Origin of the sequence: Fulvimarina uroteuthidis, assembly GCF_034321785.1 — a bacterium.
GTDB lineage: Bacteria > Pseudomonadota > Alphaproteobacteria > Rhizobiales > Rhizobiaceae > Fulvimarina > Fulvimarina uroteuthidis.
Genome location: NZ_JAXLPB010000002.1, coordinates 744761 through 801421 on the forward strand (window position 1 = coordinate 744761; position 56661 = coordinate 801421).

At 66.5% G+C, this 56661-nt stretch carries 51 protein-coding genes, 1 tRNA gene and 2 pseudogenes (1 of these 54 running past the window's edge); 30 read left to right on the forward strand and 24 right to left on the reverse strand.

Going from position 1 to position 56661, the window contains the following annotated elements:
- Window positions 1-18, reverse strand: partial view of a lytic murein transglycosylase gene (locus tag U0C82_RS08310; RefSeq protein WP_322186604.1) — the 5' end (the start) only. Its footprint begins 1224 nt before the window's first position; 18 of the gene's 1242 nt are visible here — the first part of the coding sequence; its start codon is at window positions 16-18; its stop codon lies off the left edge, out of view.
- Window positions 19-267: 249 nt separating this feature from the next.
- Between U0C82_RS08310 and U0C82_RS08315 the strand changes: the two genes are divergently transcribed.
- Window positions 268-1203 carry a formate/nitrite transporter family protein gene (locus U0C82_RS08315; RefSeq protein ID WP_322186605.1) on the forward strand — a complete coding sequence of 312 codons (936 nt, stop codon included), beginning with the start codon at window positions 268-270 and terminating at the stop codon, window positions 1201-1203.
- A gap of 91 nt (window positions 1204-1294) precedes the next feature.
- Here U0C82_RS08315 and eno read toward each other — a convergent pair whose 3' ends face one another.
- From eno to U0C82_RS08355, 8 genes are all read right to left on the reverse strand, one after another.
- On the reverse strand, window positions 1295-2575 hold the full coding sequence (eno, locus tag U0C82_RS08320) for a phosphopyruvate hydratase (RefSeq protein ID WP_322186606.1): 1281 nt from the start codon (window positions 2573-2575) through the stop codon (window positions 1295-1297).
- A 275-nt stretch (window positions 2576-2850) separates the two neighbouring features.
- Window positions 2851-3684: a 3-deoxy-8-phosphooctulonate synthase gene (gene kdsA, locus U0C82_RS08325; protein ID WP_322186607.1), complete on the reverse strand. Its 834-nt coding sequence runs from the start codon at window positions 3682-3684 to the stop codon at window positions 2851-2853.
- Window positions 3681-4526: a VOC family protein gene (locus U0C82_RS08330; protein WP_322186608.1), complete on the reverse strand. Its 846-nt coding sequence runs from the start codon at window positions 4524-4526 to the stop codon at window positions 3681-3683. The genes kdsA and U0C82_RS08330 overlap by 4 nt, the downstream gene beginning before the upstream one ends.
- Window positions 4527-4558: 32 nt before the next feature.
- Window positions 4559-6187, reverse strand: coding sequence for a CTP synthase (locus U0C82_RS08335; protein ID WP_322186609.1), 1629 nt, complete (start codon window positions 6185-6187; stop codon window positions 4559-4561).
- Window positions 6188-6350: 163 nt separating this feature from the next.
- Complete coding sequence (locus U0C82_RS08340; protein ID WP_322186610.1) at window positions 6351-6545, reverse strand: Trm112 family protein; 195 nt, start codon at window positions 6543-6545, stop codon at window positions 6351-6353.
- A 73-nt stretch (window positions 6546-6618) separates the two neighbouring features.
- On the reverse strand, window positions 6619-7302 hold the full coding sequence (locus tag U0C82_RS08345; RefSeq protein ID WP_322186611.1) for an LON peptidase substrate-binding domain-containing protein: 684 nt from the start codon (window positions 7300-7302) through the stop codon (window positions 6619-6621).
- Between the two features lie 89 nt (window positions 7303-7391).
- Complete coding sequence (gene trxA, locus U0C82_RS08350; RefSeq protein ID WP_322186612.1) at window positions 7392-8393, reverse strand: thioredoxin; 1002 nt, start codon at window positions 8391-8393, stop codon at window positions 7392-7394.
- Window positions 8390-8923, reverse strand: coding sequence for a prolyl-tRNA synthetase associated domain-containing protein (locus tag U0C82_RS08355; protein WP_322186613.1), 534 nt, complete (start codon window positions 8921-8923; stop codon window positions 8390-8392). Before U0C82_RS08355 ends, trxA begins: the two co-directional genes overlap by 4 nt.
- Window positions 8924-9083: 160 nt before the next feature.
- Here U0C82_RS08355 and U0C82_RS08360 point away from each other — a divergent pair.
- A tRNA-Gly gene (locus U0C82_RS08360) sits at window positions 9084-9158 on the forward strand.
- 114 nt (window positions 9159-9272) lie between these two features.
- The gene (locus U0C82_RS08365) at window positions 9273-10298 is read left to right on the forward strand and encodes an NAD(P)H-binding protein (RefSeq protein ID WP_322186614.1); all 1026 of its coding nucleotides are present in this window, start codon (window positions 9273-9275) and stop codon (window positions 10296-10298) included.
- On the opposite strand, the gene U0C82_RS08370 is transcribed toward U0C82_RS08365, so the two are convergent.
- The gene (locus tag U0C82_RS08370; RefSeq protein ID WP_322186615.1) at window positions 10283-10501 is read right to left on the reverse strand and encodes a hypothetical protein; all 219 of its coding nucleotides are present in this window, start codon (window positions 10499-10501) and stop codon (window positions 10283-10285) included. The two genes, U0C82_RS08365 and U0C82_RS08370, sit on opposite strands and share 16 nt — an antisense overlap.
- Window positions 10502-10662: 161 nt before the next feature.
- Here U0C82_RS08370 and U0C82_RS08375 point away from each other — a divergent pair, with 161 nt between their 5' ends.
- The 3 genes from U0C82_RS08375 to U0C82_RS08385 all read left to right on the forward strand — a co-directional run bounded on the left by U0C82_RS08375 (window position 10663) and on the right by U0C82_RS08385 (window position 14533).
- Window positions 10663-11670, forward strand: coding sequence for a TAXI family TRAP transporter solute-binding subunit (locus tag U0C82_RS08375; RefSeq protein WP_322186616.1), 1008 nt, complete (start codon window positions 10663-10665; stop codon window positions 11668-11670).
- Between the two features lie 17 nt (window positions 11671-11687).
- Window positions 11688-12209 carry a DUF1850 domain-containing protein gene (locus tag U0C82_RS08380; protein WP_322186617.1) on the forward strand — a complete coding sequence of 174 codons (522 nt, stop codon included), beginning with the start codon at window positions 11688-11690 and terminating at the stop codon, window positions 12207-12209.
- Between the two features lie 89 nt (window positions 12210-12298).
- Window positions 12299-14533, forward strand: a complete 2235-nt coding sequence (locus U0C82_RS08385; protein ID WP_322186618.1) for a TRAP transporter permease — start codon at window positions 12299-12301, stop codon at window positions 14531-14533.
- Window positions 14534-14624: 91 nt separating this feature from the next.
- Here the strand turns inward: U0C82_RS08385 and U0C82_RS08390 are convergent, their stop codons facing one another.
- Together U0C82_RS08390 and U0C82_RS08395 are read right to left on the reverse strand one after the other, a co-directional pair.
- On the reverse strand, window positions 14625-15239 hold the full coding sequence (locus U0C82_RS08390; RefSeq protein WP_322186619.1) for a glutathione S-transferase family protein: 615 nt from the start codon (window positions 15237-15239) through the stop codon (window positions 14625-14627).
- 23 nt (window positions 15240-15262) lie between these two features.
- Window positions 15263-15799 carry a disulfide bond formation protein B gene (locus U0C82_RS08395; RefSeq protein ID WP_322186620.1) on the reverse strand — a complete coding sequence of 179 codons (537 nt, stop codon included), beginning with the start codon at window positions 15797-15799 and terminating at the stop codon, window positions 15263-15265.
- Between the two features lie 588 nt (window positions 15800-16387).
- Between U0C82_RS08395 and U0C82_RS08400 the strand changes: the two genes are divergently transcribed.
- Window positions 16388-17872, forward strand: a complete 1485-nt coding sequence (locus tag U0C82_RS08400) for an alanine/glycine:cation symporter family protein (RefSeq protein ID WP_322186621.1) — start codon at window positions 16388-16390, stop codon at window positions 17870-17872.
- 233 nt (window positions 17873-18105) lie between these two features.
- Here the strand turns inward: U0C82_RS08400 and U0C82_RS08405 are convergent, their stop codons facing one another.
- Complete coding sequence (locus U0C82_RS08405) at window positions 18106-18921, reverse strand: TIM barrel protein (RefSeq protein ID WP_322186622.1); 816 nt, start codon at window positions 18919-18921, stop codon at window positions 18106-18108.
- The gene (iolG, locus tag U0C82_RS08410; RefSeq protein ID WP_322186623.1) at window positions 18918-19919 is read right to left on the reverse strand and encodes an inositol 2-dehydrogenase; all 1002 of its coding nucleotides are present in this window, start codon (window positions 19917-19919) and stop codon (window positions 18918-18920) included. Before iolG ends, U0C82_RS08405 begins: the two co-directional genes overlap by 4 nt.
- A gap of 290 nt (window positions 19920-20209) precedes the next feature.
- Between iolG and U0C82_RS08415 the strand changes: the two genes are divergently transcribed.
- From U0C82_RS08415 to iolB, 8 genes and pseudogenes are all read left to right on the forward strand, one after another.
- A complete protein-coding gene (locus tag U0C82_RS08415; RefSeq protein ID WP_322186624.1) occupies window positions 20210-21070 on the forward strand; it encodes a MurR/RpiR family transcriptional regulator in 861 nt (286 codons plus the stop codon).
- Between the two features lie 113 nt (window positions 21071-21183).
- Window positions 21184-21474 (forward strand): annotated as a pseudogene (locus U0C82_RS08420) (LacI family transcriptional regulator); the annotation flags it as partial.
- A pseudogene (locus tag U0C82_RS08425) lies at window positions 21471-21656 on the forward strand (sugar ABC transporter ATP-binding protein); the annotation flags it as partial. The pseudogenes U0C82_RS08420 and U0C82_RS08425, both read left to right, overlap by 4 nt.
- Window positions 21656-23569, forward strand: coding sequence for a bifunctional 5-dehydro-2-deoxygluconokinase/5-dehydro-2-deoxyphosphogluconate aldolase (locus U0C82_RS08430; protein ID WP_322186625.1), 1914 nt, complete (start codon window positions 21656-21658; stop codon window positions 23567-23569). The pseudogene U0C82_RS08425 and the gene U0C82_RS08430, both read left to right, overlap by 1 nt.
- Complete coding sequence (gene iolD, locus U0C82_RS08435; RefSeq protein WP_322186626.1) at window positions 23566-25401, forward strand: 3D-(3,5/4)-trihydroxycyclohexane-1,2-dione acylhydrolase (decyclizing); 1836 nt, start codon at window positions 23566-23568, stop codon at window positions 25399-25401. The genes U0C82_RS08430 and iolD overlap by 4 nt, the downstream gene beginning before the upstream one ends.
- Before the next feature lie 69 nt (window positions 25402-25470).
- Window positions 25471-26376, forward strand: coding sequence for a myo-inosose-2 dehydratase (iolE, locus tag U0C82_RS08440; protein ID WP_322186627.1), 906 nt, complete (start codon window positions 25471-25473; stop codon window positions 26374-26376).
- Window positions 26376-26591 (forward strand): hypothetical protein, encoded by a 216-nt coding sequence (locus tag U0C82_RS08445; protein WP_322186628.1) that lies wholly within the window; start codon window positions 26376-26378, stop codon window positions 26589-26591. The genes iolE and U0C82_RS08445 overlap by 1 nt, the downstream gene beginning before the upstream one ends.
- Window positions 26588-27394 carry a 5-deoxy-glucuronate isomerase gene (gene iolB / locus U0C82_RS08450; RefSeq protein ID WP_322186629.1) on the forward strand — a complete coding sequence of 269 codons (807 nt, stop codon included), beginning with the start codon at window positions 26588-26590 and terminating at the stop codon, window positions 27392-27394. Before U0C82_RS08445 ends, iolB begins: the two co-directional genes overlap by 4 nt.
- 69 nt (window positions 27395-27463) lie before the next feature.
- Here the strand turns inward: iolB and U0C82_RS08455 are convergent, their stop codons facing one another.
- Complete coding sequence (locus U0C82_RS08455; RefSeq protein WP_322186630.1) at window positions 27464-28747, reverse strand: GGDEF domain-containing protein; 1284 nt, start codon at window positions 28745-28747, stop codon at window positions 27464-27466.
- Window positions 28748-29057: 310 nt separating this feature from the next.
- Here U0C82_RS08455 and U0C82_RS08460 point away from each other — a divergent pair, with 310 nt between their 5' ends.
- From U0C82_RS08460 to U0C82_RS08495, 8 genes are all read left to right on the forward strand, one after another.
- Entirely contained in the window at window positions 29058-30914 is a 1857-nt protein-coding gene (locus U0C82_RS08460; RefSeq protein WP_322186631.1) for a methyl-accepting chemotaxis protein, read from the forward strand.
- Window positions 30915-31292: 378 nt separating this feature from the next.
- The gene (locus U0C82_RS08465) at window positions 31293-32324 is read left to right on the forward strand and encodes a LacI family DNA-binding transcriptional regulator (protein WP_322186632.1); all 1032 of its coding nucleotides are present in this window, start codon (window positions 31293-31295) and stop codon (window positions 32322-32324) included.
- 245 nt (window positions 32325-32569) lie between these two features.
- Window positions 32570-33514 (forward strand): sugar ABC transporter substrate-binding protein, encoded by a 945-nt coding sequence (locus U0C82_RS08470; protein WP_322186633.1) that lies wholly within the window; start codon window positions 32570-32572, stop codon window positions 33512-33514.
- Window positions 33515-33592: 78 nt separating this feature from the next.
- Entirely contained in the window at window positions 33593-34669 is a 1077-nt protein-coding gene (locus U0C82_RS08475; protein WP_322186634.1) for an ABC transporter permease, read from the forward strand.
- Between the two features lie 35 nt (window positions 34670-34704).
- A complete protein-coding gene (locus tag U0C82_RS08480; protein ID WP_322186635.1) occupies window positions 34705-35481 on the forward strand; it encodes an ATP-binding cassette domain-containing protein in 777 nt (258 codons plus the stop codon).
- Window positions 35482-35713: 232 nt separating this feature from the next.
- The gene (locus U0C82_RS08485; protein WP_322186636.1) at window positions 35714-36724 is read left to right on the forward strand and encodes a Gfo/Idh/MocA family protein; all 1011 of its coding nucleotides are present in this window, start codon (window positions 35714-35716) and stop codon (window positions 36722-36724) included.
- A gap of 9 nt (window positions 36725-36733) precedes the next feature.
- Window positions 36734-37540 carry a TIM barrel protein gene (locus U0C82_RS08490; protein WP_322186637.1) on the forward strand — a complete coding sequence of 269 codons (807 nt, stop codon included), beginning with the start codon at window positions 36734-36736 and terminating at the stop codon, window positions 37538-37540.
- A 104-nt stretch (window positions 37541-37644) separates the two neighbouring features.
- A complete protein-coding gene (locus U0C82_RS08495; RefSeq protein ID WP_322186638.1) occupies window positions 37645-38007 on the forward strand; it encodes a TRAP transporter small permease in 363 nt (120 codons plus the stop codon).
- Between the two features lie 242 nt (window positions 38008-38249).
- Here U0C82_RS08495 and U0C82_RS08500 read toward each other — a convergent pair whose 3' ends face one another.
- Window positions 38250-40004, reverse strand: coding sequence for a hypothetical protein (locus U0C82_RS08500; protein ID WP_322186639.1), 1755 nt, complete (start codon window positions 40002-40004; stop codon window positions 38250-38252).
- Between the two features lie 570 nt (window positions 40005-40574).
- On the opposite strand from U0C82_RS08500, the gene leuA reads away from it, so the two are divergent.
- Window positions 40575-42248: a 2-isopropylmalate synthase gene (gene leuA / locus U0C82_RS08505; protein WP_322186882.1), complete on the forward strand. Its 1674-nt coding sequence runs from the start codon at window positions 40575-40577 to the stop codon at window positions 42246-42248.
- 203 nt (window positions 42249-42451) lie between these two features.
- Window positions 42452-43084, forward strand: a complete 633-nt coding sequence (locus U0C82_RS08510; RefSeq protein WP_322186640.1) for a hypothetical protein — start codon at window positions 42452-42454, stop codon at window positions 43082-43084.
- A gap of 79 nt (window positions 43085-43163) precedes the next feature.
- On the opposite strand, the gene U0C82_RS08515 is transcribed toward U0C82_RS08510, so the two are convergent.
- Window positions 43164-44159, reverse strand: a complete 996-nt coding sequence (locus U0C82_RS08515; RefSeq protein ID WP_322186641.1) for a metallophosphoesterase family protein — start codon at window positions 44157-44159, stop codon at window positions 43164-43166.
- A gap of 58 nt (window positions 44160-44217) precedes the next feature.
- On the opposite strand from U0C82_RS08515, the gene U0C82_RS08520 reads away from it, so the two are divergent.
- Complete coding sequence (locus U0C82_RS08520) at window positions 44218-44679, forward strand: NUDIX domain-containing protein (RefSeq protein ID WP_322186642.1); 462 nt, start codon at window positions 44218-44220, stop codon at window positions 44677-44679.
- Window positions 44680-44707: 28 nt separating this feature from the next.
- Here the strand turns inward: U0C82_RS08520 and U0C82_RS08525 are convergent, their stop codons facing one another.
- The gene (locus U0C82_RS08525) at window positions 44708-45712 is read right to left on the reverse strand and encodes a glutathione S-transferase family protein (RefSeq protein WP_322186643.1); all 1005 of its coding nucleotides are present in this window, start codon (window positions 45710-45712) and stop codon (window positions 44708-44710) included.
- A 474-nt stretch (window positions 45713-46186) separates the two neighbouring features.
- On the opposite strand from U0C82_RS08525, the gene U0C82_RS08530 reads away from it, so the two are divergent.
- Window positions 46187-46708: a GNAT family N-acetyltransferase gene (locus U0C82_RS08530; RefSeq protein ID WP_322186644.1), complete on the forward strand. Its 522-nt coding sequence runs from the start codon at window positions 46187-46189 to the stop codon at window positions 46706-46708.
- A gap of 36 nt (window positions 46709-46744) precedes the next feature.
- On the opposite strand, the gene U0C82_RS08535 is transcribed toward U0C82_RS08530, so the two are convergent.
- Window positions 46745-47017: a DUF1236 domain-containing protein gene (locus tag U0C82_RS08535; RefSeq protein ID WP_322186646.1), complete on the reverse strand. Its 273-nt coding sequence runs from the start codon at window positions 47015-47017 to the stop codon at window positions 46745-46747.
- A 356-nt stretch (window positions 47018-47373) separates the two neighbouring features.
- Here U0C82_RS08535 and mutS point away from each other — a divergent pair, with 356 nt between their 5' ends.
- A complete protein-coding gene (gene mutS / locus U0C82_RS08540; protein WP_322186647.1) occupies window positions 47374-50079 on the forward strand; it encodes a DNA mismatch repair protein MutS in 2706 nt (901 codons plus the stop codon).
- Window positions 50080-50171: 92 nt separating this feature from the next.
- Here the strand turns inward: mutS and U0C82_RS08545 are convergent, their stop codons facing one another.
- From U0C82_RS08545 to U0C82_RS08560, 4 genes are all read right to left on the reverse strand, one after another.
- Entirely contained in the window at window positions 50172-50705 is a 534-nt protein-coding gene (locus U0C82_RS08545) for a hypothetical protein (protein ID WP_322186648.1), read from the reverse strand.
- A gap of 102 nt (window positions 50706-50807) precedes the next feature.
- On the reverse strand, window positions 50808-51893 hold the full coding sequence (locus U0C82_RS08550) for a YcjF family protein (protein WP_322186649.1): 1086 nt from the start codon (window positions 51891-51893) through the stop codon (window positions 50808-50810).
- The gene (locus tag U0C82_RS08555) at window positions 51890-53347 is read right to left on the reverse strand and encodes a YcjX family GTP-binding protein (protein ID WP_322186650.1); all 1458 of its coding nucleotides are present in this window, start codon (window positions 53345-53347) and stop codon (window positions 51890-51892) included. Before U0C82_RS08555 ends, U0C82_RS08550 begins: the two co-directional genes overlap by 4 nt.
- Window positions 53348-53463: 116 nt before the next feature.
- Window positions 53464-53982, reverse strand: coding sequence for a SixA phosphatase family protein (locus tag U0C82_RS08560; protein ID WP_322186651.1), 519 nt, complete (start codon window positions 53980-53982; stop codon window positions 53464-53466).
- Between the two features lie 192 nt (window positions 53983-54174).
- Here U0C82_RS08560 and U0C82_RS08565 point away from each other — a divergent pair, with 192 nt between their 5' ends.
- A complete protein-coding gene (locus U0C82_RS08565; protein ID WP_322186652.1) occupies window positions 54175-54960 on the forward strand; it encodes an SIMPL domain-containing protein in 786 nt (261 codons plus the stop codon).
- Window positions 54961-54977: 17 nt separating this feature from the next.
- On the opposite strand, the gene U0C82_RS08570 is transcribed toward U0C82_RS08565, so the two are convergent.
- On the reverse strand, window positions 54978-55364 hold the full coding sequence (locus U0C82_RS08570; RefSeq protein WP_322186653.1) for a hypothetical protein: 387 nt from the start codon (window positions 55362-55364) through the stop codon (window positions 54978-54980).
- A 304-nt stretch (window positions 55365-55668) separates the two neighbouring features.
- On the opposite strand from U0C82_RS08570, the gene U0C82_RS08575 reads away from it, so the two are divergent.
- Window positions 55669-56634 carry a YihY/virulence factor BrkB family protein gene (locus tag U0C82_RS08575; protein WP_322186654.1) on the forward strand — a complete coding sequence of 322 codons (966 nt, stop codon included), beginning with the start codon at window positions 55669-55671 and terminating at the stop codon, window positions 56632-56634.
- Window positions 56635-56661: the final 27 nt, after the last annotated feature.

Sequence of the window (56661 nt, forward strand, 5' to 3'; positions counted from 1 at the left end):
GAGGGCGGGGACGCGCATGCTCGGTGACCGGTCCATGGAACGAGTGTCGGGACGGCCGACCCTAACCGAACGAACGGTCCCACGCCAAACGCGCAGGAAGACATTGCCCGATGGCGCTGCCGCCGCGGGTCGCGCCCGTCCCCCGGCAGGCTGGCGGCAAGGGAGAAAGAAACTCATGCATGAGCGATTTGATGGAACGGTCTTGCGGGAGTTCGGTTGGTCCAGAAGCGCGTAACCCGGCTCCCTTGATTCGAGAATGGCAAGTGAATGAACGACAGACCGACCCGCACGAACGAGGACGGCCTTGAGGCCGGCACGCCAGACCCTGCAGATGGCGAGAGAGGTCACGCGAACGACGTTACCGAGCATCGGCTGAAGTACGAAGGCTCCTCGCTGACGAAAAGCGAACTGAAAGAGGTCGATCACCGCATGAAATTGCGGCCCCTCGCAGTTTACGAGATCGTGCGCCAGGAGGGCGAGGACGAGCTGACGCGGCCCTATCGCAGCCTGTGGTGGTCCGGCCTTGCGGCGGGACTTTCCATCGGCTTTTCCGTCTATACGGAAGCTGCGATGCGGGCCTATCTTCCGGAGGCCGACTGGACGCCGCTTCTCGACAGCCTCGGCTATTCGGTCGGCTTTCTCATCGTCATTCTGGGCCGCCAGCAGCTCTTCACCGAGATCACTCTGACGGCGATGCTGCCGCTGCTGGCCCGGCCGACGATGGCGGGCGTTTTCGCGGTGGCGCGCCTGTGGACGATCGTCCTTGCGGCCAATCTCGTCGGCACGGCGATCTATGCGGCGGGGATCGCGTTCGACGTGTTGAACACGCCAACCATCGTCGCCGCGGCGATCGAGGTGTCGCGCGAGGCGACCCGGGGCGAATTCCTCGATATCCTTTTGCGCGGCATCGCGGCTGGCTGGCTGATGGCGACCGTCGTCTGGCTCATGCCGTCCGCCAAGGGATCCGGGTTCATCGTGATCGTGCTTCTGACATCGCTGATCGCGCTGTTCCATCTCGCCCACGTGGTCGCGGGCTCGGTCGAGGCGCTGACCCTGGTCTTCATCGGCGAGCGGGGCCTCTTCGAAACGATCTTCGGATTTCATCTGCCGGCGCTGGTCGGCAACGTTCTCGGCGGCTCCGCCCTCTTCGCGCTGATCAGCTACGGCCAGATCGCCGATGAACTCGACGAGCACGGCAACTGACCGTGCCGCCGGCCCGTGTCGCACGAACGAAAAACGCCGGGCTGCAAGGCCCGGCGTTTCGTTTCGTGCGAGGGAAATCAACGAGGGATGATCAGCGACCGGAACGAAGGATGCTTCGACCCGCATAATCGGCCTGGCTGCCGAGCTCTTCCTCGATGCGCAGCAGCTGGTTGTATTTCGCGACCCGGTCCGAGCGCGCGAGCGAGCCGGTCTTGATCTGTCCGCAATTGGTGGCGACCGAGAGATCGGCGATGGTCGAATCCTCCGTCTCGCCCGAGCGGTGGGACATGACGGCGGTGTATCCGGCGCGGTTCGCCACGGAAACCGCGTCGAGGGTTTCCGACAATGTGCCGATCTGGTTGACCTTGACGAGTATCGAGTTCGCGGCCCCCATCTCGATGCCCTTCTTCAGGCGTTTCGAATTGGTCACGAACAGATCGTCGCCGACGAGCTGGACCTTCTGGCCGATGGACCGGGTGAGGTTCGTCCAGCCCTCCCAGTCGTCCTCGTCGAGCCCGTCCTCGATGGAGATGATCGGATAGGCGTCCGAAAGCTCCTTCAGATAGCCGCCCATCTCGTCGGGCGACAGCTTGCGGCCTTCGCCGGCCAGATCGTAGACGCCGTCCCTGCAGAATTCCGTCGCCGCGCAGTCGAGGGCGACGAACATGTCCTCGCCCGGCCTGTAGCCGGCCTTCTCGATCGCCTTCATGATGAAGTCGAGCGCTTCCTTGGGCGAGCCGAGGCTCGGCGCGAAGCCGCCTTCGTCGCCCACATTGGTGTTGTGGCCGGCATCCTTCAGCATCTTCTTCAGCGTGTGGAAGGTTTCCGCGCCCATGCGCAGCGCGTCGGAAAACCGCTCCGCGCCGACCGGCATGATCATGAATTCCTGAAAATCGATGGGATTGTCGGCATGCGCGCCGCCATTGATGATGTTCATCATCGGAACGGGCAGGACATGCGCGGAGGGTCCGCCGACATAGCGATAGAGCGGAAGCCCCGAGGCGTCGGCCGCCGCCTTCGCAAGCGCCAGGGAGACGCCGAGAATGGCGTTCGCCCCGATCCGGCTCTTGTTCTCGGTGCCGTCGAGATCGCAAAGGGCCGCATCGACCATCAGCTGGTCCTCGGCCTCGAGGCCGGCAATCTCCTCCGCGATCTCGTTGTTGACCGCATAGACCGCCCTCTGGACGCCCTTGCCCATGTAGCGCTCGTCGTCGTCGCGCAGCTCGACCGCCTCGTAGGCGCCGGTGGAGGCGCCCGACGGCACCGCCGCGCGGCCCATGGAACCGTCTTCGAGAAGCACGTCCACCTCGACCGTCGGGTTGCCCCGGCTGTCGAGAATCTCACGGCCGATTACGTCGATGATCGCGGTCAAACTGCTTCTCCTGAAAAACGGGTCCTGCTGGCAGGTCTTTTAGGACAGGACAGCGCAGGTGAACAGTCGGGTCGGGCGGTTTCGGCACGCCGAACGGGTGAAAACCGACCCCGGACGGCAGCACCGCCCGCTCGCCGCCCTGCTCAGACTTCCTCCGTCGCCGCGACGGGAGGCCGGAACCGCGAGGGGGCCCGCCGCCTTCGCGGAAAGCCTGATGCGAAAAATCCAATAGTTAGCTGGCGCATCATGCGTCCGGGCAGGCGCACGATGCCGCTCTAGAAACCCTTGACGAGATCGTCCAGCGCCTTCAGCCGCGTCAGGAGATCCGGCATCCGGTCGAGCGGCACCATGTTGGGCCCGTCGGAGGGGGCATTGTCGGGGTCCTCATGGGTCTCGATGAAGAGCCCCGCGACACCGACGGCGACGGCGGCCCGCGACAGGGTCTCGACGAAGCGGCGCTCGCCGCCGGACGATCCGCCCTGGCCGCCGGGTTGCTGGACCGAATGGGTCGCGTCGAACACCACGGGCGCGCCGGTCTCGGCCATGATGGGCAGCGCGCGGAAGTCCGACACCAGCGTGTTGTAGCCGAAGGAGGCGCCGCGCTCGGTCAGGAGCACGTTCGGATTGCCGCTTTCGGTCACCTTGGCCAGGACGTTCTTCATGTCCCAGGGCGCGAGGAACTGGCCCTTCTTGATGTTGACGACGCAGCCGGTCTTCGCCGCCGCGATGAGAAGGTCGGTCTGGCGGCAGAGAAAGGCCGGAATCTGGAGGATGTCGCAGACATTGCCGGCTTCGACCGCCTGTTCCTCGGTGTGGATGTCGGTGACGACCGGCATCTGGAACTGGTTCCGGATTTCCTCGAACACCGGCAGCGCCTCGGACAGGCCGATGCCGCGCTTGCCCTTGAGGCTGGTGCGGTTGGCCTTGTCGAAGCTTGCCTTGAAGACGTAGCCGATGCCGAGATCGCCGGTGATCCGCTTCATCCGCTCCGCAATCATCATGGCGTGATCGCGGCTCTCCATCTGGCAGGGCCCCGCCATCAGCGCGAAGGGCGCCGTGTTGCAGAAGCTGACGGACGCGGCGGCGACGGAATGATTGATGAGTCTCATGAACCTGCAGCTCCGATGAACTGAACGCGGCCGGCCCCGTTGGGGCAGGGAACCGCCAAACTATCGCCTTCCACCTCGAAGTCGATGCCCTTCCCGTCGAGAAGCGCCCGCGCGGCCGTCGGATCGGACACGGCGACGAACGCTGCATTGAGGGAAAGGGCGGGCAGGTCGGCACCGCCGACCTCGACGAGATCGACGAAGCCGTTGTCGAGATCGAAGCGGACCGAACCGTCTTCGGTTTCGTGGCCTTCGGCCGCGAACACTGCCCTCAGATAGGCCTCGGCCGCCTCGATGTCCGTCGTTGCGAACTCCAGGCCCGCAAGGCCGGTCGCGCCGTTCTCGTGCACCGTCAGGCGCGAGCGATCCGGCGTGAAGCTGTGGCGCGGCTCGCACAGGAAGAGGCTCGGCGTGCGCGGGCCGAAATCCTTCACGAAAGCGAGGCGAAAGGCGATCTTTCCCTCGCTCCCGTCCGGCAGGGTGAGGGTGCGGCCGAAATCGAGGGTCGCCTCTTCGGTCAGGCCTTCGAGACCAAGGCTGTCGCGATCGGCGAGCGCATCCTTCGATCGCAGCGCGAGCGCGGAAAATCCGAATGCCGGATCGGCGCGCAGCGCCGCGTCCCGGCGGACGAACAGGTTCCCGTCCCGGTCCGCTGCCGCGCAGGCCGCCTCGTCGACACGCGCCAGCGGCTCGATGAACAGCCCGTCCCGGAAGAAGACGCAGGCATTGGCGGTGCCGAACGGATGCCGGGCCTCGGGGGCGAGGGTGAAGCCGAGGCTGGAGAACCAGCTTTGTGCCTCGCCCAGCGCGCCGAACGGCATGACGACGTGATCGAGCGAGCGCATGGGCAGGTCTCCTTGCTTGTGTGCGGTGCCGATCAGACCAGACGCGAGCGTTCGAGCGCCGCGTGGATGAAACTGCTGAACAGCGGATGGGGTTCGAAGGGGCGGGATTTCAGCTCGGGATGATACTGGACGCCGATGAACCAGGGATGGTCCGGCAGCTCCACCGTTTCGGGCAGGAGACCGTCCGGCGACATGCCGGCGAAGATCATGCCCGCCGCTTCAAGCCGTTCGCGATAGGCGCGGTTGACCTCGTAGCGATGGCGGTGGCGTTCGTCGATCTCGCCCGCGCCGTAGATGGACGCGATGCGCGAGCCCTCCTTCAGCACGGCCTTGTAGGAGCCGAGGCGCATGGTGCCGCCGAGATCGCCCTCGCGGGCGCGCTGTTCGAGCTCGTTGCCCTTCAGCCATTCGGTCATCAGGCCGACCACCGGCTCCTGGGTGTCGCCGAATTCGGTGGAGCTCGCCGTCGCGATTCCGGCCAGCGAGCGCGCGGCCTCGATCACCGCCATCTGCATGCCGAAGCAGATGCCGAAATAGGGAACGTTGCGCTCGCGGGCGAAACGCGCGGCCAGGATCTTGCCTTCCGAACCCCGTTCGCCGAACCCGCCGGGCACGAGGATGCCGTTGACCCGCTCCAGATAGGGCGCCGGATCCTCCTCCTCGAAGACCTCCGAGGGAATCCAGTCGAGCTTGACCCGGACCCGGTTGGCGATGCCGCCGTGCTGCAACGCCTCGATCAGGGACTTATAGGCGTCCTTCAGCTCGGTATACTTGCCGACGACGGCGATCGTGACCTCGCCTTCCGGATTGCGGATGTTCTCGACGACCTGATGCCAGAGCTGCAATTGCGGCTTGGGCGCCGGATCGATGCCGAAGGCGGCGAGCACCTCGGTGTCGAGGCCCTCATTGTGATAGGCGATCGGCACGTCGTAGATCGTGGCGACGTCGAGCGCCTGGATCACCGCCGTCTCGCGCACATTGCAGAACAGGCTCATCTTGCGCCGTTCCTCCTTCGGGATCGGCCGGTCGGCGCGAACCAGGAGAATGTCGGGCTGGATGCCGATGGCGCGCAGTTCGCGCACCGAATGCTGGGTCGGCTTGGTCTTCAGTTCGCCGGCCGTCGGAATGTACGGCATGAGCGTGAGGTGGACGTAGATCGCCCCGCCGCGCGGCAGGTCGTTGCCGAGCTGGCGGATCGCCTCCATGAACGGCATCGCCTCGATGTCGCCCACCGTGCCGCCGATCTCGCACAGCACGAAGTCGAACTCCTCGTTGCCGTCAAGAACGAAGGCCTTGATCTCGTCGGTGACGTGCGGAATCACCTGGACGGTGCCGCCGAGATAGTCTCCGCGCCGCTCCTTGGCGATGATGTCCTGATAGATGCGACCCGTGGTGATGTTGTCGCGCTTGTTGGCCGAGCGGCCGGTGAAGCGCTCGTAATGGCCGAGATCGAGATCGGTCTCGGCGCCGTCGTCGGTGACGAACACCTCGCCGTGCTGCGTCGGGCTCATCGTGCCGGGATCGACGTTCAGATAGGGATCGAGCTTGCGCAGGCGCACGCGGTAGCCGCGCGCCTGAAGGAGAGCGCCGAGCGCCGCCGAAGCGATGCCTTTGCCAAGTGAGGAGACCACGCCGCCGGTGATGAAGATGTATCGCGCCATGGGCCTTCCCGATATCGTGTGAAGGGCGCGGACGCCAGCCTAAAAAGCAGCTTCCCTTCGTTTTGCCCAGTCGAGGCGCACCGAGAACCCACGCGCGGGCGGCCGGAAAAGAGCCGCCTTCCCCTGCCGCACAGGCTTTCGCGCCCTCCATGCCGGGCCGCGCTCAATCCTGGAGTTCGCGCGCCTCGCTCACCAGCATGATCGGGATCCCGTCGCGAATCGGATAGGCGAGCTTCGCCTTGCGGCTGATCAGCTCCTGGGCCTCGCGGTCGTAGTGCAGCACCGCCTTCGTCAGCGGGCAGACCAGCATTTCGAGAAGCTTGGGGTCGGGCTGGCCGATCCCGGGGCGGTCGTTCATCCTGTCATCCTCGCGGTCGCGCCGGGGCTCGCCCGCCCGTGCGCAAGGGCCCGGCACCTTGCGGTGCGGCCGTTCAGTTCAGCGTTCGCGGGCCGCCGTCGCGCTCCCCGTCCTCGGCCAGCGCCATCTCCGTGATGGCGATCAGCGTCTCGGTCCGTGTCTTGAGGTCTTCGGCCTCGAGCAGCGCCTGCCGCTCGGCCGCGCCCTGCGGTGCCATCATCATGCACAGGGCCGAGACGAGAAGATCGTCGGGCGCCGATTTGACGCTCTCCCAGTCGGCCTCGAGCTGGTTGGCTGCGAGATAACGCCGGAAAATGCTCAGCAATCCGTCGCGGTTGACCGCGTCCGCGACATCCGCGTCCGCAAGGTCGCCCGCGAAGGCCTTGATCCGGCAGGTCCGGTAATGCAGCCGGGTCTCGACCTCCTCGATGATGCGGAAGCGCGTCACGCCGTGCAGCGCGACCATGTAGCGTCCGTCGCCGCTCTCGGAGAAGGAGGTGATGCGGCCGAGGCACCCGACCCGGCAGAGCTCGGGCTCGCCATCGGCGCGCAGGGCACCGTCGAGGCTCGGCTGGATCATGCCGATCAGCCGATCCGACGCGATCGCATCGTCGATCATTTCCAGATAGCGCGGCTCGAAGATGTTGAGCGGGAGCTGGCCGCCGGGAAGCAGCAGTGCACCGCTCAAGGGAAACACCGGCACGCGTTCGGGAAGTTCGGAGACCTCGCGGTAAACGCGATTTCCAGCCTGTGCCACTCGTCGACTCCCGTTCTGATCAGACTGGGAAAAATGGGCCAGTCGCGCGCCAACGCAAGCCCCGGGGGTTGCGACCGACTGCCATAGGCTCACCGAAACAGGAGGGAGGAGAGTTTGCGCCGGGCGTCCTTCGTCGCCGGATCGGCGGGTCCCCAGACCTCGAAAAGCTCCAGAAGCTTGCGGCGGGCGCCGTCCTCCTCGAATTCGCGGTCCCGCTTCATCAGGTCGAGCAGGAGATCGGCCGCCCGTCCGCGCTCGCCGCGCGCCTGCGCGATCAAGGCGAGATCGAAGCGGGCCCGGTGGTCGTCGGGGTCTGCGGCAAGGCGTGCCTCGAGATCGGCGGGATTGCCGAGCCCGGCGATCTCCTCGTCGAGCTTCAGCCGGGCCTTCACCGCCGACACCGCCGGATCGCTCGCCGCCGCTTCGGGCAGGGCGTCGATGAGGGCGGCGGCCTTTTCGGCATCGCCCGCCATCAGGTAGCATTCGGCCAGGCCCGCCGATGCCCCCGGATGACCGGGCTCGTGCTGGAGGATCGCGCCGAAGATCTGCGCGGCACTGCCGACGTCCTTCGCCTCCAAGAGCGCGGCGGCCTCGGCCATCGCTTCGGCGACCGGGTCGCCGCCACCCCTCGACGGACCTGCCTGCTTGACGATCTTGTCGATGAACTTGACGAGCTCGCTTTCGGGAAGCGCGCCCATGAAGCCGTCGATCGGCTGGCCGTCGAGAAAGGCGAAGACGGCGGGGATCGACTGGACGCCGAGCTGGCCCGCGATCGACGGATGCTCGTCGATGTTCATCTTGACGAGCTTCACCTTGCCGCCGGCAGCTTTCACGACCCGTTCCAGAACCGGGGTCAACTGCTTGCAGGGCCCGCACCAGGGCGCCCAGAAGTCGACGAGAACCGGCTGGTTGCGCGATTCCTTGACGACGTCCTCGCCGAATTTCGCGGTCGTCGTGTCCTTGACGAGGTCGGCGGCGGGCGCCGCGCTCGCGGCGCGGCCGAAGCCCTGCAGGGTCGGGGCCGGCTCGGACGCCTTCGGGTCTGCGCCATAGGTGCCGGAGAAGGAGTTGGCGTAGGGATTGTCGCTCATCGGGCGCTCGTTTCGTTCGATGGTGTCTGGTCGTCGTCACCCAGGGTGGTGACGAGAAAATCATGACCCGTCAACCGGAAGAACCGGGTAAGGTCGTCATGGCGAATGGCGGTCGTCGCGGTGTTGGTCAGCGGGTGTGCGTTGACGATATCGGAATTGGCGAGGCTTTCATCAAGCACGACCGTGACGATCCTCTCGCGATCGTTGACGACGCCGAAGGCGGTGACCGAGCCCGGCTCGACGCCCAGAAGCGCGGCCATCGCCTCGGGGCCCGCGAACGACAGGCGGCCGGCGCCGCCGATCTTGCGGTGCAGGCTCTTCAGCGCGATGTCCGTCTCTTCGCGGGCGACGACGAGGAAGTAGCGGCCTTTCTTGTCCTTCAGGAACAGGTTCTTGGTATGGGCGCCGGGCATGTCGGGGCGGGTGCTCCGCGATTCCTCGACCGTGAAGAGCGCCGGATGATCATATGTCCGCGTCTCGATGCCGTGCTCGGCGAAGAACGCCATCAGACCGTCACGCGTCACTGCCATGATCACACACCTCGCTCCCCTTCGATCCGCCGCCGCAGGGCCTTCGGATCGATCCGGCGGAAACGCGAAAAATTTCGCCCTCCACCATGTTGCATTCGCCGTCCCTTTGCGCGATATAGCGCTCGTCGCCGGAACGCAAAAGCGCCTCCGGTCGGAGCGGGCGGGCGTAGCTCAGTGGTAGAGCACAACCTTGCCAAGGTTGGGGTCGTGGGTTCGAATCCCATCGCCCGCTCCAGTTCTTCAATTCTTCCGATTCAAAATCAACAGGACGTCCGCAACGCCGCTTGCGCGCATGCAATGCATGGCGAGGCGGCTTTTCATTCGGCATGGGCTGGTCCATTCTTGCCGCATGCGGTCCCGGTCTGATGTCCTGTCCAGAACGTTTTCCACCAAGCGCGTCTTCGTCATCGGGGCCACCGGGACGATCGGCAGGGCGACGGTGCGGGCGCTCGTCGAACGCGGGCACGAGGTCGTCTGTCTGGTGCGCCCTCGCGCAGGGCCCGGCCAGCGCCTGTCGCGGGCCCGGAGCCAGGCGCTTCTTGAGGGCGCGGAGATCCGGTTCGGCGATGCGGCCGATCCCGTCTCGCTGGCGCTCGACGGCATTCGCGGCGAACGTTTCGACGCCCTGATCTCCTGCATCGCCTCGCGCACGGGCGTGCCGCAGGATGCCTGGGCGATCGACTACCGCGCCAATGCGCAGGCGCTCGCCCAGGCGAAGAATGCCGAGATCGGCCAGATGGTCCTCCTGTCGGCGATCTGCGTGCAGAAGCCGCTTCTGGCGTTCCAGAAGGCCAAGCTCGCCTTCGAGGCGGAGCTGATCGGGTCCGGCCTCGTCTATTCCATCGTCAGGCCGACGGCGTTCTTCAAGTCGCTGTCCGGACAGATCGGCCGCGTGCGCGCCGGCAAGCCGTTCCTGACCTTCGGCGACGGGACCCTGACGGCCTCAAAGCCGATCGGCGACGCCGATCTCGGACAATATCTGGTTCGCTGCCTCGAGGACGAGGCCTTGCAGAACCGCATCCTGCCGATCGGGGGGCCGGGCCCGGCGATCACGCCGCAGGCGCAAGGCGAGCACCTGTTCGCTCTTCTGGGCCGCACGCCGAAATTCCGGCGCATCCCGCCCTCGCTCCTGACGTCGGTGTCCAGGGTCTTGCGGCTTTGCGGGCGGCTCAGCCCGTCCCTGGCCGTCAAGGGTGAGCTTGCGCGCATCGGCCATTATTACGCCACCGAATCCATGCTCGTCCTCGATCCGCAGACCGGCCGCTACGACGCGGACAAGACGCCGTCGACCGGCCGGGACACGCTGTTCGATTTCTACCGGCGCGTCATCGAGACAGGCGAGAGCCCCGAGCGCGGCGATCATGCCGCGTTCTGAGCCGGCACGCCGACGGCGGGGCATTCCGGCAAGCCCCGGATCTTGAAGGATCGGTGCGGCGGCAGACCCGGCGATCTCGCAAGGACGTGGCCCCTTGTCTTCGAAGCGTCGCGCACGCAGAGCGCCTGCTGGCCCTTCGCCGCGCGCCGTTCGGCCGCGGCAAGCCGATCGGCCGGCGCGCGCCGGTCCTGGCTCGGAACCATGTCTCTCCTGCCTGGCGTCTTGCCCGCGGAACGGCCCCCTTGTCGCCGTCGCCCGCCCGAAACTTTCGCCCGCCGCACGTTGCATCCCCGGCTTCGATCGGTATCCTGCCTTGATACGATTTTTGCCAGATCGAGCTTGTCGCAGGGAGGCGACCAGACCCATGACCCATCTCAGATCCGCACCATCCATGCCGCTGGCCATTGCCGCGGCCCTCGCATTCGGCGCCTTCGCCGGCCTGTCGACCAGCGCGAGCGCCCAGGAGCAGAATCTCATTTTCGGAGCAGGCGGCACGTCGGGCTCGTACTATCCGATCGGCGGCGCGCTGAAGGGCGTGTTCGAGGAAAGCGATCAGGTGGGCAACGTCCAGGTGGTCGCCACCGGCGCATCCGTCGCCAACATCCAGAACATCCAGGACGGTCTCAACCAGGTCGCCATCGTCATGAGCGACGTCGCCTTCGACGCAGTCGAGGGCAGGGGCCAGTTCGAGGGCAATCCGGTCGATCTGAAGGCGATCGCGGGTCTTTATCCCAACGTCGTCCAGATCGTCGCGACGAGCGACAGCGGCATCACCTCGGTCGAGGATCTCAAGGGCAAGCGCATCGGCGTCGGCAAGGTCGGCTCGGGCGTCGAGCAGAGCGCGAGCAAGGTGCTCGAGGCCGCCGGCCTGTCCTATGACGACATGGCCCGCGTCTCGCACACGGGATATGCCGACAGCGTGACCGAGATGAGCAACGGCACGCTGGATGCCGCGTTCTTCACGTCGGGCGTCCCCAACTCCTCGATCACCGGCCTGATGCAGTCGTCCGAGGTCACCTTCGTGCCGGTCGACGGCGAGATCGCGGAAAAGCTGCTCGACAGCTATCCCTATTATGTCACCTACGAGCTGCCGGCGGGCGACGAGAAGGCCTACGGCCTCGACAGCGCCGTTCCGACCGTTGCGATCCGCAACATGCTGGTGGTGCCGGGCTCCATGGACGAGGACCTTGCCGGCGAGCTCGCCAAGCGGTTCAGCGACTATCTCAAGTCGGGCACCGTGTCCGTCAGCGCGCTCAACCAGTTCGATCCGGCCACGATGGACGAGGGCCTCGTCGCCCCGGTCCATCCGGGCGCGCAGAAGTTCTACGATGCGGAGGCGGGCGCATCGGCCGGCGAGGCGGCCCCGCAATAGGGCAAGGTCGCGTGGGCATGGCGCTTCTTATGGCGAGGCGCGCGCTCGCGAAGCGAAAAGCCGCGGCGGTCCTTCTCGCCGCGGCCTTCGTCTTGCCTTGTCCTGGCGCCGGCGCTTTCGAGCCCCGCGCCCAATCCGGCGGCCAAGCGTCCGCGGCACCCCTGGCGCTCGTCGTCGCAGGTCCGGACGGCGAGATCTTCCGTTTTCCCGCAGAAGCCGGCGATATGTTCACCCTCGGCTGGGTGCACTCCGTCGAGGAGGAGGCCTGGGAGGAAACCTTCCGGATCGGGGCGGCCGGGGCGATCGAGATCCACGCCACCCGGTTCAAGACCTATGGCGCGGGCGTCCCGTCCGAGGGCGCCGAAACGACCCGGATCGAGGATGGCTGGGTGGTGATGGACGGGATCGACCGGATCGTCGATCCCTTGGCGGTGCTTGCGACCCCGCAGGAAACCTATCGCCTGACCTGGAAGGATCGGGTCTATGATCTGACGCCCGACGGCAAGCCCCGGATCCTGACGTTCGACATCGAGGGATAGACCCCGCGCCAAGCGCCGGCATTCGCAATCAAAGAGCCGATTTCGATGCACGATGCGTGCAATGGGGTCGATGGCATCGTGCATTCGACATGATTCGTCCTGGAGGCAAGGAATTGGGCACCGAGAAGCAGGCCATGGAAACGCGGGTCGGGAACCTGGACGATCCGGCGGTCGATCGCCAGACACTGGAAAAATACGACCGCGAGAGCGCGTTCCGTCACGCGCTGCCCAGATCGATCGCGCTCGCCGTCACGGTCCTGTGCGTGGCTCTGGCGGCGTTCCACCTCTACACCTCGGTCTCCGGCCCGCTCGTCGACGTGGCGCAGCGCTCGATCCACCTCTACGTGCTTCTGGGTCTGACCTTCATTCTCTATCCGCTGACGACGTCCGGGGCGCGCGACCGCGTGCCGTTCTACGACTGGATCCTTGCGGCGGCCGCGTTCGGCATGCTCGTCTACATGCTCGTGGTGGCCGACCGGGTCATCGCGTCCGGCGGGCGGATCACCACCCTGGACGCCGTGATCGGCTTCGTCGCGGTCCTGCTCGTCATCGATGCGGCGCGCCGCGTCACCGGCTGGGGCCTGACGATCCTCTGCATCGTCTTTCTGGCCTACGGCTTCTACGCAAAACTCTCCTTCTATCCCGAGGTCAACCAGGCGATCTTCGTCGCCACGTTCCGGCAGGTGATGGCCCATCTCGTCTATCTGACCGAGGGACTGCTCGGCACCGCGATCGGCGTTTCGGCGAGCTACATCATCCTGTTCATCCTGTTCGGCGCGTTTCTCGGGAAATCGGGTCTCGGCCAGCTCTTCAACGATCTGGCGCTCGCCGTCGCGGGCCATTCCAAGGGCGGGCCGGCCAAGGTCGCCGTCATCGCCTCGGGCTTTCTCGGCTCGATCAACGGGTCGGCGATCGCCAACGTCGTCACCACCGGGGCGTTCACCATCCCGCTCATGAAGAAGACAGGCTACAAGCCGAACTTCGCCGGTGCGGTGGAAGCGGCGGCCAGCGTCGGCGGCCAGATCCTGCCGCCCATCATGGGCGCCGCGGCCTTCATCATGGCCGAGGTCCTGTCGGTTCCCTACACGCAGATCATTCTCGCCGGCATCATCCCGGCGCTTCTTTACTATCTCGGCGTCCTCGCGCAGGTGCACCTGCGCGCGCTGCGCAACGGGCTCGAAGGCATTCCCCGGTCGGAACTGACGCCGGTCCGCCAGGTGATCGCCGAACGCGGCCACCTCCTCGTGCCGATGGTCGTGCTGATCTATCTCCTGTTCGAGGGCTATGCCCCGTTCTACGCCGCCTTCTGGTCGATCGCCGCCACCGTCCTCGTCTGCGGCACGCCCGGCGTCGTCGCCTTCGTCGCGCTCCTGTCGGGCTACCTGATCGCCGAGCCGCAGCTCACCGCGCTCGTCTCGGGCTACGACATGCCCAATGTCCGGTCGGGCAGCTTCGTGCTGATCGCGATGGTCGTGATCCCGATCCTCGTCAACATCGCACGGCGCAGGATCGGCGAAATCCCCGAAGTGATGGATTTTCCGAGCCTGCGCGATGCGATGTCGGACGGCGTCCGCTCCTCGATCCCCGTCGCGGTCGCCTGCGGTGCCGTCGGCATCGTCGTCGGTGTCGCGACCCTGACGGGCATCGCGCTGGAGGCGGCCGACGCCGTCGTCGAACTCGGCGCCGCGATCCCCAACGACACGCTTCAACTGCTCGCCACCCTGTTCCTGACCATGATCGCCTCGATCGTCCTCGGCATGGGGCTGCCCTCGATCCCGACCTACATCATCACCTCGACGATGGCGGCGCCGATCCTCCTGAAGCTGCCGCTCTTCACCGAGCTTGCGGGATCGACCGACACGGCGATCTTCGTCGCGCACATGTTCGTCTTCTACTTCGGCATCTTCGCCAATCTGACGCCGCCGGTGGCGCTCGCGGCCTATGCCGGCGCCGGCATTTCCGGCGGCGACCCGAACGCGACGGGCGCGCAGGCCATGAAGCTGGCCATCGCCGGCTTCATCGTGCCCTACATGTTCGTCTTCTCCCACGCCATGCTGATGATCGACGCGACGGTCGGGAACATCCTGTGGGTCGCCGTCACCAGCATTTGCGGCGTCCTCCTGCTGGCGGTCGCGGCGGAAGGCTATTTCCGTCGGGTCCTGCCGATCTGGATGCGCCTGATGGCCCTGTGCGGAGCGCTGGCCCTGATCTATCCCGGCCTCGTCACCGACCTGATCGGGGCGACCGCCATCCTCGGCCTGTTCCTGCTCGCCAAACCGGCTCCGGCCGCAAAGCCGCAGCTTCGCGACGCGCCCGTGCGCTGACGCCGGTTCTTGAGGCCGGGCGCATCGGGGTGAACTGAAGGCCGGCGGGCTCCCGCCGGCCGTCTTCGTTGCCCGATCGCGGCCGCGTGCCTCAGAGCGGGGGCATGATCGGGCCGGTCCTTGCCACCGCCCGTCTCAGGCCCGCCATGGCCTCGAGCCGCTTGAAGTAGGCCAGCACCGCCGGATGGTCGCCGAGGACGCCGGACGCCTCGGCCATGGCCAGAAGATAGGAGATCTGGATATCGGCGAGCATCGGTCGCCCGCCCATCAGGAAATCCCGGTCGGCAAGGGTCCGGGCGAGATAGGCCATGATGGTCGCGTACTCGGTGCGCATCTTCTCCTCGACCGCGCCGCCGTTCTTCTTCGCCCAGAAGGCCGCGATCACCGAACGGGCCATCGATCCCTCGACGAAGTCGAGCCACTCGTCGTGGATCGCATGGGCGTCGGTGCCCGGGTCGGGTGAATGGCGGTGGCCGCCATATCGCCCGTCCACATAACGCAGGATCGCCGCCGATTCGCCCAGCACCAGCCCGCCATCCTCGATCACCGGCGACTTGCCGAGCGGGTGGATCGCCTTGAGCGCCGGCGGCGCGCGATAGGCCTCGGTGCGCGCATAGGTCTTCAGCTCGTAGGTCTCGCCGAGCTCCTCGAGAAGCCAGACGACACGCACGGCGCGCGAAAAGGCAAGGCTGTGGACGGTGATCATGGACGGAGCCTCCTGGTCGTTCCTCAGTGTTCGAGCGTTGCAAAGCGATCTGAGCGGGCGAACGCCGCGGCAAGCGCGATGCTTGCCAAGATTGCGGACGCGACCGCGTTCCAGCCGGCAAAGGACAGACCGAAGAAGCGGGCGGCCGCCTGATCGCAGGAGGGCGCGCGCACCGCATCGATCGTCGAAAGGAGATCCCCGCCCATCAGATCGCCGCCGGCGGCGCCCGCGCATTCGGCCGGCCCCGGCCAGTAGCCCCATTCGACGCCGGCATGGAAGACGCCGAGATAGAGCGACCAGAGCATGACCAGGCCGAGAACCAGAAGCAGTCCGCGCACGAGGACGGGCCTTGCCCGGCCCGCCGCCGCGATCGCCGCCACGAGCGCGATCGGGATGGCGACGTAATAGGGCGTGCGCTGTTCGAGACAGAGCGCACACGGGATGTAGCCGCCGACGTGCTGGAAGAGGAGCGCCGATCCGACGGTGAGCGTCGTGCCGATCAAGAGCGCGATGGCAGCCGCGCTCTGGCGGAATCCGGTGGCCCGGGACAGGGGAGACATGAGGCGCGATGTCCTTCTCGTTGCGGCCAACTCGTGACGGCGATCGCCGGTCGTCGACCATGCCATCGCCGATATCAGATCAGGACGCCCGGCGACAATTCAACGGCGTTAACGTCGTCTTAAGATTTTCGGTGGATATTGAACGGACAAGGGGAACGAGGTGCAGCTCCGGTTGGGGAACTCGGGGCGGCGCCGAAGAGCGAAAGCTCTCGTTTGGGGACATGCAGGAGACGGGCGCGTTGCGAGGGGCAGCGCGCCCGTTTTGCGTTTTCACAAGCGCCGGGCGAAAAAGTGGCCACCGGTTTTTCGGGCCACCCGGCGCGTCGATTAAGGAGCGGCACAGCGCCGGGCGAAAAAGGGGCTGCCGGTTTATCGGGCCACCCGGCGGGGTCGCGGGAACCCTCGAGGCGCACGGTCATGCGAGCCGCCGACCGGCGGCGGCGTTCGGGCTGCGTTTCCAGCCGGCTGCGCGCCATGCCTTTGGGGAAAACCGGGGATGCGGCGTAGACAGGAGAGCGCCGGTTTGTTCAACTGGCGCGATGAGCGGCCGGCGGGACGGCCCGCGATCCGTGCTGAAGGAACAGCCTCTTGGAAAACTTGACGCCGGACCCCCTGGTGGAGGGCTTCGTCTCCATCGTCGATTTCCTGAATTCGATCCTCTGGGGCTATGTCCTCGTCTACGGCCTGCTGGCCGTCGGCCTGTACTTCACCGTCCGCCTCGCCTTCATCCAGATCCGCCATTTCCCCGAATTCTTCAAGGTCATCAAAGGCTCGCGCGCCGGTGACAAGGCCGGCATCTCGCCGCTGCAGGCGCTCACCGTGTCGCTGGCCAGCCGCGTCGGCACCGGCAATCTGGCCGGCGTCGCCGTGGCGCTGACGCTGGGCGGGCCCGGCGCGATCTTCTGGATGTGGATGGTCGCCCTGGTCGGGATGGCGACGGCCTACGCCGAATCGACGCTGGCCCAGCTCTACAAGATCCGCAACGAGGACGGCCAGTATCGCGGCGGACCGGCCTTCTACATGGCGCGGGGCCTCGGGCTTCCATGGATGGGCGGCCTGTTTTCGGTGGCGCTGATCCTTTCCTTCGGCCTGATCTTCAACGCGGTCCAGGCGAACTCGATCGCCGGCGCCACCGAGCAGGCCTTCGGCTTCGACCGGTTGTGGATCGGCGTCGGGCTCGCGATCCTTGCCGGCATCATCGTGTTCGGCGGCATCCGCTCGATCGCGCGCGTGGCGGAGGTCGTCGTGCCGTTCATGGCGGTCGCCTATCTCCTCGTCGCCCTCTACGTCGTCGCGGTCCACATCACCGAAGTGCCCGCGATGCTGGGGTACATCATCCTCAACGCATTCGGCCTCGACGAGGCGACGGGCGGGCTCACCGGCGGCATCATGGCGGCCCTCCTCAACGGCGTGAAGCGTGGCCTCTTCTCGAACGAGGCCGGCATGGGCTCGGCTCCGAACATCGCCGCCGTCGCCACGCCCCAGCCGCATCACCCGTCGAGCCAAGGCCTCGTCCAGGGCCTCGGCGTGTTCATCGACACGATCATGATCTGTACGGCGACCGCGCTGATGATCCTCCTGTCCGGGGTCTACACGCCCGGCCAGGAAACCGACGGCATCACCCTGACCCAGTCGGCGCTGACGGCGCATATCGGCTCCTGGGGCAATATCTTCGTGGCGATCGCGATCTTCTTCTTCGCCTTCACCTCCATCATCGGCAACCTGTCCTATGCCGAGAACGCGATGACCTTTCTCGGCGCGGGCGGCAAGGTCGGCATGGCCTTCGTGCGCATCGGCGCGCTCGCCATGGTCATCTGGGGCTCGATCGAATCGGTCGGCACCGTGTTCAACGCGGCCGACGCCTCCATGGGCCTGATGGCGACGCTGAACCTCATCGCCATTCTGCTTCTGTCCGGCACGGTGGTGAAGCTGACGAAGGATTATTTCGCCCAGAAGAAGACCGGCCTCGAGCCGACCTTCGACAACGACATGTATCCCGAGCTTCGCGGCAAGGTGGATTCCACCATCTGGACCATGGCAGGCGATGTCGGTCCGCGCGGTGGTCGGGGCTGACGCGGAGTCCGTCTCGAGGCCTGGGCAACTCTTCCACGGACGGGCCGGCCGGACGATCGGCGGCACCTGCCGCAGGAGCATCGGTCCGAAGATCGGAAGGGGAATTTCTCGAAGCTAGACGCGTCGAATCGAAGAGATCGCCGGAGCATCGCCGCGTCTGACTGGACGCACCATGCGCTACAGCCTGAGGCGGCAATTCAGCATCGCTTGAGACTGTTTGTTCGCCCGGCGCGCTAGACGGTGAAGGCGCTCTCGAAGCGGTCGAGGGCGATCTCCGGATCGCCGCTGGCGAAGGCTTCCATACCCACGGGGCCGCGATAGTCCATGGCGACGAGAGCGTTCGCGATCGCCGGATAGGCGATCTCGCCGGTTCCCGGCTCCATGCGGCCCGGAACGTCGGCGACCTGGATTTCGCCGATAAAGGGCAGCGCCGTCCGGCAAAGCGCGATCAGGTTCCCTTCGCCGATCTGCGCATGATAGAGATCGAGGTTCAACCGCAGCCCGGGGCGATCGACATGCGAGACGAGGGCGATCGTCTCCTCTGCGCGCGCGAACGGCACGCCCGGATGATCGACCTGAGTGTTGAGGTTCTCCAGCGTGAAGACGACGCCCAGCTCGTCGGCGAGATCGGCGATCCGCCGCAGGGTATCGGCGGCTTTCAGCCACATCGCGCCGGTTGCCGCCTGGCACGGCACGACGGGAAGGCCGCCGTCGCCGAGACCGGTGCCGTGCAGGTTGAGACGGGCGACCCCGAGACGCTTGCCGACCGCCGCGGTCTTTCGTGCGCTTGCAAGCAGCTCGGCTGCGCCGTCCGCGTCCGCAAGGCGTCCGTGCAGATAGCCGTTCATGATCGAGAACCGGGCGCCCGATCGCTCCAGCGCGGCAAGGTCGTGGTCGGGAAAGTTCCACAGACCCACGGCGAAACCGCGCTCGGCCAGCCGCTTCACACGCCATTCCATCGGCCTGTCGCGCCAGATCATTTCGGCACAGACGGCCAGATCGAAGCGAGGGACCGGCGTCCCAGCGGAAACGGGATGGGGCATCGTCATCGGCCGGTCATGTCCGCCGTGATCTCGATCCGGCGTCCTTCCTTCAGCGAGATGTTGGCGGCCTCGGCGAGCGCCAGCGCGTTGACGCCGTCCGCGACGCTGGCCGGAACCGGCTTGCCGTCCAGGACCGCATCGACGAAGGCCGACCATTCGATGGCGTAGGCGCGCATGTAGCGCTCCAGGAAGAACAGGACGGGCTTGGCCGACACGGTGCCGGCCGCGGTCGATTTCGCGACGGTGTTTTCCAGAACGTTCCGTGCCTCGATCATGCCGTCGGAGCCGAGAAGCTCGATGCGCTGGTCGTAGCCGTAGATCGCGCGGCGCGAATTGCGGATGGTCGCGATGCGGCCATCGGCATAATCGAGCGTCACGACGGCGGTGTCGACGTCTCCCGCCTCGCCGATCTCGGGGTCGACGAGGCACGATGCGGAGGCCGTCACGAATTTCGGCATGCCGAACAGCCAGGCGCAGATGTCGAAATCGTGGATCATCATGTCGCGGAACAGGCCACCCGAGACCTTGATGTAGGAGACCGGCGGCGGGCCGGGATCGTAGGAGGTGACGGCCAGCATCTCGCCCTTGCCGATCTCGCCGCCGGAAAACGCGGCCTTCAGGGCGGAAAAGTTCGGGTCGAAGCGGCGGTTGAAGCCGAGCATGATCGGCTTGTCGGCCTTCGCGGCGATCGCCTGGACCGTCCGGGCGCGGGCGAGGTCGAGATCGATCGGCTTTTCGCAGAACACGGCCTTGCCCGCCGCGACACCCTTTTCGATGAGGTCGGCATGGGTGTTGGTCGAGGAGGCGATGAGGATCGCGTCGATCGACCGGTCGCCCAGAATCTCCTCGGGGTTTTTCACGGCGATCGCATGCTGCGCGGCGAGCGCTTCGGCCGCCTCGGCCACGACGTCGGTGACGGCGACCAGTTCGCAGCGCGGATCGAGGCGGATGGAGGCGGCATGCACCGTGCCGATGCGGCCGGCGCCGAAGAGTGCGACTTTCATGGAGGAGGACTTTCTCAAAGGGTTATGAGGATGGGTGGCATGCCGGCCGGCATCCCTTTCGGGGGCTCGCAGAAGCGATCCGGTGCCGATCGTCCGGCCATGAACGGACAGGGTGGTGGGGGCGGGACGGGCTCGAAGCATCGGTGCGAGCGAGGCCGGGCGCTTTACGCGCGAGCCCGGCTTCCATAATCCCTGCATCGAACCTGTTCGAATCGTCCCATTATTGTGGAATATATATTCCAAGATGGTATGCTTCGACCGGGCTCACCTGTCAAGCCGGGAGACGTTGCATGGACGAGAGAGGCGATGGGGCGAGCCAGCCTCCGCAGACGGTGGACGCGCTCATCGAGGCGCTGGACCGCCGGGGCGAACGGCTGCCCAAGCGGCTGAAGCAGTGCGCGACGTTCCTGCGCGCCAATCTCCATCTCGTCGCGGTCTCGACCATCGCCGATCTGGCGAAGGACGCGGGCGTTCCCGCATCGGCCTTCATTCGGTTCTGCCAGGCGTTGGGATTTTCCGGCTTCTCGCAGATGCAGGCCCTGTTCCGGGCGGACTACGCCCAATCGCGGCCCGATTATACGGAGCGGCTGTCGCGGCTCGGGGCCGAGGGGGCGACGCGGGCCGGTCATCTTGCGTCCCAGTTCGCCGAAGCCGGCGTCAGATCACTGATCGATCTGTCGAACGGGATCGACAGCAGGCAGTTGCAGTCGGCGGCCGAGACGCTCGCCGGCGCGCGCACCATCCATCTCATCGGGCTTCGCCGTGCGTTCGCGGTGGTCGTCTATCTGGCCTATCTCTTCGACAAGATGGGCGTCGCCTCGATGCTGCACCAAAGCTCCGGCCAGATCGACAGCGTCCACGCGATGGGCAGGGACGACGCGCTCCTTGCCGTGACCTTCGCGCCGTTTTCGCAGGAGACCCTCGACCTGGCCGCGAAGGCGAAGGCGCGCGGCGTCCCGGTTCTCGCCCTCAGCGATACGACCGCCTGCCCGCTCGCCGATTTCGCGGACATTCTGATGGTCGCGCGCGAGGTCGAGGTCGCGGGCCTGCGCTCGCCGAGCGCGGCGATGGCGCTCGCCACCTCGCTTGCCGTTGCGGTCGGGGGCCTGCGCAAAGAAAACGCCTTGACTGCCCGCGAGCGATCGCAATAAATAGAATTTATGTTCCAAAACGTCGGGAGAAAGCGGTTTGGAGCACGCACCGTCCGGCGCGGGCATTGCGCGGGTCGACGCGGCTGCCGATCGGTCATCCAACGCGAGGAAACATGAACAATCTTTTGAAGACAGGCGTCGTCGCGGCCACCGTCGCCCTTGCCGGGCCGGCCGTCGCGCAGGAGATCATCGTCGTCTCGCACGGCCAGGCCACCGATCCGTTCTGGTCGGTCGTCAAGAACGGCGTCGATCAGGCCGCCAAGGATACCGGCGCCAGCGTCGACTACGGCTCGCCCGAGACCTTCGACATGGTGCAGATGAGTCGGCTCATCGAGGCCGCGGTCACGCGCGCCGTCGAGGCCGGCATTCCGGTCATTTCCATGAATTCGGGCTCCGACGTGTCCAATTCGTCACCCACAATGTCCGCCATGCGCTGGCGGTCGGCGACCGGTTCACCGTGCTCAACCGGGGAAAGACCCTCGGCACGGCCAGGCGTGGCGAGATCACCGGCAACGAGCTGCAGGACATGATGGCCGGCGGCCTCGAAATGGCCACCGTCAAGGGCTCTGCGGAAGGGACGGTCTGATGGCGGCAAAGGATCTCGACCTCATCACCATCGGGCGGTCCTCCGTCGATCTGTACGGGGCGCAGGTGGGCGGACGCCTGGAGGACATGCGCTCCTTCGACAAATATGTCGGCGGCTCGCCGACCAACATGGCGACCGGCACCGCGCGGCTCGGCCTCCGCTCGGCGCTCCTCACCCGCGTCGGCGACGAGCCCATGGGCCGGTTCCTTCGCGAGGAACTTGCCCGCGAGGGCGTCGACACGACGGGCGTCGTCACCGACCCCGATCGGTTGACCGCGCTCGTCCTCCTCGGCATTCGCGACGAGGACCGGTTCCCGCTCATCTTCTACCGCGAAAACTGCGCCGACATGGCGCTGTGCGAGGACGATATCGACGAGGCCTTCATCGCGCGCGCGCGCGCGGTCGTGGCGACCGGTACCCATCTCAGCAACGCCCGCACCGAGGCGGCCGTTCTGAAGGCCCTCGCGCTTGCCCGCAGGCACGGCGCGCGAACCGCGCTCGACATCGACTACCGGCCGAACCTCTGGGGCCTGGCCGGCCACGATGCCGGTCAGGAACGCTTCATCGCCTCCGATGCGGTGACGCGCAAGCTCCAGTCGACCTTGCATCTTTTCGATCTCATCGTCGGGACGGAAGAGGAATTCCACATCGCCGGCGGCACCACCGACACGATCGCGGCGCTCAAGGCGGTCCGGGCCGTGTCCGCCGCAACGCTGGTGTGCAAGCGCGGCGCTGCGGGGGCGGCCGCCTTCGCGGGCGCGATCCCGGACAGCCTCGACGAGGGCGAGGCCGGCCCCGGCTTTCCGATCGAAGTCTTCAACGTGCTCGGCGCCGGCGACGGTTTCATGTCGGGCCTGCTGAAGGGGTGGCTGGACGGGAAGCCGTGGCCGACGGCACTCGAATACGCCAATGCCTGCGGCGCGTTCGCCGTCTCGCGCCATGGCTGCACTCCGGCCTATCCCTCTTTGGCCGAACTCGAATTCTTCCTCGCGCGCGGCGTGCGGGAAAAGGCGCTGCGCAAGGACGCCGAACTCGAGCAGATCCACTGGTCGACGACCCGCAAGGGCGCCTGGCCGGACGTGCGCGTCTTCGCCTTCGACCATCGTCTGCAGATGGAGGAGATGGAAGGCGCGACCCCACAGGCGATCGGCGCGTTCAAGGAGCTGTGCCTCGCGGCGGCGCTGGCGCAGGCGGGCGACCGTCCCGGCCACGGCATTCTGTGCGACGGACGCCTCGGGCGCCGTGCGCTGCATCGCGCCGCCGGACACGGGCTCTTCATCGCCCGCCCCGCCGAGTGGCCGGGATCGATCCCGCTCACCTTCGAGCCCGAACTCGGTCCCGATTGCGGCGGCCTTGCCGAGTGGCCGAAGGAGCATTTCGTCAAATGCCTCTGCTTTCCCCATCCGGACGATGAGGAGGCGACATGGCACGACCATATCGCGAGCGTGACGCGCCTGTTCCATGCGGCCCGGCGCAACGGCCTGGAATTCCTGCTCGAGGTCATTCCCTCGCGCATCGGCCCGGTCGACGACGAGACGACGCCGAAGGTCATCCAGCGCTTCTACGATGCCGGGATCTATCCCGACTGGTGGAAACTGGAGCCGTTCAAGACGAGGGCCGCCTGGCAGAACGCGTGCGACGCCATCGAGCGCAACGATCGCCATACGCGGGGGATCGTGATGCTGGGGCTCGACGCGCCCGAGGAAGACCTGAAGGAGAGCTTCGCGCTCGCTGCCGCGTTCCCGCTGGTCAAGGGGTTCGCGGTCGGTCGCACGATCTTCGGCGAGGCCGCCCGCGACTGGTTCGCCGGCCGCATCGACGACAGGCAGGCGGTGGCGGCGATGAAAGCGAAATATGGCCGGCTGTGCGACCTGTGGGGAGCCGTCCGCGCCAAGGGAGTTGCGCCACGATGACCACGATCCGTCTCACTGCCGCGCAGGCGATGATGAAATATCTCGCCGTCCAGATGAACGAGGACGGCGAACCGTTCCTCGCCGGCGTCTGGGCGATCTTCGGCCATGGCAATGTCGCCGGCATCGGCGAGGCGCTCCATGCCGAACGCGAGACGCTCCAGACCTATCGCGGCCACAACGAGCAGACCATGTGTCATGCGGCGATCGCCTACGCCAAGCAGTCCGGGCGTCGGCGCGCCATGGCCGTGACCTCCTCGATCGGCCCCGGCGCCCTGAACATGGTGACCGCGGCCGGCCTTGCCCATGTCAACCGCCTGCCGCTCCTGATGATACCGGGCGACGTCTTCGCCAATCGCGGTCCCGATCCGGTGCTGCAGCAGGTGGAGGATTTCGGCGACGGCACAGTTTCGGTCAATGACTGCTTCCGGCCCGTCACCCGCTATTTCGACCGCATCACCCGGCCCGAGCAGATCATGACGGCGCTTCCCCGCGCGTTTCGCACGATGACCGATCCGGCCGATTGCGGCCCGGTCTGCCTCTCCTTCTGCCAGGACGTGCAGGCCGAGGCCTACGATTACCCGAACAGCTTCTTTGCGCCCCGCACCTGGCGTTTCCGCAGGCCCCATCCCGATCCCGTGGAGACCGACCGCATCGCCGCGCTGCTGCGCTCGGCGAAGACACCGGTCATCGTGGCGGGCGGCGGCGTGCATTATGCCGGGGCGAGCGCCGCCCTTCAGGCCTTCGCCGAGAAGCACCGCGTCCCGGTGGTCGAAAGCCAGGCCGGCAAATCGGCGCTTTCCTGGGACCATCCGTTGAATCTCGGCCCGGTCGGCGTGACCGGCGCGGCCAGCGCAAACACCGTGTGTGCCGGGGCCGATCTGGTGCTGGGCGTCGGCACCCGCTTCCAGGACTTCACGACGGGCTCGTGGAACCTCTTCCAGAACCCGGAGCGAACGCTCGTCAGCCTCAATGTCGCGGCCTACGACGCCATGAAGCACGGGGCCGAACCCTTGTGCTGCGATGCGCTGGTGGGTCTCGACACATTGTCCGCCGCCCTCGGCGACCTGGCGTTCGAGGCGCCGTCCGCGTCCCTGAAGGCCGATTGGTTCGCGCGCGTCGATCCCTTGACCGATGCGCCGGACGAGACCGGCACCAACGCCCTGGCGACCGACGCCCAGGTGATCGGCGCGGTGCAGCGGGCGAGCGGTCCCGATACCGTCGTCATGTGCGCGGCCGGCACCATGCCGGGCGAACTCCACAAGCTGTGGAAGGCGCCGCGCCCCGGCGCCTATCACATGGAATACGGATTCTCCTGCATGGGCTACGAGATCGCCGGCGCGCTCGGCATCAAGATGGCCGAGCCCGAGCGGGACGTCGTCTGCATGATCGGCGACGGCAGCTACATGATGGCGAATTCCGAGCTCGCGACGGCGGCCATGCTCAAATGCAAGATCACCATCGTCGTCACCGACAATCGCGGCTATGGCTGCATCAACCGGCTGCAGCAGGCGACCGGCGGGGCGGAGTTCAACAATCTCCTGAAGAACAGTTTTGGCGGCGAGCACTCGGCCATCGATTTCGCGGCCCATGCCGCCTCGATGGGCGCGACCGCCCGCCATGTCGGCTCGCTCGCCGAACTCGAGGAAGCGCTCGCGGCCGGCAAGTCCGTCGACGGCCCCCATGTCGTGGTGATCGACACCGATCCCTATCCCTCGACACCCGATGGCGGCCATTGGTGGGACGTGGCGGTGCCGGAAGTGTCGACGCGCGAGGAGGTCCAGACGGCCCGCAAGGCCTATGAGCGCCAACTGGCGGCGCGCGCCGGCGGGTGACGAGCCCCGCGCGCGGCCGCCCGCCCGCAGCCGCCTTTCATCCCAGCCCTTCATCCAACGGACGAACCCATGATCCTTTTCGGAACCAACCCCATCGCCTGGTCCAACGACGACGACTGGTCGATCGGCGATCACATCTCGCTGGACGAATGCCTCGACGATTGCCGCAGCATCGGGTTCGACGGCATCGAGAAGGGTCATAAGATGCCCTCGGACGGCACGGAGCTCAAGGCGGTCCTTGCGGGGTACGGCCTCAAGTTCGTCGGCGGTTGGCACTCGCTCAACATTCTCGCACCCGGCGCAACGCTCGAAAGCGAGATGGCGGCGATGGACGTTCATATCGACATGACCCGCAAGGCCGGCTCCGACGTCATCATCGTATGCGAATGCTCCAACACCGTGCACGGCAATGACGAGGCGGCGGCCAACGACAGGCCGACCATGTCGGACGCGCAGTGGGAGCGGTTCATGGAGACGGTCAACGCGCTGGCCAGCCACGCCACCCGGCAGGGCCTCAGATTCTGCTATCATCACCATACCGGAACGGTGATCGAGAGCGCCGACGATATCGACCGGTTCATGGCGGCCGCGGGCCCCGATACCCTGCTTCTTCTGGACACCGGCCATTGCACGGTCGGGGGGGCGGACCCGGCGGAGATCGCCCGCAAATACATGGACCGGGTCGGCCACATCCATTGCAAGAACATCCGCCCGGCGTTCCTGGAACGGCTTCGCGAGGACCGGCTGTCGTTCCTTGAGGCCGTGCGGCAGGGCATCTTCACCGTGCCGGGCGATCCGGAGGGCATGGTCGCGTTCGAGCCGGTCCTGACGGCGGCGGCCGAGGCGGGCTATTCCGGCTGGATCGTCATCGAGGCCGAACAGGACAGCGCGGTCCGCAACCCGCTCCACTACCAGCGCATGGGCCTCGAAGCCCTGAAGGACGCCGCCCGTCGCGTGGGGCTGGTTCCCGCCTGATGATCGACGCATCCCATAATTGGTTCAAGCCGCTGTGGCGGCGATTGCTCGTCTCCGCCGCGACCCTGTCCTGGAGTGGCTTCGAGCTCTACACCGGCAATCCGGGCTGGGCCCTCATATTCTTCGCGATGGGCGTTTGGGCGTTGTTTCTGCATCGCGGCGCCAAGGCGGGACAGGCCGATCGGCCCGCCAGAACCGAGAAGGACGAACGATGAGCCATCTTCAGAAAAAGCCCTTCGGGACCCACGGCAAGGTCCATGAGATCACGCCGGAAAGCGCCGGCTGGCGCTATGTCGGCTTCTCGCTCTACCGTCTGCGCGCCGGCGAAACGGCGGCCGAGGCGACGGGCGGCCGCGAGGTCATTCTCGTCATGATCGAGGGCAGGGCGGTGCTGTCCGGCGCGGGCCGGACATGGGGCGAACTCGGCGAGCGCATGAGCGTGTTCGAGAAGACGCCGCCCCATTGTCTCTACCTGCCGAACGGAACGGACTGGTCCGCCGAGGCGACGACCGACTGCGTGATCGGCGTGTGCTCCGCCCCCGGTTCCGGCGGCCACGAGGCCCGTCGCATCGGCCCGGACGGCATCACCCTCGCGGAACGCGGCAAGGGCACGAACACGCGCTACATCAACAATATCGCCATGGAGAACGAGGATTATTGCGACAGCCTTCTCGTCACCGAAGTGTTCACGCCGGCCGGCCACTGGTCGTCCTACCCCTCGCACCGGCACGACGAGGATGATTTTCCGCGCATCACCTATCTCGAGGAGACCTATTATCATCGCCTCGATCCGGCATCCGGCTTCGGCGTCCAGCGCGTCTACACCGACGACGGCTCGCTCGACGAGGTGATGGCCGTGCGCGACGGCGACGTCGTCTGCGTGCCCCGGGGCCATCACCCGTGCGGTGCGCCGCACGGCTTCGAAATGTACTATCTCAACGTGATGGCGGGTCCGTTGCGGAAATGGCGCTTCGTCGCGGCCCCCGAGGTCGAGTGGATCATGCGGCGCGATGCCTGACGCTGGGGGATCGGCCGCTCTCCGGATGACGTGAACCCGCACCTGTCCCGCCGAGCGGACGGGTGCGTCTCAACGGGGCCGGCGCAGGGCCGACGCGGCGAACTCCACGCGATTGCGGCCTGTCGCCTTGGCGACATAGAGCGCATTGTCGGCTTGCCGCTGGAGCTGTTCGGGCGAAACGTCGCGTGCATCGGAATGCAGAACGGCGACGCCGATACTCACGGTCACGTGCGCCGATATGGAGGAGGCCGGATTGGGAATCGCCGCCGCCTCGATCGCCCGGCGGATGTCCTCGGCGACCGTCAGGGCACGCCGGTCGTCGTCGCCGCGAAGCAGAACCAGAAATTCCTCGCCGCCATAACGCGCCACCTGATCGCGATCGGCCTCGACGCAGGCCTGAAGAATGCGGGCGACCTCGACCAGGCATCGGTCGCCTTCGAGATGGCCGAACCGGTCGTTGAGACCCTTGAAATGGTCGACGTCGCACATCAGCATGGCGGTGCCGGACAGGTCGCCTTCGGGCGCACTCCACAAGGCGTCGAGAATTTCGCCCATCCAGCGCCGGTTCGCCGTGCCCGTCAGCGGGTCGACCCGCGCGAGGCGTTCGAGCCGATCGTTGGCCTGTGCGAGTTCGGCGACCCGCTGCTTGTCGCGAAGCTCGAGCAGAAAGGTCTTGTGCGCCAGGATCGTGATCGTGCGTTTGGCGACGACGATCGCGACGATGCCGCTGGCGAAGAACAGCGCGCTCGACACGGCGCCCCAGATGTCGAGATCCGGATTCAGCAACTGGAACGTCAAGTAGAGCGCCACCGCAAGGGCGGCGATCGCGGTCGTATACGCAACCGGAATGCCGAAGATGATGATGCCGGTGGTCGCCACGAACAGCATGACGCTGAGATAGCGCTCGTGAAACGTGCCGCCCGAGACCCAGCCGGCCAGGGCGATCGAAAACAGGATGACGAACATTCCCAGCACGAGGGACGCGCACTGGATCCGGTAGGTGCGCGGCTTGCGCCAGACGAACAGGACCCCGCACACGGCGACCGGGACCAGGCTCAGGGCCAGAACGGACGGCGGGGTCACGAACTGCGGGAGCATCAGTGTATTCAGCACGATCGTCGCGACGTTGAGGATCGCCACCCAGATCATCCAGGAGCGGATGATCTTGGCCGATTGCGACCATGTGCGCTCCCGGAAGAGGTCGCGCAGCTCGCCTTCGAGGCGGATATGCCGGGTGCGACCGGCAAGAAGCCGCTCCACCAGGGCCGAAACGGCGAGATCCTGGGCGTGACTCTGAAGCCGCGACGACAATCTCGCCGATCGGCGATCAAGGGTGTTTCCGTAGGTGTCCATGGGAAACCGATCGAAAAAGGGATGATGCTGCAAGACTGACAGCAAGACGTGAAGATTGGGTTGGTCGAGCGACGACACTGCGGATCTTGCGGAAAGCTTGCCGCCGGGCCACAAATGAAGATCAGCGCGTCCCCACCGCGATGCGGCGGTCTTTGCTTGCGTTGCCCTGTCTCTCGGTGATCGAGCGTCCGCGTTCGTCCGCCTCGCATGTACTTTCTCGGCTTTGTTCGGACGCAATGCGTTCGTGCACAAAGAATAGTTAACAGTTCCGGCTTAATTCTAGGGTGCCTGAACCCGTCGGAGCCACGCCATGCGACTTACCATTTCCAGAAAACTGACCGTGTTGATCGCCTTGGCGGTTCTCGTCTGCATCACCGTGGTCGGGACCCAGCTCTATTCCCTGCGCCAGGTCGTGCAGGAGCAGCGGGTCGACCTGATCAGGACGCAGGTGGATTCGGCCGTCTCCATCGTTGAGCGGTTTCGCGCCATGGCCGAGAGCGGGCAGCTGTCACAGGACGCCGCGAAGGAGCAGGCGAAGCGCGTTCTGGGCGCGATGCGCTACGGCGCCGACGACTATTTCTTCGTCACCGACGACAAGGCGGTGATGCTGGTGCATCCCAAGACGGCACTGATCGGCCAGAACATGTGGGAGAACCGCGACCCGGACGGCTTCCCCCTGTTCCAGAACCTGATCGCGCAAGCCAAGGCCGGCGGTGGCATCACCCCCTATCTGTGGCCGCGCGCCGAGGGCGAGGCGCCGGTTCCCAAGCTCAGCTATTCGGCTGGCGTTCCCGAATGGCAATGGGTCATCGGAACGGGTGTCTATGTCGACGACCTCAGCACGATCTTCCTCGGCGAGGCGTGGAAGTCGCTCGCCCTGTCGTCGGTCCTGCTCGGTCTTCTCGTCGCCTGCGCCGTGCCTCTGGTGCGCAGCATATCCCGGCCGCTGCACGCCATGACCGGCACGATGCGCGCCCTTGCTGCGGGGAACACCTCCGTCACCATTCCCGGTCTTGGCCGCCGCGACGAGATCGGCGAGATGGCCGACGCCGTCGAGGCCTTCAAGCGGGCCGGGATGGAGCGTGACGTCCTGTCCACCGAAGCGGAGGCTGCACGGGCCGCAAGGGAGATCGAACGGATCGAGCAGGAAGCGGCCGGCGAAGGCTATGTGAAGGCCCACGAATTTTTCATGGCCGAGGTCACGGAGGGCTTTCGGCGTCTGGCCGACGGCGATCTGACATCGCGGCTCGATCGGCCCTTCACGCCGGACTACGAGGGTGTGCGCACCCTGTTCAACGACAGTGTGGAAAAGCTCGAGACGGCGTTTGCGAGCGTCGTCACGACGATCGGCTCGATCCGCTCGGGCCTCGGCGAGATCACGACGGCGTCGAACGATCTGGCGCAGCGAACCGAACAGCAGGCCGCAAGCCTCGAGGAGACGGTTGCGGCGCTGGGCGAGGTGACGCAAGGGGTGAACGAGACGGCCGAAGGCGCCGGTACGGCCCAGCGCACGGCTGTGCTCGCACGGGCGAGGGCCCAGAAGGGCGGCGAGGTCGTCGGCAATGCGGTCACCGCGATGGGGCTGATCGAACAGTCCTCGGAAAAGATCAACGCGATCATTTCGGTCATCGACGAGATCGCCTTCCAGACCAATCTTCTGGCGCTCAATGCCGGGGTCGAGGCGGCGCGCGCGGGCGAGGCGGGGCGCGGCTTTGCGGTGGTGGCGCAGGAGGTTCGCGGTCTGGCGCAACGCTCGGCCGAGGCGGCCAAGGAAATCAAGACGCTGATCGCCACGTCGCGCGAGCAGGTCGAGACGGGGGTGGAACTCGTCACGGCCTCCGGTCGCTCGCTGGAGGAGATCGTCACCGAGGTGAGCTCGATGGCGGACGTGATCTCGACCATCGCGTCCTCGGCGCGCGAGCAGGCGACGAGCCTTCGCGAGGTGTCGGCCGCAGCGGACCAGATGGACAAGGTCACGCAGCAGAACGCGGCGATGGTGGAGCAGGCCACGGCTGCAAGCCATACGCTCGAACAGGAGACCGACGCGCTCGCATTGGCGATGTCGCGGTTCCGCATCGGTTCGGCCCATGGTGCATCACAGGGCGCGAACCGGCAAACGGGAAGGCGCGCGAGCGCCGAGGTGAGCGAGCTTCGCCGCGCGGGCTGATCGGGCCGCGCGCGCGGACGGGTCGTATTGGCGGCCAATCCTTCCGAGGCAACCGGGCGTTCCGCCCGCCTGTCGCCGCGTCCGCTCCCTGCCGGCCTGCATGTATCCGCGGTGCCGGCGTCCGGCACGCCGGCTTCGCACCCTCCCCGTTCGCCCGGGTCAGGCCCCTGTCCCGTACCGGTCCCCTCGGTCGGCGCTGCGCGCTGCGCGCAGGATGGCAGGACCCGTCCGGGCGCGTAAGCGATGACGGGAGATCGCATCGCCTTCCGCACGACGGGTTCGGGCGGTATCCATGTCCGGTCGTGACATGAGCCGGTATCCGGGCGGGACGTCGGCAGGCATGGCGCGGACGGCATCGAATGGGCGGGGATGGGGCAAATGAGGCAGCCGACGATAGCCGATGTGGCGCGAGCGGCAGGGGTGAGCGTCGCCACCGTCGACCGCGTCCTCAGCGGGCGTGCGAAAGTGCGGGACGAAACGGCGCGCAAGGTCCAGACCGCTGCGACGACGATCGGCTATCACGGCGCGAACGCGATCCGCCAGCGGATCCTTGCGGGACGGCCGAAACTCCGCCTCGGCCTGCTGCTGCAGAAGGAACGCCATGCCTTCTATCAGGAGTTGAAGCAGGAGTTCGAGAAGCAGTGCCACCGCATGGTCGATCGTGAGGTGCGGGTCGTCACGCGTTTCGCCACGTCGACGCGGCTCGAGGAACTGGCCGAACTGCTGCACGGGTTCCGCGGCCATGTCGATGCCGTGGCCGCGACGGGCATCGACCATCACGAAGTGACGGCAGGCGTCGCGGAACTGCGCCAGGCCGGCATCCCGACATTCTCCATGTTGTCCGACTTCGCGCAGGGTGTCCGGGAGAGCTATTTCGGCCTCAACAATTTGCGCGTCGGCCGGACCGCCGGATGGCTGATTTCCAAGGTCGCCGATCGGCCGGGGAAGGTGGGAATCTTCATCGGGGCGCACCGGTATCACGGCCACGAACTTCGCGAGACCGGCATGCGCAGCTATTTTCGGGAGTACGCGCCCGAGTTTCAGTTGCTCGACGGGCAGATCAACCTCGAGACACGCGACCTGACCTATGAGGCGACCAGTCACCTCCTGGAGCGCCACGATGATCTTGTCGGTCTTTACGTGGCCGGCGGCGGGATGGAAGGGGCGATCGCCGCCTTCGAGCGATACGGGGCGTTTCGGCGCTGCGCCCTTTTCGTGAACGAACTCACGCCGGAATCGCATCGCGGGCTGCAGAACCGGACGGTCTCGATCGTCTTCGGGACACCGCTTCAGCAACTGGTCGCCGAACTTCTGCTTCTGGCGACGAGCACGGTCGACACCGGACCGGCCGAAATGCCGGGCCAGCGCTTCTTCGCCCCCGTCATCTACACGCCGGAATCCCTCTCCTGATAGATTCTATCATTGGCGAAGGCTTTTCCATCAAGGATGATGGGTCGCGGCCCGGATTTCGGATTGACCCGATAGCGCCGTTTCCCGGATAGTCCGACCGGAAGCCGGCGGACGTCCGGCTGCATCGAACCGGGAGGTTCCGGCTCTGCCGGTGGATGCAGTGCGAAGCCGTATGGGGCGGTCGGCCGCGTTTCCAAAGATCCCATCGACAGGTCTTGCATGGGTTCCAAATCGGGAGGATTTGCATGAGAAAATTTCTGCTGTCTGCTGCGATGTTCGCATCGCTGGCAAGTTCCGCGTCGGCGGAGACGATCGGCGTTTCGATGGCGCTCTTCGACGACAATTTCCTGACGGTGCTGCGCAACGGCATGGTCGAAAAGGCCGAATCCATGGAGGGTGTCGAGGTCCAGGTCGAAGACGCACAGAACGACGTCGCCAAGCAGCTCGATCAGATCAATAATTTCGTGGCGAGCGGCGTCGATGCGATCATCGTCAATCCGGTGGACACCTCCGCGACCGAGGCGATGTCCCAGGCGGCCGCGTCCGCGGGCGTTCCGTTGGTCTACGTCAATCGCGAGCCGGTCAACGCCGATGCGCTTCCCGACAACCAGGCCTTCGTCGGCTCGGACGAACGCGAATCCGGCACGCTGGAGACCAAGGAAATCTGCCGGATCTTCGGCGAGAAGGGCAAGGATCCGGCGCGCGTCTACGTCATGATGGGCGAATTGTCGAACCAGGCCGCGGTCCAGAGAACGGCCGATATCCATGACGTCATCGACAAGGGCGAGTGCGACGTCACGCTCGAAATCATCGACGAGCAAACGGCGAACTGGTCTCGCGACCAGGCGCAGAACCTGATGACCAACTGGCTGTCCACCAGCGAGCCGTTCGATGGCCTGATCTCGAACAATGACGAGATGGCGATCGGCGCGATCCAGGCGATGAAGGCGTCCGGTATCGCCATGGAGGACGTGGTCGTCGGCGGCATCGACGCCACGCAGGACGCCCTCCAGGCCATGGCCGCCGGCGACCTCGACGTGACCGTCTTCCAGGACGCGGCCGGCCAGGGCAGCGGCGCTCTCGACGCCGCCCTCAAGCTCGCCAGGGGCGAGGATGTCGACCAGAAGGTCTACGTCCCCTTCCAGCTCGTCACCCCCGAAAACATGGACCAGTTCGCGTCGCGGAATTGATCGTCGCGATCACGGTCGGCGATGGCCCGTCGCGGGCCGTCGCCCGACGGTCGAACATTTTTCAGGGGAGTGCTTTCGATGGCAGAGGCTGCGCATGGCATTGGCGGCTTGACGTTCGATCCGAAGAAGCGCGAGCGTCCGCCGGAGCTCGGCATCGGAATGGCCCTCGTTGCGATCGTCCTGGTCTTCGAGCTGCTGGGTCGCTTGCTGATGGGCGACAGCTTCCTGTTCAACACACGGGAAGGCACCGCCGGCCTGTTCAATACCGCCCGGCTCGAAATCATCATTCTCCAGGTCTCGATCATCGGCATCATCGCGATCGGCGTGACGCAGGTCATCATCACGGGCGGCATCGATCTCAGCTCGGGATCGATCGTCGGCGCGACGGCCATGATCGCCATGAGCTTCGCGCAGGCGGGGGAAATCTACGGCAATCCCAACACCCGCGCCGTGTTCTTCGGGTCGGGCCTGGTCGACCTGCCGATCATCGTGCCCCTCATCGTCGGGCTGATCTGCGGGCTCGTGGCCGGGGCGATCAACGGCCTGCTGATCGCCTATACGAAGATCCCCCCCTTCATCGCGACGCTCGGCATGATGGTGACGGCGCGCGGGGTGGCGAAATGGTGGACGCGCGGGCAGCCCGTGTCCTTCCCCACCGAGACCTATGCGGCGATCGGGGCGGGCCTCATGCCCGTGTTCATCTTCGCCTTCATCGCCATCGTCTTCGCGCTGGCATTGAAGTACACGCTCTACGGCAAGCATACCTACGCGATCGGATCGAACGAGGCGGCGGCCCGCATGTCGGGGATCAAGGTCGCGCGGCACAAGGTGCTCGTCTACACGATCGCCGGCGTTCTCGCCGCCGTCGCCGCCCTTGTCCTCAGCGCGAAGAACCTGACGGCGCAGGCCGGCATGGGGATGATGTACGAGCTCGACGCCATCGCCATGGCGGTGATCGGCGGCGTGTCGCTGACGGGGGGACGAGGCTCGATCCTCGGCACCGTTCTCGGCGCACTCATCTTCGGCGTCATCATCTCCGGCTTCACGTTCCTACGCCTCGACGCCTACTATCAGGAGATGGTCAAGGGCGCGATCATCGTCGGCGCGGTCGCGCTCGACCAATGGCGTCAACGGTCCGGCGGGGCGAGAGCATGACGCCCGGCAACCGACGAGACGAAAGGATCGAACCCATGTCCGACATCGTTCTGAAGACCGAGAATCTCACCAAGCACTATGGCGGCGTCCAGGCGCTCGAAGGCGCCAATTTCGAGATCCGCAAGGGTGAATGCGTCGCGATCATGGGGGACAACGGCGCCGGAAAGTCGACCTTCGTGCGCCAGATCACGGCGGTGGAGCGGCGCACGTCCGGCAAGGTCTGGTTCGACGGCGACTATGTCGACTTCACGGATCCGCTGGAAGCGCGCGAGGCGGGGATCGAGACGGTCTTCCAGACGCTTGCCCTTGCCGATCACCTGAACGTGCCGGACAATCTGTTCCTCGGGCGCGAACTGATCAAGTTCAGGCTCGGACCCTTCTCCATCCTCGACTACAAGGCGATGCGCGCCGCGACGCTCGAGGGTCTCAAGAAGACGGGGGTCAAGATCCCCAACATCTCGAACTCGATCCAGAACATGTCGGGCGGGCAGCGCCAGTGCGTGGCGATCGCGCGCACGGCGACGTTCAAGTCGAAGCTGATCATCATGGACGAGCCCACCGCCGCTCTCGGGGTTCAGGAGACGGCCCAGGTGGAGAACATCGTGCGCACCCTGAAGGAGCATGCCGAACCCGTCATCCTGATCAGCCACAACATGCGGCAGATCATGGATCTCTGCGACCGGATCGTGGTGTTTCGCCGGGGCCGGATCGTGGCCAATCTCAACAAGAACGAGACCGACGGCCAAGACGTCGTCGCCTACATCACCGGCGCCAAGACCCAGCGGGAATACGATGTCGAGGCCGCCGCCTGAGCGCCCGCACGACGATCAGGCGGGCGATCCCGACATGCGTGTCGCAGACTTGCGGGTCGCCAGGCTGAGATCGCCCCGGACGATGTCCACCCCGCGCGCGCGCAGACCGGCGTCGACGGCGGCCTGACGGCCTGCGTCTTCGCCGGGGAAGAAAAGGCGGACCGGTCCGACCCCTTCGTGCGCCGTCAAATGCGGCGCTCCATCGATCAACACTTCAAGTGAGACCCTTTCCATGACCGTAAGAATTGGCGTGATCGGCACAGGCATGATCGGACGCGACCATACGCGCCGCATCGAAAAGGTGCTGACGGGCGGCACGATCGTCGCCCTCTCGGATTCTGTGCCGGAAGCCGCGACGAACCTGCGCGACGAACTGGCGCCCGCGGCGGTCTGCTATCCGACGGGCGAGGCGCTGGTTGCGGCCGCCGACGTCGACGCGGTGCTCGTCTGCTCCACGGGCTCGACCCACGAGGCTTACGTGCTCGCGGCGATCGAGGCCGGAAAGCCCTGCTTCTGCGAGAAGCCCCTGGCAACGACCGCCGAAGGCGCCAGGCGGATCGTCGAGGCCGAGGTCGCGCACGGCTCGCGGCTCGTGCAGGTCGGTTTCATGCGCCGCTACGATGCGGGCTATCGCATGCTGAAGACGGTGGTGGATTCCGGGATCGGCGCGCCGCTGATGGTCCATGCCGCCCACCGCAATCCGACGGTTCCCGAGCAGTACGTGACGCCGATGGCGATACACGACACGCTGATCCACGAGATCGACGTCCTGCGCTGGCTTCTCGACGATGACTACGTCTCGGCACAGGTCGTCTTCCCGAAGCGATCGCGGCACGCCCACGCCAAGCTCGCCGATCCTCAGATCGTGCTCCTCGAAACCGAAAAGGGCGTCCGGGTGGACGTCGAGATCTTCGTCAACTGCCGTTACGGCTACGATATCCAGTGCCAGGTGGTCGGCGAGGAGGGCATTGCCAGCCTCCCCGAACCGATGGCCGTCGCGCTGCGGCAAAATGCGAGCCTCTCGACGCCGATCCTGACCGACTGGAAGGACCGCTTCGTCGACAGCTACGATGTCGAATTGCAGGACTTCCTCATGGCGGCGGCGGCCGGCACCGCCTCGGGGCCCTCGTCCTGGGACGGATACGTGGCCGCGATCACATCGGATGCCTGCGTCGAGGCGCAGGAGTCGCAGGGCGCCATCGTTCCCATCACCCTGCCCGAACGCCCCACCCTTTATCGCTGAGAGGTCCCCATGACATTCGCCATCAACCATATCTGTACGCCGGGCCTTCGGCTCGACGGCTTCTTCGCCATGGCCCGGCGACTGGGATGCGATCTGGTCGAGATCCGCAACGACATCCCGGACGTGATCGGCTCGACCTCTCCGCAGACGGTGAAGGCCGCGGCCGAGGCGGCGGGCGTGACGATCCTGTCGATCAACGCCCTCTATCCCTTCAATGTCCCGTCGGACGATCTTGCGGCACGGGCGATGAGGATGGCCGACTATGCGAAGGCCTGCGGCGCGCGGGCGCTCGTGATGTGCCCGCTGAACGAAGGCACCCCGGTGCCGCGCGCGGACATGGTCGCGGCGCTCGCGACACTGGCTCCGATCCTGCGGGATCGCGGGCTGACGGGGCTCGTCGAGCCGCTCGGCTTTCCGGTCTCCTCGCTGCGCCGCAAGGCGGACGCGATCGCGGCGATCGAGGCGGCGGACGGCGCCGACGTGTTTCGCCTGGTGCACGACACTTTCCATCATCATCTGGCCGGTGAGGCGGAGATCTTCCCCGACCGGACCGGGCTCGTCCACATTTCCGGCGTCGTCGATCCCGACGTCGCGGTCGACGACATGCGCGACGGGCACAGGGTCCTTGTCGACGCGGGAGACCGGCTCGGCAATCTCGACCAGATCAGGGCCCTGCGCGAGGGCGGCTACGAGGGGCCGTTCTCGTTCGAGCCTTTCGCGCAGTCGTTCCACGACCTGTCCGACCCGGAAGCGGCCCTGCGCGACAGCATCGCCTTCATCGCGGCGGGCCTCGGGCGAGCGAAAGCGGCCGAGTAGCCCCGTGCCGTGAAGGCGGCGGCCTCGAGGCGATCGCGGCGTATCGGGGAGATGACCGAGACGGGCCGAACGGGGGCTTCGTGATCTCGCAAAGAGTGGGCGGCATGCAGCTTATTCATGGGCAGCTACCGTTCAAGGCGACCGCCTTCGTGGCCGCCCAGCCGTCGACGACCCGGTTCATGCCGCGCACGAAGGCGTCCGCGTCCTCGCCCAGATCGGTCCGCAACTCCGCCTCGGGAGACGAACATCACCGAGGGAGAGAGAGCACGAAACCGTTTACCCTGGCCCTCGTCGCGGCACTGCTCGTCATGGGCCTCATCGCGGTCACCTGTATCGACGTGATCGGCCGCTACCTGTTGAATCGTCGCTTCGGCAGCGCCTACGAGCTGACGCAGATGCTGCTGGCGTCGCTGGTTTTCGTGGCGCTGCCGGCTGACCACCGCCGAGGGCGGCCATGTCGAGGTTGACCTTGCGCCGCACCTCGTGCCCCCGTCGATCCAGCGGGGCCGGGCGGGGCGGGGCCGGGCGCGGCTGGCCGGTCCGATCTCGGCCGCGACGCTCGGCTATCTCACCGGGCGTCCGGCGGTTCTCAGCGTTTTCGCAGCTGCACGAGGGCGCGCGCAGCGCCTCGCGGGCGCTGCCGATGGCGCCGCTGGCTTTCCTGGCGGCGGGCAGGTTTCGTTCCGCGCGCCGTGACGACCGTGCGCCGTTACGGCCGTGTGCCACCGCCTGCCGATCCGTCCGCGCCGAACCCCTGCCTGAGGAGGCCGTCCCAGCAGGGGGAGAGGGAAATCCGCGTTCGGGTGTCGAGAACCGCTTCGTAGACGCCGTAGAGTTCGACGTTTGAGATGGTGATCGGGCATTTGGGGTAGAGGACGAGATCGGTCCGAGCGATTTCCGACAGGACGAAGGCGTTCGGCTGTGGCACGGTGCGCGAGGGATCGGCGCCGATGGGCACGCCTTTCGGGGCGTCGCGGTCCATCAGATAGGGAAACGGATTGGTGAAGTTGAGGCTGAAGATGGTCTCGAACCGCACGTCGTTGGCCGCCTCGTATGCCCTGATCGCCTCGACCCCGTCGTCGATCGCCCGCAGCCATGTCAGATGCATGTCGGGCGCGGTGTAGAAGGTGAAGTCCGGTAGGATCCTGTCGTCCGCGAAGGCCTGGAAGGTCGCCGGATGGCGCTTGTAGAGATTAAGGACGGTCGCCGATCGATCGACGATCTCCGCGCGCTGACTCACCTGATCGAGCGTCTTCAGGTTCGGCAGGTCGATGGCGACGTAGTTCATCTGGCCGACCAGCGCGCGGGCGGCCTTCTGAAGCGTCGAGACGAGGCTCGGCAGCGTGGTGGCGGCGGCCAGCGCCAGGCAGGCGACGAGCAGCTTGCCTTTCAGATGGCCGACATTGACGAGGATCGCCAGGACGATCGGCCAGATGAACACGAAGGGCTGGCTGCCCGTGTTCTGGGTTTCGAAGAACAGGCCGGCGACCAGCCCGACGCCGAGCCACATCGAGCCGCGATCGAACAGTCGCGCAAGGCCCGGCAGCAGGGCGCGCGGCGTCAGCGATCCGGCCGCGTCCGCAAGGTCGCGGCGTTCGGCAAACAGCAGTACCGCGCACAGGAGGCCCGCCGAGGCGACGATGCCGAAATGGAGCGAGCCGGCCTGGAGGAAACGCTGGAGGAGGACCCCCTCGTTCATGGCGGCGAGGGTGAGGAGATCGTTCACATAGGCGAGCGTCACGCCGTCGGCGAGCTGCAGCGCCAACAGGATCGCGGCAAAGCCTGAGAGGATGAGGAAGCCTTCCCGGATCGCGACCCGGCCGGCCAGGACGGCGAACGCGCACAGGAGCCCGCCGGCGGCAAAGCCGGTGATCTTGGTCAGGAACAGGGCCGTCATCGTGCCGGTGAGGACGGTGACGACGACCATCCGGTTCGTGGCGAACAGAAGCGCCGCGGTCAGCACGTAGAGCAGATGGATGCACTGGCGGTTGTAGTAGCCGAAGCCGTCGATCGAGGGATAGCTGGAATATTGGGTCGCATTGATCGGCAGGGCGACGAAGAGGATGAACGGCAGGACGAGCGCAAGGGCAATGGTGCGCGAGCGGCGGTCGGCATCGAGGAGGACGAGCGCGAACAAGGGCGCGGCGACGGCGAGGATCATCCATTGGGCCAGGAGCACGGGCTGGGCCAGGGGAAAGATCCCGATCAGAAAGGCAAAGAGCCAGTAGCCGAGCGGACCTGCCGGCGCAAAGAAATCGACCGACGGCACTTGCCCGTTGCCGAGACGGTTCGCGGCATCGAAATAGATGAAGGTGTCCCAGTAGAAGGCGCCAATGGGCACGGTCAGCGGCAGCATCAGGAGCGAAAACAGCGCGGCGCAGAAAAAAGCGAGGATCAACGGCGGCGAGAACAGGCCGATCCTGAAGCGGCTGCCGCGGCGGGTGTCACTGGCAATGTCGGACATGGGCGGGCGGTCCTCGGGGCGGCGTTGCTTCAGGCGATCTTCAGGATGGACCATGCACGTTAGGGAAGCGTTACGGCCCTCGGCGTGGCGGCGGCCTGCCGCCGGGACTGTGCGCGGGGATGAAAGGGCACTTGCCACGAAGGGTCCTTTGGCGCATCCTGCCCGCCATGATCGACAGGCCAGCCATCACGACAGCCCTGCGGAACGCTTGCCCCGGCAGCGCCGGCATCGTCGTGCGCGCGTCGCTACGTCGTCTCCTTAGCGGCGACCGTCGGGCCCGTTGAGGAAGGGGCGCCCGGCGGTCGGCTCCTGCCGGACCGTTGGTGTTCGTCCACCGCCCGCTCTGCTCCTTCGAACTTCTCCACCCCGTTGCCGCCCGGCGAAGGCCATGCGCGGCTTTACAAGTTCGAACCGATCGCGGATGACGCCCTGAAAGAGCGCGCAAGTAATTCCGCCGATCGACGAGACGATTGAAGGACGACCATGTCTGTCACCCCCACCATTCCCGTGCCCGCGAGCGACCATGCCATCGAGGCGAAAAGGCCGTCTCCGACCGGCCGCGGCAGGACCATGGCGAACGCCGCCGAGAAATACCGGCCCTACGGTCAGGTCGATCTGCCGGATCGCACATGGCCCGCAAGGACCATCGACACCCCGCCGATCTGGTGCTCCGTCGATCTTCGCGACGGCAATCAGGCGCTGGTCGACCCGATGGGCCACGAGCGCAAGGCCCGCTTCTTCGCGCTGCTGCTGGCCATGAACTTCAAGGAAATCGAGATCGGGTTTCCGTCCGCCTCCCAGACCGATTTCGACTTCACCCGCTGGTGCATCGAAGAGGGCGGAACGCCCGACGACGTTTCGTTGCAGGTGCTGGTCCAGTGCCGGCCCGAGCTGATCTCCCGAACGTTCGAATCCCTCGAAGGCTCGACGCGGCCGATCGTCCACTTCTACAATTCCACGAGCGAACTCCAGCGGCGCATCGTGTTCGACAAGGATCGCGCCGGCATCAAGGTCATCGCGACCGATGCGGCCAAGATGATCGCCGACATGGCGGCGAAGGCGGGCGGCGGCTATCGCTTCGAATATTCGCCGGAAAGCTTCACCGGCACCGAGCTGGAATTCGCCGTCGAGGTCTGCAACGCGGTGGCGGAGATCATGCAGCCGACGGCCGAGAACAAGCTGATCTTCAACCTGCCGGCGACCGTCGAGATGTCGACGCCCAACGTCCATGCCGACCAGATCGAATGGATGTGCCGCAATCTCGACAATCGCGAGAACCTCATCGTCTCGATCCACCCGCACAATGATCGCGGCACGGCGGTGGCGGCCACCGAGCTGGCCCTGATGGCCGGCGGCGACCGGGTGGAAGGCACCCTGTTCGGCAATGGCGAGCGCACCGGCAATGTCGATCTCGTGACGCTGGCGCTCAACATGTACACCCAGGGCGTCGATCCGCTGATCGATGTCAGCGACATCAACCGGATCAAGGACGTCTACGAATATTGCAACCAGCTCGCGGTGGGCGAGCGCCACCCCTATGTGGGCGAACTGGTCTACACCGCGTTCTCGGGCTCGCACCAGGATGCGATCAACAAGGGCATGAAGGCCGTGCGCAAGGCCAACACGCCGGTGTGGGAAGTGCCTTACCTGCCGATCGATCCGAAGGATGTGGGCCGCTCCTACGAGGCGATCATCCGGATCAATTCCCAGTCCGGCAAGGGCGGCATCGCCTACATCCTGCAGGAGGATTACGGCCTCAACCTGCCGCGCAACCTGCAGGTGGAGTTTCGCGAGGACATCCAGCGCATCACGGACGAGGAGGGGCGCGAGCTGCAGGCGAGCCGCATCTACGAGCGCTTCATCGAGCGTTACGTCACCCAGCCCGAAGGCCGGCTGCGGTTCGTCAACCATGTCACGAAGCCCGATCCGGACGTCGCCGAAGGCCGGATCGTCGAGGCGCGGCTGATCGACGGGGGAACGGAGATCGTCATCACCGGTCGGGGCAACGGTCCGATCGACGGGTTCATCGACGGTCTCTCGAAGCATATCGGCGTCGCGTTCTCCGTGCACGACTATTCCGAGCATTCGCTGGGAACCGGATCCGACGCGCGGGCGATCTGCTACATGGAGATCGCACACGATCGCGGACGGCTCTTCGGCGTCGCCATCAACAAGAACATCGTGACGGCCTCCCTGATCGCGATCCTCTCGGCCGCGAACCGGATCCTCGAGGATCGTCCGTGACCCGAGCGTCGGCGCCTGCGTTCGATAGTGAATCGTCGCAGCGTTCGGAAACGGAACATCTGCTTCAATATGGGACGGGTGACCGCAGCAATGCGGTCACCATCGACCCATTTGACGCAATCTTTGCTTCGTCACCTTGGAACAGCCGCAGAAGGCCGGTACATTAACCGAATGTTCATGGTTTGGTTCTCGGGGCGATCATAATGGCTGAAACATCGGAGAAAGTCGCGTCGCTTTCGGGCACGAGACGCCTCGCCGACGCCGTGCGCGCCGCGAAGATCGCGGCCGCGCAGCGGTCCGATGTGGTGGTCGACATCCGGGAGGCCGACCGCGCCCGGCTGGAAATTCTCGCCGAGGAACTGAAGCCGATCGCCGAGGAGGTCGGCGACGACGATCTCTTCGACTTCGTGCTGACCGGCGGCCAGACCTCCCGCTACTGGATCGACGGGACGGCGCACGTGACGATGGCGCGCGACCGGCGCACCTATCGCTTCGTGCGCGAGACGCGGCTGGGGCGTGTGACGCTTGCCGAATCGACCGAGCCGCGCAAGATCGCGGATCATGTGACGACCTATGTCGCCGAGCGGGTGGTGGAGCGCGATCGCGCCTATGCCGTGGATGACGGGATCGGCCAGCGGGCGAGCAACCCGTCCCGGTTCGGCACCCAGCCCGAGCGCGGCGTCGAGCCGATGACAGCGAACGACCAGAACGGGTCCGCGGGCGAAGCCCCCGACCGGGGCGGCAGCCGTCTCGTCGTCGGGCTCGTCTGGTTCCTGCTGGGGATCGTGGTCGGCGCCGGGATCCCGCTGATCCTGTCCTATCTCTATCTGGCCTGAACCGGCCCTTTCCGACGCGGCGGCGCGCTGCCGATCGCCTGCCGCCCGGTCCGTCCGGGAACCGAAACGACGAGCGGCCTCAGACGGTCTCGTCCTGGGTCGCAGGCGTTGGGAGCACCGGGGTCGTGGCGGGTTTCGCGTCTTCCCTGGGTTCGGCGTCCACCGCGCGTCCGTCCGACAGGAGATGGCGCTCCCGCACCCAGCCGATGCCATCGAGCGTTTCGTGCAGGCCCCGTTCGCGCTGGACGAGTTCCCATCGGCCGGGCCCGCCGTCGATCTCGAAGAGATTGTAGCGCGCCGCAGGCTTGTCCGTGCCGGGCGACTGGCTGGCCGAAGGCACGCCGACGACCGGGATCTTGCGATGCTCCGGCCCTTCCAGCCAGTAGAGCGTGTCGAGATGGGTGTGGCCGTGCAGAACGAGCTCGGCGCCCGCATCCTTCATCACCTTCGAGAAGAACTGCTTGCCGATCAGGCGCTTGTGCCAGGCCGCGGCACCCGAGATCGGCGGATGATGGATGAGGACGACGCGGAAATGCCCGGCCTTGCGGCTGTTTTCGAGAAGCTTGGCGAGCGCCAGCGCCTGGCCCCGGCGAAACGATCCCGTGGCGAAGAAGGGCGCGGTCGCCTCGGCCGTGGAGACGCCGAAGATCGCGACATTGCCGCGAACCCGCATGTAGGGAAAGGAATTGCCGATCGCGGCGAGAGGATTGTCGCCGATCAGATATTCATGCCATTCCTTGTGGGAGCGTTTCAGCGCGCCCGGCACGTAGGCATCGTGATTGCCCGGAACGAGCGAGACGTCGTGCGGAAGCCCCAGCGATTGCAGCCAGATGCGCGCGGCCTTCGTTTCGGTCTTCGTCGCCAGATTGACGAGGTCGCCGGTGACCGCGATATGGTCGGGCTGGTGATATTTCAGATCGAGGACGAGGTCGGTCAAGGTGTCCCCGAACATCGACCGGCGCCGGTTGCGGTGCCAGTTCACATAGCCTGTCACCCGCTTGGAAGCGAGCTCGCGCAACGACAGCGAGGGAAGCGGACCGAGGTGGATGTCGGAGAGATGGGCTAGTCGGTACATGCGGCGTCCTGATCTTGTCTGAAGCTCTACTTATGGCTACGAACGGGAAGAAACACCGATGATCCTCCAGAAAACCGTTCGTCGGCTGATGCATGCCGGCTTTCTCCTCGCCCGGCCGATGACCCTCGGCGTTCGCGTGGCCGCGTTCGACGAGGACGGACGGGTGTTTCTGGTGCGGCATACCTACGTTCCCGGCTGGTACCTGCCGGGCGGCGGGGTCGATCCGGGCGAGACCACCGAGGCCGCCGCGCGCCGCGAGATCGCCGAAGAGGGCAATCTCACCGTCCTGGAGGGTCTGCGGCTGGTCTCCGTCCATTTCAACAACACGGATTCGCGGCGCGACCACGTGCTTCTGTTTCGCGCCGATGCCGTCCTTCAGGACGCGCCCAAGACAGCCGACCGGGAAATCGCCGAGGCCGCCTTCTTCGCGCCGTCCGACCTGCCCGGGGCAACGACCGATGCGACCCGCCGGCGGCTCGACGAACTGCGCGGCGCAGCCCCGCCCGATCCCTACTGGTAGGCGCGCGTAGCGCGGGGTCTCCACGCTCCTACGCCGCGGTGATCGAGGGCGGCTCGAGCCGCTCGCGATTGTGGGGAACGGTCAGATCCTGCACCGGCCCCTTGGGCACGATCCGGGTCGGATTGATCGTTTCGTGGCTCGTATAATAGTGCCCCTTGATATGCTTGAAATTCACGGTCTCCGCGATCCCTGGCCATTGGTAGAGTTCCAGCATGTAGCCGAACAGGTTCGGATAGTCCGCGATCTGCCGGGCGTTGCACTTGAAGTGGCCGTGATAGACGGCGTCGAACCGGATGAGGGTGGTGAAGAGCCGCCAGTCGGCTTCCGTCGGATATTGCGAGGCGACGAGATAACGCTGCCCGGACAGGCGCGCCTCGATCATGTCGAGCGTATCGAACAGGGCGTCGAACGGCTTCTCATACGCTTCCTGCGTCGTCGCGAAGCCGCATTTGTAAACGCCGTTGTTGACGGCGTGGTAGACGGTCTCGTTGATCGCATCGATATCGGCGCGAAGCGCTGCCGGCGTAAGGTCGACGCCGTTGTCGGCGAATTCGCGAAAGCCCGTGTCGAGGATGCGGACGAGATCGGCCGACTCGTTGTTGACGATCGTGCCGCGCTTCTTGTCCCACAGGACCGGAACGGTGACGCGACCGGTATAGGCCGGATCCGCCTGAAGATAGATCTCGTAAAGCTTGCTCTTGCCGAATACCGAATCCGGGATCGCCCCATCCCGGTTCGAGAACTCCCAGCCGTTCTCGGCCATGTGATAGTCGACGATGGAGAGCGATATCACGTCCTCGAGCTTCTTCAGCTTGCGCGCGATGAGGGCGCGGTGCGCCCACGGGCAGGCCAGCGAGACGTAGAGATGGTAGCGATCGGCTTCGGCCTCGTACGCCTCCTGGCCGTCGGGTCCGGGCGATCCGTCGGGCGTCACCCAGTTGCGGAAATCGGTGGTCGGCCGCTTGAACGCCCCGCCGTTCTCCTTCGTATCGTACCACTTGTCCTGCCACTGTCCCTCGACGAGAAGACCCATGCTCAACTCCCTTGATCACGCCATACGGCCGGTTTTCGGCCATTTGTGAGGAGCAACCCTGCGACAGGGTGACCCGTTCCCGGAAAGAGCGCGAACAGTGCGTTAAGGCGGCGTTGGTCCCGGGGTAACGGCACGGCGTCTGGACGGCTTCGAAGGGGACTGCTAGGATTTCGGGAGGCATCGGCCGCCCCTGAAGGCGCACCGGTGCTCTCTCGAGCACGAAGGCCGGCGACCTGCCATGATCAGACGCGGACGACGACGAGGCGGTGATCGCGCCTAGGGCCTCTCGCCATTCATCGCGATGCGCGCGGCACGGCCCCTCCGCTCATGCCGAGGCTTGGTGCCGACCGACGATCGAACCCGATCGTTCTGCCGGATGCCGCGAGCCTCGATCGTCAGAACCGCCGGCTCGTTCGTGCAAGGCGCGTGGTTCAAGGTCTCGCCGACCTGTTTTCTCGTCCGGGTCTTATCCTCATGTCCCCGTTTTCCAAACCTGTCGAACACCAGTGCGCCGTCTTCGTCACCGCCGGGCCGCAGCGTCCCGTGCCGATGTCGGACGTCGTCTATCGCCCTGAAGCGCCACGCGACGGGGCGGCCATCGAGGCGATCGCGCGCGAGGCGTTCGGCCCGGGACGCTATGCGCGCGCGGCCGAGCGGGTGCGCGAGCTTCACGCCGCGTGCGCGACGCTGTGCTTCGTGGCCGAACTGGGGGGAGAGATCGTCGGCTCGGTTCGCCTGAGTGCGTTGCGGAACCGGGACGAGCGCGCCGTGATGCTCGGGCCGCTGGCGGTTCGCCCGCACCTCAAGGGCAGGGGGATCGGCAAGGCGCTCTTGAGGCTTGCCGCCGACGCGGCGCGGAAGCAGGCGTTCGCGGCGATCTATCTGGTGGGGGACAGTCCCTATTACGGGCTTCTCGGCTACCGTGTGGCGGCGCCGGGGCGGATCAGCCTGCCGCGGCCGGTCGATCCGTCACGGGTGCTGGTGCTCGAGCTGTAGACGTCCTCGCCGGGCGGCGGCGCGCCCGCCCGTCCGTCAGGCTCCGATCTTGACGATCGCGCGGGTGCGCAGATCGACGATGACCGGCCGGCCGTCGAAGTAGAAATAGCCGAAATTGGGAGCCCCCTCGACCGACTGGAGCGAGACCGAAGACGGCACCGAAGCCCCGAGCGACGGCGGGTTCGGCATGGCGGCGTCGGCCACGGGGTTGTTCGACGCATACTGAACGACACTGACGGTCGATTGAGCGCTCGCAGGCAGGACGCCGAAGCTCGCCAGCAATGCGACCGCGATCGTAAATCGTTTCATCTTCAAAAACTCCTGGGGCAGTCTTTGCGTGAGGACGGGCACGCTATCCCTTATATACGATCTTGCACGGTCCAGGTGAATAGGAGGTGAGCGTTTCGCCGGGCGGGCGTCGATCGGCGCGGCGCCGTTGCACTTTCGCCATCATCGCCACCTGTCGATCCCGGGCGGCGCGAACGGCGCCTTGCGATGGGCCCGGCCGGCCCCCTTGCTCGATCGCAAAACCGTTGATAGCCGCACCGGTGGACTTTCGCCGCCATGGTCGCTCGTCTAGGACACCGGGACGAGGCCATTGCCATTTCAGACCGCCCGCGCTCCTGCCACCGCGTCCACCCATCCCGCCGTCCGACCGAGCGAACATGTCAGCCGCGATAGACTCCGCACCGACGCCGATGATGGCGCAATATATCGAGATCAAGGCGGCCAATCCCGATTGCCTCCTGTTCTACCGGATGGGCGATTTCTACGAGCTGTTCTTCGACGATGCGGAAGACGCCTCGCGGGCGCTCGGAATCACGCTCACCAAGCGCGGAAAGCATCTGGGCGAAGACATTCCCATGTGCGGCGTGCCGGTTCATGCCGCCGACGACTATCTGCAGAAGCTGATCGCGCTCGGCTACCGGATCGCGGTCTGCGAACAATTGGAAGACCCGGCCGAAGCCAGGAAGCGCGGCTCGAAATCCGTGGTCCGGCGCGACGTGGTCCGGCTCGTCACCCCCGGCACCATCACCGAGGAGGCGCTGCTCGATCCGGGGCAGGGCAATCACCTCGTCACGCTCACGCGGATCGGGGGCAAGGGCAAGGCCGGCGAATTCGCGCTCGCCTGGACCGATCTATCGACCGGCATTTTCAAGCTGGCGGCAAGTGAGGGGCACCGGATCGAGGCCGATCTGGCCGCGATCGAACCCTCCGAACTCGTCGTCGCCGATCCGCTCTATCGGGACGAGACGTTCGCCGGCGTCTTTCGCCGGTTCGGCAAGCGGGCGCGGCCGGAGCCGCAGGCACTCTTCGATGCGGCGACCGCGCCCGACCGGATCGCCACCTTCTTCGGTGTCGCGACGCTCGACGGCTTCGGCGATTTTTCGCGGGCCGAGCTGTCCGCCGCCGCGGCCCTCATCGCCTATCTCGGCAAGACCCAGCTTGCCGCCCGGCCGGCCCTGCGCCGGCCGGAACGACGGCTTGCCGGCGCATCGATGGAGATCGACCCCGCCACCCGCGCCTCCCTGGAGCTCACGCGTTCGGTCCAGGGCAAGCGGCAGGGCAGCCTTCTCGGCGTCATCGACCGCACCCGCAGCGGCGTCGGCGGTCGTCTCCTGGCAAGCCGGCTTTCGAACCCGCTGACCGATCCGGTCGAGATCGCCGTGCGGCAAGCCTCGCTTGCGCATTTCATCGAGGATCCGGATCTGCGCCGCGACGTGCGCGCCGCTCTTGCCCGCATGCCGGATATCGAACGGGCGCTGTCGCGCCTTGCCCTCGAACGGGGCGGGCCGCGCGATCTTCTGGCGATCCGCTCCGGGCTTCAGGGCGCGGCGTCGATCGGCGAACGGCTGGGCGCGGATCTGCCCGTCGAGCTGGCACACTGCCATGCCGCGCTTTCGGACCTGCCGGCGGCGCTTCGCACCGCGCTCGAAACCATGCTCGGCGACGAAGCCCCGCTCCTCAAGCGCGATGGCGGCTTCGTGCGTCAGGGCGCGATCGGCGAACTCGACGAGGCGCGCACGCTGCGCGAGGATGCCCGCCGTTTCGTCGCCGCGCTTCAGGGCCGACTTGCCGAGGAGACCGGCATCCGGGCGTTGAAGATCAAGCACAACAACGTGCTCGGCTTCTTCATCGAGGTGAACGAGACCCACGGCAAGGCGCTGATGGCCGGCGACGGGGCCGGCCATTTCATCCACCGCCAGACGCTCGCCTCGGCCATGCGGTTCACCACCGGCGAGCTGGCCGAGCTACAGGAGCGCATCGTCAATGCCGGTGCCGACGCACTGCGGATCGAGCTCGAAACATTCGATCGCCTGAGCGCGGCGATCGTCGCGCAGGCCGGTCGCCTGCAGGCCGCCGCCGCCGCCCTCGGCGCCATCGATGTCGCCGCAAGCCTTGCCGAGCTCGCCGTTTCCGAAGACTGGGCGCGCCCGAGGGTCGACGACAGCCTTTCCTTTCGGGTCGAGGGCGGACGTCATCCCGTCGTCGAGGCGGCGCTCGCCGCCGCGCAAGGGGCGAGCTTCGTCGCCAACGACTGCGACCTGTCGCCGCCGGGCGCGGCGAGCGAGGCCGGCGCGATCTGGCTCGTCACCGGGCCGAACATGGGCGGCAAGTCGACCTTCCTGCGCCAGAACGCGCTGATCGCCATTCTTGCCCAGATCGGCGCCTATGTTCCGGCGCGTTCGGCCCATATCGGCATCGTCGATCGCCTGTTCTCGCGTGTCGGCGCGTCGGACGAGCTTGCGGAGGGGCGCTCGACCTTCATGGTGGAGATGGTCGAGACGGCGGCGATCCTCAACCAGTCGAGCGAGCGGGCGCTGGTGATCCTCGACGAGATCGGCCGGGGCACGGCCACCTATGACGGCTTGTCGATCGCCTTCGCAGCTGTCGAGCATCTTCACGAGGTGAACCGCTGCCGCTCGCTGTTCGCCACGCATTTCCACGAGATGACGGCGCTGTCGGAGCGCCTGGCACGCCTGTCCAACGTGACCATGCGGGTGAAGGAATGGCGCGGCGACGTCGTCTTCCTGCACGAGGTCGGGCCGGGGGCCGCCGACAGGTCCTACGGCATCCAGGTCGCCAAGCTCGCCGGCCTGCCGAAGTCCGTGATCAGCCGGGCGAAGGCCGTTCTCGCCGAACTGGAACGCACCGATCAGGGTGAGCGGCGCGGCACGTTTCTCGACGATCTGCCGCTGTTCTCGGCGGCCGTGAAGCGGGAGATGCCGAACGGCAAGCCCCATGCCGACGCGCCCGATCCGGTGGCCGAAGCGCTCGGCGCGATCGATCCCGACCGGCTGTCGCCGCGCGAGGCGCTGGAAGCGCTCTACGAGCTGAAGGCGGTGTCACGCCGCGCGGCCGAGGACTGATCAAGCCATCCGAAGAGCCCGTTCCGCGACGCCGGACACGAAAAGGCCCGCGAACGCCGCGGGCCGGGGACGCGTGGCGGTGCCGGAACGGATTATTGTTCGAGGCTGGTCTGGCGCACGCCGCCGGCACGCTTCAGGTTCATGCCGATGACCGGAACGAGCTGGCCGGCCACGCGCACCGACACGGTGATCGCCATCGTCTCGCCATCGGCAAGCCGGGCGACCATGGCGCCCTTCAACTGGGCGCGGTCGAGGCCGACGACCATCTTGTTGCCGTTGACTTCGCCGGAAATGATGTCGAGGCCCTTGCCCTTGGCGCCGTCCTGGAAGGCGCCGCGATAGCCGCTGCCGGACTGGACGACTTCGGCCCGCATGGGCTGGGCGAACATGCCGACCCGGCAGGAGCCGTCGAGGACGACGCCGACCTTCTTGGCATGCTCGAGGCCGTCGAAGCTGCAGTTGAACTTGGTGCCCTTGTACTTGCCGGCGACGATCTCGCCGGGACCGCTCCACTTGCCCGCGACCTGGCGGAAGAAGGTCTTGTCACCGGCTGCCATGGCCGGTGCGGAGGCAATGGCGCCAAAGGCGACGAGAGTGGCTAGGCCAAGGGTCTTCACGCGCGACATCGAGGAACCTTCCGGGCTTCAAGCAATGCTTGGATACGATGGATTGACTATCCTCCCGAATGGTTAACCGAGCCTTTCCAAGCCAGCAATCGCAAAAATGATTCAGGGATTTCGATTTCGGTCCGGCTGTTGCCGGGCGGCGAAACGGGTGATTTCACCGAGCACGTCCCGCAGCTTCGGACGCTGGGCCGTCATGAAGGGGAAGGGGCGGCACAGGTCCATCGCGGCGAGCCCGATCCGTGCCGTCAGAAGCCCGTTGACGATGCCTTCGCCGAGCCGCGCCGAAAGCTTGGCCGCGATGCCGTGGCCCATCAGCTGCCCGATGAGATCGTCGCCGATCGCGATCGAACCGGTGACCGCGAGATGCGCCACCACGTTGCGGGTGAGGCGAACGAGACCCAGCGTGCCCGGCCTCGCACCGTAGAGCTCCGACATGCGGCGGATGAGCTTGACGCTCTCGAACAGGACATAGGCGACGTCGACGAGCGCCTTGGGGCTGACGGCGGTGACGACGGAGGTGCGCTTGGCGGTCGAAAGGACGAGCGCGATCGCCTGGGCGTCGAGGGGGCCCAGAATATCGCGTTCGGCGATGCGGATGAGATCGGCGCCGTCGATGACCTCGTCCTTCATGTCGGCCAGCTTCGTGCGTCCGGGCAGGGTCTCGGGCCGGGCGGAGACGAGGGCGCCGAGCTTGGCGATCGCCGCGTTCGCCTCCTCGCGCGAATTGGCGTGGAAGGCGGCCTGCGAGGCCTGACGGTCGCGCTCGACGGCGCTGAGCCGCATCAGCCCGACGACCTCGCGCACGACGATGCCGAGAACCGCCAGAAGCAACATGAGGGACGCGGCAAGCGCCGTCCAGCCGAGCCAGTCGTAGCGGGCGAAGAGATCGCGCACGAGGGAATCGATCCACAGGCCGATGCCGAGCGAGACCAGCGCACCGAACGCGCCGAGCGCGAGCTTGGCGAACGGGAACCGCTTCTTCCTCCGGATCACGATCTGGGTGGGACCTGCGTTCAGATCCTCGTCGATCGCCTCGTCCGGCTCAAAGGACAGGGTATCAAGGCCCGGAAAGGCGCGGGGGGACCGGGACGCCGTCTTCGTCCCGGCCGTCGCGGCGTCCTCGTCCCGTTCGGAGCCGGGCATGCGAAACGCCTGGGGCGGGCGGCGCGGCGGATTGGTGTCGCTCATCGCAGCCGGTCTCCCATCAGGAATTCGAGCGCGCGATCGAGCCGGATATGGGGAAGCGACAGGGTAAGGCCGTCCTGCGTCCGCTCCAGCTTCGGCGGCCTGAAGCGGACGAACCGGATCGGATCGGCGCGGGTGGCATGGCCGTCCATGTCCATGAAGAGGGATGTCGGGTCCTTCGGCAGGTCGCCGGGGAAGATCGCGGTCTCGGTGCGCCCGTCGAAGGTCTCGCCGCCGATCCGTTCGCCGGCCTGCGGCACGCCGACGATCACGGGAAGATCGTCGCCATTGTCCTCGATCCGCGCCTCGCGCGTCGCGCGCACGGCCGCCATGGCGATGACCTGGGTATCGGCGCCGGAAAAGTCGGCGCGCTTCACCGCTCCCTCGACGAGCCGGCGCACGATCGCCTCGAGGCGCCGGTGGCTTTCGCGGTGGAGATGGTCGGCTTTCGTCGCCGCCACCAGAATGCGGTCGATCCGCCGCGTCAGGAGCGAGCCGAGCCAGCTCGCCCGCCCCGGCCTGAAGCAGCGCAGGATGTCGGACAGCGCGATTTCCAGATCCCGTACGGCTTCGGGGCCGGCATTGATCGCCTGCAGCGCGTCGACAAGCAGGATCTGCCGGTCGAGCCGGGCGAAATGATCGCGGAAAAAGGGTTTGACCACGATGGTCTTGTAGGCCTCGTAGCGCCGGTCGAGCACGGCGCCGAGCGAGTTCTTCGCGTAGGGTCCGTCCGTTGCGGGCGGCAGCGGCGCGAAGGTGAGGGCGGGCGAGCCTTCAAGATCCCCCGGCATCAGGAACCGTCCGGGGGGAAGCGTCGAGAGCGCGGTGTTGTCGGCACGGGCGGCCGTCAGATAGGCCGAGAAGGCGCGGCTGAGCTTCTGGGCCGTCGGCTCGTCCATGGCCGCGTTCGGGTCGATCTCGCCGAGAAGCTGCAGGAACGGGCCGGCGATCGCCTCGCGTCCGGGAAGCTTCGCGCGCTGGATCGATTCGGCGGAAAACGCGGCGAAATCCTTGCCGATCAACGGCAGGTCGAGCAGCCATTCGCCCGGATAGTCGACAATATCGATCGACAGCCTGCCGCGCGAGAACATGCGCGACCAGCCGGAGGCCGATTCGAACTCGACGGTGAGGCGAAGCTCGGAGATCGCGCGGGTGGAGTTGGGCCAGTCGCGCTCGTCGAGAAGCCGGGCGATATGGTCCTCGTACTGGAAGCGCGGCACCGCATCGTCCGGCTGTTCCTCCAGATAGGTGCGCGCGATGCGCCCGCTCGCCTGGGGCGAGAACAGGGGCAGCCGCCCGGCATGCAGGAGATTGTGGACGAGGGCGGAGATGAACACCGTCTTTCCGGCCCGCGACAGGCCGGTGACGCCGAGCCGAAGCGTCGGGTTGAACAAGTCGGATGTCCTGTCGGCGAGGTTGTCGAACGCGATACGCGCCTCGTCGGCGAATGAAGTCATGCAGCGCTGCCCCTCGCAAATGGTCTGCTTCCGGTCGAAGCCTCATATAGGGGCCGACACCCGAGGCTGCGACGCGAGCGGCGTCGAGCGGGCGGCAATGGACGAGATCGGCCGGCTCAGGCCATTTCGTGGGGAAGCAGGATGCGCTCCATCGTGCCGCCGCCGTCCGCCATGGCCTTGAAGCCCTGCGCGCACGAAAACTCGATGAAACCGCAGGTCGGAAGTCCTTCGCGCAGCTTGGCGTAGGCCTTGCTGTCCTGCGGGACGAGGGAAAGGGCGAAATCCTCGATCATCGGATTGTGACCGATGACGAGAACGGTCCGGGCGTCCGGATCGGCGCACATGGCCGCGATGTAGGCCTCCGGGCCCAGTCCGTACAGATCGTCCGACAGTTCGGTTCTCGCGATGGCCTTGAAGGCGGGCTTGACGAGATCGAAGGTCTCGCGCGCCCGTGAGGCGGTCGAGCAGTGCGCGCAGTCGATCTCGATGGCTTCGGCCTCGATCGCGTCCGCAAGCCGCGCCGCTTCCTCGCGGCCCCGATCGTCGAGGTTGCGCTGATGGTCGCGTTGACCCGGCAGCGCCCAGGACGAGTGGGCGTGCCTCAGGATGAAAAGTCGGTGCGGCGTCGATACCATCCGACTGGAATAAGCCGAACCGGGCCGCACGGCAATCCATGCCGCAAGGCTCTTCGGGATCGCGTCTGCCGGATCGCGGAGGAGGACCCGGGCATGCCGTCAAAACGTCTTGGTTTCCGGGCAATTTGACGGGACAGGGCATGGCCGGGGCCATGCCGTGCGAAACCAGAATGACGACCGGAGACGACTGACATGGCCTTTGATACACGCAATGGGCGGCTCGACCTGACATGCCTCGCGCTCGCGCTGGCGCTCGCGGTGCCGAGCGTCCTCGCGGTGCGCCCGGCGAGCGCGCAGGGGACTGCCGAAGCGGCGAGCGGCACGCCGGCGCGGGCGACGGTCGCGGTGTCGGGTTACGGAGAGGCGAGCGCCGCGCCCGACCAGGCTTCGCTGACCTTTTCCGTCGTCCATCAGGCCGAAACCGCCAAGGGCGCGGTCGATGCGGGCAGCGCCGCGATGAGCGGGATCATCGCCGGCATGCGCGAGCTCGGGGCCGAGGACCGCGATCTCCAGACGGCGAACTTCCAGATCTTCCCGCAATACGGCCAGGCCGACGCGACGCGTCCGGGGCCCGAACAGACCAACGAGATCGTCGGCTACGAGGCGCGCAACACATTGTCGGTGACGGTGCGCAGGATCGAGGAGGTCGGCGCCTATCTCGACAAGGCGATCGATCTCGGCGTCAATCAGGGCGGCGATGTCCGCTTCGAGATCGAGGACGACAGTGCGCTGCTTGCCGAGGCGAGGCGCGCGGCGATCGAGGATGCAAAAGCCAAGGCGCGCCTTTATGCCGAGGCGGCCGGCGTGTCGCTCGGCCAGGTGATGGCGATCGCCGAACCCTCGGTGACCACCGCGCCCCAGCCCGAAATGATGAAGATGCGGATGGCCGCCGACAGCGGCGGATCGGGCGTGCCGATCGAGGCGGGAGAGCTGACGCGCTCGGCCTCGATCGAAATGGTGTTCGCGATCACGCGGTAGGTTCGCGGGCCGATGCCTTACCGGCCGCGAATGCCGGCGACCGGGCAGTTGTGCCGGTTGGCGAACCGGATGATCGCGCGGTCGCCGTTCAGTCGACCGGCGACCGCGACGGCCCGCGGGTTGGCGCGAACGACGCGGGCATGGCGCATGCCGATGCGGCTGGCCTTGTGGACGGCGCGGCGCAGATCGCATCCGTAGGCGGCATGGCCACGCCCGCGGACATCGCGGCCGTAGCCCCGGCCGTGACCCCGTCCACGGTCGCGATAGTCGATCGCGACGGGGCCGTTTCCGATGGTGACGCCGACGCTGAAACCGTTGGCGGCGGCAGGTGCCGCGGCAGCGCCGATGGCGCCGAGCGAGACGGCGGCGGCAAGGCAGGCATTGCGGATGAGCTTGACGAACATGGCGAAGATCCTTTGCACGGGGGTGTCGATGGATCGGAGCTTCGCATGGCCGGTCTGAACCGGGCCGGAGCCGCACGTTCATATGCAATTCAGGCGGAGGATCAGCCCTTTCGACCTTCGCCATCGCATCGGGTTCCGCCGCCGGGCGGCGGACGATTTGCGCAATCTCGCCGAAAGGAGTGGAACCTGCGCCGCCACCGCAGGTTGGGCCTCGAAGAGATTATCGGCAAAAGCCCCGTTCCCGCGTCCGCCCCCCGGCGTTCACCGAGCGCCGGGGCACGACGGGAAGAGGGACATCCACCACATGAGCAGACCGGCGACCAGCGCGGGGCGGCACGCCCACTCACCGTCCGACATGCCGGCAAAGGGCTGGAAGGCCGTGCTGATGCGGGTTAAGGACCGTTTCGAGGAGCACCGCGTCACCCTCGTGGCCGCCGGCATCACCTTCTACATTCTCCTCGCCCTGTTTCCCGCCATCGCCTCGCTCGTGGCGGTCTACGGGCTCGTCGCCGATCCGGAGACGATCCGGTCCCAGCTGGCGACCCTTCAGGGGATCGTGCCGGCCAGCGTGCTCGACATCGTCCGCTCGCAGGTCGAGCGGCTCGCCAGCCAGTCGAGTTCGTCCCTGTCGCTCGCGTTCGCCGGGTCCCTGTTCTTGTCGCTCTATTCCTCGACCAAGGGCGTCAAGGCGCTCTTCAAGGCGATGAACATCGCCTACGAGGAAAAGGACGAGCGCAGCTTCATCAGGAAGAACGTCCTGTCGCTGGTCTTCGTGATCGCCAGCATCGTGCTCGTCGTCCTGGCGCTCCTCACCATCGTCGTCATTCCCTCGGTGATCTCGTTCCTGCCGATCCCGGCGGATCTCGCCTGGATCGTCACGGTCGTGCCGCCGATCGTTCTGGCGGCGATCGCGGTCGCGTGGGTCGCAGGTCTCTTTCGCCTCGGTCCCGATCGCCGGTCCGCGACGCTCAAATGGCTGACGCCGGGCGCCCTCTTCACGATCGTCGGCTGGGTGCTCGCCTCGGCCGCGTTCAGCTTCTATGCCGCGAACGTGAAGAACTTCGACGCCGCCTACGGCTCCATGGCCTCGATCATCGTCTTCCTCATGTGGACCTGGATCATGATGATCGTGCTGCTGGCCGGGGCGGAGATCAATGCGCAACTCGAACACCAGACCGGCGAGGACACGACTGTCGGCGAGGATCGTGCGCCCGGCGACCGCGACGCGACGCTCGCCGATCATATCGCGGCGCTCAAGGGGCGCGAGTGAACGAGGTCCCGGCAATCTTGCGACGCC

Coding starts and splice junctions, on each gene's coding strand:
- U0C82_RS08405 (WP_322186622.1), bottom strand. CDS start 18,921: ATGACGATGCCCCATCCCGTTTCCGCTGGGACGCCGGTCCCTCGCTTC.
- U0C82_RS08560 (WP_322186651.1), bottom strand. CDS start 53,982: ATGGTATCGACGCCGCACCGACTTTTCATCCTGAGGCACGCCCACTCG.
- U0C82_RS08550 (WP_322186649.1), bottom strand. CDS start 51,893: ATGAGCGACACCAATCCGCCGCGCCGCCCGCCCCAGGCGTTTCGCATG.
- U0C82_RS08355 (WP_322186613.1), bottom strand. CDS start 8,923: ATGGCAGTGACGCGTGACGGTCTGATGGCGTTCTTCGCCGAGCACGGC.
- U0C82_RS08570 (WP_322186653.1), bottom strand. CDS start 55,364: ATGTTCGTCAAGCTCATCCGCAATGCCTGCCTTGCCGCCGCCGTCTCG.
- iolD (WP_322186626.1), top strand. CDS start 23,566: ATGACCACGATCCGTCTCACTGCCGCGCAGGCGATGATGAAATATCTC.
- U0C82_RS08485 (WP_322186636.1), top strand. CDS start 35,714: ATGACCGTAAGAATTGGCGTGATCGGCACAGGCATGATCGGACGCGAC.
- iolG (WP_322186623.1), bottom strand. CDS start 19,919: ATGAAAGTCGCACTCTTCGGCGCCGGCCGCATCGGCACGGTGCATGCC.
- U0C82_RS08515 (WP_322186641.1), bottom strand. CDS start 44,159: ATGTACCGACTAGCCCATCTCTCCGACATCCACCTCGGTCCGCTTCCC.
- U0C82_RS08335 (WP_322186609.1), bottom strand. CDS start 6,187: ATGGCGCGATACATCTTCATCACCGGCGGCGTGGTCTCCTCACTTGGC.
- U0C82_RS08330 (WP_322186608.1), bottom strand. CDS start 4,526: ATGCGCTCGCTCGATCACGTCGTCATGCCGTTCGGCGCGCTGGGCGAG.
- U0C82_RS08445 (WP_322186628.1), top strand. CDS start 26,376: ATGATCGACGCATCCCATAATTGGTTCAAGCCGCTGTGGCGGCGATTG.
- U0C82_RS08315 (WP_322186605.1), top strand. CDS start 268: ATGAACGACAGACCGACCCGCACGAACGAGGACGGCCTTGAGGCCGGC.
- U0C82_RS08510 (WP_322186640.1), top strand. CDS start 42,452: ATGGCTGAAACATCGGAGAAAGTCGCGTCGCTTTCGGGCACGAGACGC.
- U0C82_RS08390 (WP_322186619.1), bottom strand. CDS start 15,239: ATGATCACCGTCCACAGCCTTGCCTTTTCGCGCGCCGTGCGTGTCGTC.
- mutS (WP_322186647.1), top strand. CDS start 47,374: ATGTCAGCCGCGATAGACTCCGCACCGACGCCGATGATGGCGCAATAT.
- U0C82_RS08480 (WP_322186635.1), top strand. CDS start 34,705: ATGTCCGACATCGTTCTGAAGACCGAGAATCTCACCAAGCACTATGGC.
- iolB (WP_322186629.1), top strand. CDS start 26,588: ATGAGCCATCTTCAGAAAAAGCCCTTCGGGACCCACGGCAAGGTCCAT.
- U0C82_RS08415 (WP_322186624.1), top strand. CDS start 20,210: ATGGACGAGAGAGGCGATGGGGCGAGCCAGCCTCCGCAGACGGTGGAC.
- U0C82_RS08545 (WP_322186648.1), bottom strand. CDS start 50,705: ATGTCGCGCGTGAAGACCCTTGGCCTAGCCACTCTCGTCGCCTTTGGC.
- U0C82_RS08530 (WP_322186644.1), top strand. CDS start 46,187: ATGTCCCCGTTTTCCAAACCTGTCGAACACCAGTGCGCCGTCTTCGTC.
- U0C82_RS08555 (WP_322186650.1), bottom strand. CDS start 53,347: ATGACTTCATTCGCCGACGAGGCGCGTATCGCGTTCGACAACCTCGCC.
- U0C82_RS08375 (WP_322186616.1), top strand. CDS start 10,663: ATGACCCATCTCAGATCCGCACCATCCATGCCGCTGGCCATTGCCGCG.
- U0C82_RS08395 (WP_322186620.1), bottom strand. CDS start 15,799: ATGTCTCCCCTGTCCCGGGCCACCGGATTCCGCCAGAGCGCGGCTGCC.
- trxA (WP_322186612.1), bottom strand. CDS start 8,393: ATGAGCGACAATCCCTACGCCAACTCCTTCTCCGGCACCTATGGCGCA.
- U0C82_RS08470 (WP_322186633.1), top strand. CDS start 32,570: ATGAGAAAATTTCTGCTGTCTGCTGCGATGTTCGCATCGCTGGCAAGT.
- U0C82_RS08525 (WP_322186643.1), bottom strand. CDS start 45,712: ATGGGTCTTCTCGTCGAGGGACAGTGGCAGGACAAGTGGTACGATACG.
- U0C82_RS08460 (WP_322186631.1), top strand. CDS start 29,058: ATGCGACTTACCATTTCCAGAAAACTGACCGTGTTGATCGCCTTGGCG.
- U0C82_RS08385 (WP_322186618.1), top strand. CDS start 12,299: ATGATTCGTCCTGGAGGCAAGGAATTGGGCACCGAGAAGCAGGCCATG.
- U0C82_RS08370 (WP_322186615.1), bottom strand. CDS start 10,501: ATGGTTCCGAGCCAGGACCGGCGCGCGCCGGCCGATCGGCTTGCCGCG.
- U0C82_RS08575 (WP_322186654.1), top strand. CDS start 55,669: ATGAGCAGACCGGCGACCAGCGCGGGGCGGCACGCCCACTCACCGTCC.
- U0C82_RS08380 (WP_322186617.1), top strand. CDS start 11,688: ATGGCGCTTCTTATGGCGAGGCGCGCGCTCGCGAAGCGAAAAGCCGCG.
- kdsA (WP_322186607.1), bottom strand. CDS start 3,684: ATGAGACTCATCAATCATTCCGTCGCCGCCGCGTCCGTCAGCTTCTGC.
- U0C82_RS08520 (WP_322186642.1), top strand. CDS start 44,218: ATGATCCTCCAGAAAACCGTTCGTCGGCTGATGCATGCCGGCTTTCTC.
- iolE (WP_322186627.1), top strand. CDS start 25,471: ATGATCCTTTTCGGAACCAACCCCATCGCCTGGTCCAACGACGACGAC.
- U0C82_RS08365 (WP_322186614.1), top strand. CDS start 9,273: ATGCGGTCCCGGTCTGATGTCCTGTCCAGAACGTTTTCCACCAAGCGC.
- U0C82_RS08565 (WP_322186652.1), top strand. CDS start 54,175: ATGGCCTTTGATACACGCAATGGGCGGCTCGACCTGACATGCCTCGCG.
- leuA (WP_322186882.1), top strand. CDS start 40,575: ATGGCGAACGCCGCCGAGAAATACCGGCCCTACGGTCAGGTCGATCTG.
- U0C82_RS08490 (WP_322186637.1), top strand. CDS start 36,734: ATGACATTCGCCATCAACCATATCTGTACGCCGGGCCTTCGGCTCGAC.
- U0C82_RS08535 (WP_322186646.1), bottom strand. CDS start 47,017: ATGAAACGATTTACGATCGCGGTCGCATTGCTGGCGAGCTTCGGCGTC.
- U0C82_RS08495 (WP_322186638.1), top strand. CDS start 37,645: ATGCAGCTTATTCATGGGCAGCTACCGTTCAAGGCGACCGCCTTCGTG.
- U0C82_RS08465 (WP_322186632.1), top strand. CDS start 31,293: ATGAGGCAGCCGACGATAGCCGATGTGGCGCGAGCGGCAGGGGTGAGC.
- U0C82_RS08475 (WP_322186634.1), top strand. CDS start 33,593: ATGGCAGAGGCTGCGCATGGCATTGGCGGCTTGACGTTCGATCCGAAG.
- U0C82_RS08455 (WP_322186630.1), bottom strand. CDS start 28,747: ATGGACACCTACGGAAACACCCTTGATCGCCGATCGGCGAGATTGTCG.
- U0C82_RS08430 (WP_322186625.1), top strand. CDS start 21,656: ATGGCGGCAAAGGATCTCGACCTCATCACCATCGGGCGGTCCTCCGTC.
- U0C82_RS08340 (WP_322186610.1), bottom strand. CDS start 6,545: ATGAACGACCGCCCCGGGATCGGCCAGCCCGACCCCAAGCTTCTCGAA.
- U0C82_RS08500 (WP_322186639.1), bottom strand. CDS start 40,004: ATGTCCGACATTGCCAGTGACACCCGCCGCGGCAGCCGCTTCAGGATC.